This is a genomic window from Erythrobacter sp. EC-HK427, from assembly GCF_902498745.1.
Taxonomy (GTDB): domain Bacteria; phylum Pseudomonadota; class Alphaproteobacteria; order Sphingomonadales; family Sphingomonadaceae; genus Alteraurantiacibacter.
The window spans coordinates 2,244,846-2,302,212 of sequence record NZ_LR701479.1 but is presented as its reverse complement, the minus strand read 5'-3'; the positions used below and the strand labels follow the sequence as shown (position 1 = coordinate 2,302,212).

The window sequence follows — 57,367 nt, the reverse complement described above, 5'->3', positions numbered from 1 at the left end:
TCGACCGCTCCAGCATCAACAAGATCGTCCCCGTCGATCTGGGCATTGTGGGCGATTGCGGCGCGGTGCTGGAACAGATGATTGCCTGCTGGGGGGATCGCAAATGCCGCGATCTGGGCGAGTGGAAGGCCCGCATCGCCGGTTGGCGCGCACGCGACAGCCTCGCCTATCCGCCGGGCAAGGATGCGATTATGCCGCAGCTTGCGGTCGAGCGGCTCTTTGCCCTCACCCGCCAGCGCGATCCGATCATCACCACCGAAGTCGGCCAGCACCAGATGTGGGCGGCGCAATATTTCGGCTTTATGGGCCCGAACAAATGGCTGACCAGCGGCGGGCTTGGCACCATGGGCTACGGCCTGCCTGCCGCTATCGGCGCGCAATTGGGCAATCCGGACAGCCTCGTGATCGACATCGCCGGTGAAGCGAGCATCCAGATGAACATTCAGGAGCTTGGCACAGCCAGCCAGTTCCGCCTGCCGGTGAAGGTCTTCATTCTCAACAATGAATATATGGGCATGGTCCGCCAGTGGCAGGAACTGACCTATGAAAGCCGCTATTCGAACAGCTATTCGGACAGCCTGCCCGATTTCGTGAAGCTCGCCGAAAGCTACGGCTGGAAAGGCATCCGCATCACCGATGAGGCGGGGCTGGATGCGGGCATCCAAGCGATGCTCGACCATGACGGGCCGGTGATGGTCGATTGCCAGGTCTCGAAGGATGCGAACTGCTTCCCGATGATCCCGTCGGGTGCGGCGCATACCGATATGCTGCTTTACGGTGATCTGGTCGGCGGCACGATGGAAGACGAAGCGAAGGCCTTGGTGTGATGGAGCATGCAGCAACAACACCCCTCCTCTTCATAGGAGGGGCAGTGAGACTTGGCAGCTTGCTGCCTAGTCGCAGCGGGGTGGTGCTTGCAGCACCAGCGCGGTCGTGCGACCGCGCAACCACCCCCAACCCCTCCTTTGAAAAGGAGGGGAGGAAGGCCTCATGAAAATCCAGCACCGCGCGTCCGAGCGCCACGTCCTTACCGTCGTCGTCGATAACGAGCCGGGCATTCTCGCCAAGATCACCGGCCTGTTCACCGCGCGTGGGTATAATATCGACAGCTTGACCGTGGCCGATATCAGCGAGGATCACGCGATCAGCCGCATCACCATCGTCACCGGCGGCCCGCCGCAGGTGATCGACCAGATCCAGGCGCAGCTCGAACGGCTGGTGCCCGTCCACCGCGTAATCGACCTCACCGAAGAAGGCCCGCATGTCGAGCGCGAGCTGGCGCTGGTCAAAGTGCGCGGCACGGGCGAAACCCGCGTCGAGGCGCTGCGCACTGCCGAGGTTTTCCGCGCCAATGTGGTCGATACCACGCCCGAAAGCTTCATTTTCGAACTCACCGGCTCCTCCACCAAGATCGACAGCTTTGTCGGCCTGATGCGCGGGCTGGGCTTGGTGGAAGTCGGCCGTTCGGGCATAGTTGGCATGATGCGTGGAGCCGAAGGGGCCTGAACACTATGGAATATGTAAATCCAGCTTTTCTGCTGCTGATGGCAGCTGCCTTGTGCGCGATTACCGCACTGGTGCATTCCGTGCTTGGCGAGCAACGGCTGATCCAGCCGATCCTAGCCAGCGGTATGCCGCTGATGGAAAGCCCGCTTGCGCGCGGCATCACGCGGTTTGCCTGGCACTGGACGGCGGTGCTGTGGTTCGGCGTCGCTGCCGTGCTCGCCCTCACCGCCTATGGCGATATCGATGCGCCCTGGCTGATCCTTGCCATCGGCACCGCGCATCTGGTTGCCGGATTGGCAGACGGCATTCTCACCCGTGGCAAGCATATCGGCTGGCCGCTTATCACGATCATCGGAGGGCTCACCCTCTTCGCTTATTACACGCTTCAGACCCAGTAGGATTGTTTCATGAAAGTCTATTACGACGCCGACGCCGATCTCAACCTTATCACCGGCAAGACGATTGTCGTGCTCGGCTATGGTTCGCAGGGCCATGCCCATGCGCAGAACCTGCGCGATAGCGGGGTGAAGGATGTGCGCATTGCCCTGCGCGAAGGCTCGGCCACCGCCAAGAAGGCCGAAGCCGCCGGGTTCGAAGTCGTCAGCAACGCCAAGGCCGCCGAAATCGCCGATATTCTGATGATCCTGGCGCCGGACGAGCATCAGGCGGCGATCTGGGCGAATGATCTGAAAGGCAAGATGAAGCCGGGTGCGGCGCTCGCCTTTGCCCACGGTCTCAACGTGCATTTCGGCCTGATCGACCCGACTGACGATATCGACGTCATCATGATCGCGCCCAAAGGCCCCGGCCACACGGTGCGCGCCGAATACCAGCGCGGCGGCGGGGTGCCCTGCCTGATCGCCATCCATCAGGACACCAGCGGCAACGCCCATGATATCGCGCTCGCTTATGCCAGCGGTGTCGGCGGCGGACGGAGCGGCATCATCGAGACCAATTTCAAGGAAGAATGCGAAACCGACCTGTTCGGCGAGCAGGCCGTGCTGTGCGGCGGCATCAGCCATCTGATTATGGCCGGCTTCGAAACGCTGGTGGAAGCGGGCTACGCCCCCGAAATGGCCTATTTCGAGTGCCTGCACGAAACCAAGCTGATCGTCGATCTGCTATATGAAGGCGGCATCGCCAATATGCGCTATTCGATCAGCAACACTGCCGAATATGGCGACTATCACACCGGCCCACGCATCATCACCGATGAGACGAAGGCAGAAATGAAGCGCGTGCTCGACGATATCCAGCGTGGCAAATTCGTCCAGCGGTTCATGCTCGATAATGCCGTCGGCAATCCGGAAATGAAGGCCGCGCGCAAGCGGCAGGCCGAACATCCGATTGAACAGACAGGTGCGCAATTGCGCGCAATGATGCCGTGGATCACCGCGAACAAGCTGGTTGATAAGACCCGCAACTAGCGGCTAATCCGGCGGTGTGATGAACGACAACCGCTTCACCCTCATCGCCCTGCTTGTGTGCGGGGCGTTGTGGGCGGGGGTGGTGCTGTTCCAGTCGAGCGAAAATCTCGCCAACGAGGTTTACGCGCGCACCGTCAGCGATCCAGCCATCGAAGAAGCGGCGCGCGCGCAATTGGCGGACGTGCAGCGCGATTCCTTTGCCGAGGACAAGGAGTTTTGCGGCCTGCTGGCCGAAAATGCCGATGGCGAAATCGTCTCGCGCACCGTGCTCGTTGGCGATCACGAAAGCTGCGACATCACCTATTTCGACGTGCGCACGCTGTATCCGCTGGCCACCTATCACACCCATGCGGGCTTCAATCCCGACTACGACAGCGAAGTGCCCTCGCTGATCGATGTCGAGGGAGATATGGCGAGCGGGATGGACGGCTTTGTCGCCACGCCCGGCGGGCGCTTCTGGCACATTGACGGCGCAACCGGCGTCGCGCGGCAGGTGTGCGGCGAGAATTGCCTGCCCAGCGATCCCGATTACCGCGAATGCAGCGGCCCGCCGATAGCGGAACAATACACGCTCGAGGCCCTGCGCGAACGCGCCGAAACCGCGTGGGGTGCGTGCTAGGGCGGGCGAAAGCTGCGCCTTGGCCGGAACAAGTTTTCCTCCTTGGACATTAAGCGTGTGATCCCCACCTTCGCGGGACGCAGGTTTCAAGGAGTTCCCCATGCGCAAGACCATTCTCGCTCTTACCGCTTCCGGCGCGGTTGCCGCGTTCGGCGCGACCGCCTCGCTCGCCGTCACCAATGACAATCCGCCGATCTTCCAGTCGCTCGATCCCGCCAGTGTCGAATCCGGCACCTACGCCACCGATCCCGCGCACACGCTGGTCGAATGGCGGGTGAGCCATTTCGGCTTCAACGACTATTTCGGCCTGTTCGGCGATGCCGAGGGGACGCTGGAGCTTGATACCGAGAACATGGCGAACACATCGGTCGATGTGCGTATCCCGATCAACTCGCTCGCCGTGGTGAGCAGTGGCCTGCGCGAACATATGCTGCGCCCCGGTGCCGATGGCGGCGCGCCCGACTTCTTTGGTCCCGATGCGGATGATGCCCGCTTCGTCTCCACCGCAATCCACCAGACCAGCGAAACGACCGCGCATATCATTGGCGATCTGACGCTGAACGGGCAGACCAACCAGGTGACGCTGGACGCCGAGTTTTCGGGCAGCGGCGACAATCCGTTCAACCAGCGCACCACGGTCGGCTTCCACGCCACCACCACGATCATGCGCAGCGAATTCGGCATGAACTACGCCGTGCCCGCCATCGGCGACGAAGTGGTGCTGGACATTACTGTGGCGTTCGAGAAGCAATAACGCACACTTTGCTGCACGAAACACGGGCGCTGCGCACAAAATGTGTGCGGCGCCCGTTTTCGTGTCTGGACGCTTTGCCCCTTCCCCGCTAAGCCTGCCCCCATGCAAACGGCCCGCAGCCTGCTTCTGCTTCGACTTACACGCCCTTAGGCGTGCCGTTTTGCCTGCGCCATGCAGGCACACCGCCTAAGGGCTTCTCCATCGCACCGAACCCAGTCGAACAAGGCTTCATCTCCCATGCCCATGCTCCGCGATCCGAGCACCAAATACCGCCCCTTCCCGCAGGTCGATCTGCCCGACCGGCAGTGGCCCAGCCGTACGATCAGCGCGCCGCCGCGCTGGCTCAGCACCGATCTGCGCGATGGCAACCAGTCGATTATCGATCCGATGGACAGGGCAAAGAAGACCCGCTTCTTCGATCTGCTGGTGGAACTGGGCGTCAAGGAAATCGAAGTCGGCTTTCCGGCGGCTGGCGAGACCGAATTCGGCTTCATCAACTGGCTGGTGAATGCGGACAAGGTGCCTGACGATGTGGTGGTGCAGGTGCTCACCCAGTCGCGCGAGGATCTGATCAAGCGCAGCTTTGAAAGCCTCGAAGGCGCGCATTCGGCCATCGTGCACCTTTACAACGCGGTCAGCCCCGCATGGCGCGAAATCGTGTTCCGGATGAGCCGCGAGGAAGTGAAGGCGATTGCCGTCAAAGGCGCGCAACTGCTGGTGGACGAAGCTGCGAAGCGCCCCGGCACCAAATGGCATTTCCAGTATTCGCCCGAAACCTTCTCCACCGCCGAACTCGATTTCAGTCTGGAAGTGTGTGAGGCCGTGATGCAGGCCGTCGGGCCGACGAAGGACTGGCCGATCATCCTCAACCTGCCCGCCACCGTCGAGGCGGCAACGCCCAATATCTACGCCGACCAAATCGAGTATTTCTGCCGCAATCTGCCCAACAGACAGGCGGCAGTCATCAGCCTGCACACCCACAATGATCGCGGCACTGGCGTCGCGGCGGCGGAGCTGGGCCTGATGGCGGGCGCTGACCGGGTCGAAGGCTGTATGTTCGGCAATGGCGAGCGAACGGGCAATTGCTGCCTCGTGACCGTGGCGCTCAATATGTACACTCAGGGTATCGATCCCGGCCTCGATTTCTCCGATATCGACCGGGTGATCGAGACGGTGGAATATTGCAACGCCCTGCCCGTCCATCCGCGCCACCCCTATGGCGGCGAACTGGTGTTCACCGCCTTCTCCGGCAGCCATCAGGATGCGATCAAGAAGGGCTTCGAAGCGCGCGAGGGGCAGAATGATGAAGGCTGGCGCGTGCCCTATCTGCCGATCGATCCGGCCGATCTGGGCCGTTCTTACGAAGCGGTGATCCGCGTCAATTCGCAAAGCGGCAAAGGCGGTTTTGCCTGGGTCTTGCAGCAGGATCAGGGGCTGAAACTTCCCAAGCGTCTGCAAGCCGATTTCTCGCGCCATGTGCAACATCTGGCCGATGCGCTGGGGCGCGAGCTCAATGCGGCGGATATCTGGGACTGCTTCCGCACCACCTATTACCTGCAAGTCGAAAAGCGACGCTTCAGGCTGGTCGATTACGAGGAGAGCCGGGGCGCGGACGGCACGCGCATCTTTACCGGCACGGTTGAGGTCGATGGCGTCGAGCAGCGTGTGTCGGGCCGCGGCAAGGGTCTGATCTCCTCGGTTCTGGCGACCTTGCGCGACAGTTTCGGGCTCGACTTCGAAGTGGCCGACTATTCCGAGCACGCGTTGGGTTCGGGCGTTGACGCCAATGCGGTGGCCTATATCGAGTGGGTTGCGCCCGATGGCCGGTCGGGCTGGGGCGTGGGAATGGACGAGGACGTGGCGAGCGCGGGCGTGCGCGCTTTGCTCAGCGCCGCGAATGCCGCCTCGCAAGGGCCCGGCACGCCGCCCTACTGAGCCATAGGGGCACTTCCCTAGCCTCCCGCTTGCCCGCCGCTAACGGCATCGCCGCTATCGCAGCGCCCGTCGCAATGGATGGTGTGCCCGATGCTGGAGAATTTCGCGCTGATGGCGCACCTTGCGCTCGCCGCGCTGTTTGCCGGGCTGTATTGGCGCGAGCGGCACCAGCGTGCGGCCGAGGCTTCGGCCCGCTCCGCCCATGAGAGCGCGCAAGCGGCGGCGGTGGAGGCCGAGCTGGCCAGCGCCCGCCAGCTTGCGCGCGACGAAGCGCAGGCCAAATCCGCCTTCCTCGCCAATATGAGCCACGAAATCCGCACCCCAATGAACGGCGTGGTCGGCTTTACCGAATTGCTGCTCGAAAGCGATCTCGACGAAGCGCAGCGCAGCCATGTCCAACTGATCGCCGATTCCGGCCGCGCGATGATGCAATTGCTCAACGACATTCTCGATCACGCGAAGATCGAATCGGGCGAAATGCGCATCGCCCCCGAACCCACCGAGCTGCGCCCGCAGCTGGAACATTGCATCAAGCTGATGGAGCCGATGGCGCGTTCCAAAAGCCTGTCGATCGGGATGTGGGTGGACGAGGCGGTGCCCAACACGATCGAGCTTGATCCGCTGCGCATCCGGCAGGTGCTGCTCAACCTGCTCGGCAATGCGATCAAGTTCACCGAATGCGGCGGCATCGACATGGAAGCGCGAATCGAGAACAGCAGCAATGGCCGCCTGCTGCTGCTGTCCGTCATCGATACCGGTATTGGCATCGCGGAAGACAGGCTGGCGGCGATCTTTACGCCGTTCCGGCAAGGCGAAAGCGCGATTGCGCGGGCCTATGGCGGCACCGGACTGGGGCTGGCGATTTCGAGCCAGCTGGTCGGGATGATGGGCGGCGATATCAGCGTGCAATCGCGGCTGGGCGTGGGAACGCAGTTCACCATCCGCTTGCCGCTGCACGCGGTGGCCGCCCTGCCCCCGCCAGCCCTGCCCGAGCCCGTTTCGCCGCCGTCCGGAGCGAGGCGGGAGCAAAGCGCGAATGCCCTGCGCGGGGCGCGCGTGCTGATCGCGGAGGATCACGGGATCAATCAGGAGCTGATTCTGGCGATGGCGGAAACGCTGGGGCTGGACGCGCATCTGGTCGACAATGGCGAGGACGCCATCGCCGCGATCATCGCCGCCGCCGATGCGGGTGCGCCCTTCGCTGCGGCGCTGATGGACGTGCAGATGCCGCATATGGACGGTCTCGAAGCCACCCGCCGACTGCGCGCCCTCGGCTTTGGTGCTGACCGCTTGCCGGTGATCGCGCTCACCGCCAATTGCTATGCCGAGGATGTGGCTGCCTGCACAGAGGCGGGGATGCAATCGCATCTGGGCAAGCCGGTGACGACATTGGCTTTGGCGCGTGAGCTGGCGCGCTGGCTGGGGCCGGAGCACGCTGCACCGGCGGAAATACCGGAAGCCATGGCAACCAAGCCCAGTGCGGCGCTGGAAGACCGTTACCGCTCGCGCAAATCGCAACTGGTCAGCCAGCTCCGGCAATCGCTGGCCCGCGCGCCGGGGCAAACCGATTGGGAAGAATTGACGCGGCAACTGCACCGTCTGGCAGGCGTTGCCGCCACCTTCGGCGAGCCAGAGCTGGGCGAGGTGTCGCGGCGACTGGAGCATCAATTGGCACTATCATACAGTGCCGAAGACCGGTTGCGGGCGCTCAAGAAGGAATTGCCCCTGTTCGAAGCTGCTGTCTGAAAGCGCGGCACCGCTTGCCTGCCACAACTGCTCAACCAAGGCATCGAGCAGCGAGAAATCGAGCCCGGCGCGGAACGGGTCTTTGCGGTTGAGCACGAAGCGCCGCGCACCATGCTGCAACAATCGCCGTTTGAGCGCCCGCTGCAACAGGTCGAGCCGCATCAGTGCCTCGTACCGCGCCATGTCGGGCTGGCGCATATGCGACCGCCGCCAGTGCCCCTCGATCTGCCCGACCCGTTCTGCCGCCAGCTCGTTGTAATGCCGGTGCGGCCCGCGATGCAGCGGCATACCGGTTCGCCGCGCTGCGGTTACGGTCGCGGGCAAGAGCAAGCCGTTGCTGCGGAAATCGTCAAACCGTAGGTGCGGACGCCCGATGCACGCGAACATCGCGGCAAACGCGGGGAGATGGAGCAATTGCACCGGCAGCACATGATGGCGCTGCATATCGGCTTGCCAGCCGGGCGACCCGTGCCGGTTGATTGAACGGAACGGGATGGGTTTGCGGCCTTGCAGCGCGCTTGCGGCGCCAATGGCTTGTGGCCTGGCTAGGCAGGTGCTCCCCTCCACAAGCGGAGAAGGGCAGAGTTTTCCACAGGTTCAAGCCAGAGCGGCGCGCCATCGGGGCCGGTAAAACTCTCGACGGAATCGATCCGGCCATGTTCCACCAGCCAGTTGACGATACGCAGCGCCACTTTGACCGCCTCCACCGGATCGTCATAGGTCGCGCGCGGGATTTGCAGCTCCTGCCCCGTGAACAGCGCCAGCCCTTCGCTTTCCAGCCCGTCGCGCCCGTTCGTGTTGAGCGCGGTCAGGCCGAGGCCGGGAAACACCCCGCCTTCGATCCAGTGATTGACGCCTTGCGTGAAATAGTCCGCCGCGCAACAGCTCCGCGCCGAATGCCAGGCCACGCTGCGGGCGTTGAGCGCACCGGCGAGTTGCGCCGTCAGCGAGGCGAGCAGGCGCACCACCGGAAATACCATCATCCCGCTGGTCAAATGCGGCCCCGGCACCAGCGTGATCGCCTCGCAATCGGAGGGCATTTTTGCCGGGTTCATGCCGAAAACATATTCGCATTGCGGCCGGTGGTCAGGCGCGCCGGGGGCAAGGCCGGTAAGGTCGAAAGTCAGCCCGTTGGCGACAAGTTCGACCCAGCCTTCCTGCAGGCCGCTTTCCCCGCCGGGATCGAAGCTGACAGCGAAACTGTTGCTGGCCTGTGCAGCCGCGTGCAGAGCCCGTGACGCAGGCCGTTCTCCCGGGGCGAACAGCAGCGAGCTGGCGCAAACAGCGTTCGCCATTTCCATGGTCTGCGCGCTAGCTATTGGTTCCACCCTTCCCTGCACCGGACAGCGCAATGCCGTATTCTGTCCATCGCGTCGATTCGAACGCAAGCAGCACTCCAATACTACTGATTTGATTGCCTTGCGGTAAACCCTGCCCATCGTATTCGCTCGAGAACCGAGACACTTCCCTGCCCGTCCGCCCACGGCTATGCATTGAGGATGGAAGCACATCTTGCGGTTCTTGGGGTCGAACATTCGCTTTCCGGCAAGCGCTGGAGTTGGCGCGGCGGGAATATGCAGCTTGGCGGCGCCGCCATTGCCGACCTCGGCAACGACATCCAGACGCAATTGCTGCTGTCGCGCGGGGTTGCACGCGAGGCTATCGACATCCACCGCCGCCCTGCCCTGCGCGATTTTCTGCCAGACCCTTCGGTTTTCGCCGATATGGACCGCGCGGCAGAGCGCATCGCCGAAGCGGTGATCGCGCGCGAGCCGGTGACCGTGTATGGCGATTACGATGTTGACGGGGCAACCAGTTCGGCCCTGCTGATCCGACTGCTGCGGATGCTGGGGCACGAGGCGCAGCATTATATCCCCGATCGCCTGCTCGAAGGATACGGGCCCAGCGGCGAGGCTTTGCTGAAAATCGGCAAGGCGGGATCGAGCCTGATCGTCACCGTGGATTGCGGCGCGATGGCGCATGAAGCGCTGGGCATGGCGCATGATGCGGGGATCGATGTGATCGTGGTCGATCATCACAAATGCTCCCCCGAATTGCCGCGCAGCTATGCGCTGGTCAATCCGAACCGGCTCGACGAAAGCGATGCGGGGGCCGAGCACGGCCATCTGGCGGCGGTGGGCGTTGCTTTCCTGCTCGCCATTGCGGTGGTGCGCACTTTGCGCCAACGCGACTATTTCCAGCACCGGCGGGAGCCCGATCTGATGGCGCTGCTCGATCTGGTGGCACTGGGCACGGTGGCCGATGTCGCATCGATCCGCGGGCTCAACCGCGCGTTTGTGGCGCAGGGCCTCAAAGTCATGGCGCGGCGCGCCAATACCGGCATGGCCGCGCTGATCGATGCCAGCCGCTTGAAAGCCGCGCCCTCGGCCAGCGATTGCGGCTTTGCGCTGGGCCCGCGCATCAATGCCGGCGGGCGCGTGGGCGAGGCAACGCTGGGCGTGCGGCTGCTCACCACCGAAGACCCTGACGAAGCGCGCGCCATTGCCGAACAGCTCTCCCGCCTCAATGAAGAACGGCGCGCCATCGAGGCAGCGGTGCAGGAAGCGGCCGAGGCGCAACTCGCCGCGCAGCACAACAGCCCTGTCGTCATCTGCGCCGGGCGCGGCTGGCATCCGGGGGTAATTGGGATTGTCGCCGGGCGGATCAAGGAGAAGTCGGGCAGGCCGAGCATCGTCATCGCGCTCGATGATGACGGGCCGGAAGGCAAAGGCTCGGGCCGCTCGATTGCAGGCGTGGATCTGGGGGCAGCGATTATCGGCGCGTGTGATCGCGGACTGCTGGTGAAAGGCGGCGGGCACGCCATGGCCGCCGGGCTGACCATCGCGGCAGACCAGATGGAAGCCTTCCGCGACTGGATGGCAGAGCGGCTGGAAGGGCCGGTCGCCCGCGCTTCGGCCGAACAGGCGATGACGCTCGATCTCGCCGTCGCGCCCGCCGGATTGACGCCCGATCTGGTGACAACGCTGGAAAGCGCGGGGCCCTATGGCGTCGGCTGGCCGGGGCCGCGCATCGCGGTGGGGCCGGTGACGCTGGTGAAGGCCGATGTGGTCGGTTCCGACCACTTGCGGGTGATAGCTGCGGGGCAGGATGGCGGGCGCTTCAAGGCCATCGCTTTCCGCGCTGCCGAAACGCCGATGGGGCAGGCGCTGCTGCACGGTGCGCAGGGGCGGCGCGTGTGGCTGGCGGGCCGCGCCAAGATCGACGATTGGGGCAGCCGTCCCGCCGCCGAATTGCATCTGGAAGACGCGGCTTGGGCCGATTGACCGGTAAAGTGCAACAAAGGCGAAATAATCGCCGCAATTGGGCTTGACCGCGTCGCAACACCCGCCTAATTGCGCCGCTCCATCGCTTGTGGCCCCTTCGTCTAGCGGTTAGGACGCGGCCCTTTCACGGCTGAAACACGGGTTCGATTCCCGTAGGGGTCACCACCGATGGCAGGCAGCAACAGCTGCCCTCCCCCCGACAATGTGACACGATCGCGCAGGCGCTGGCAAATGCCACGCAACTGCGCCAAAGCACCGCGCATGACGGAACGATTCTTTCCGATTGCCGGGATCGTTATCGCTCTCCTGACAGGAGGCGCGCTGGTCTATTCCGGTGTCGGCTGGTTGTTCGCTGTCGTCATCGTTGCGCTGTGGATCGCCTCCTTCTGGATTTCCGCCCCGCCACCACCTGTTTTCCGCCCGCCAGAGCCCGAAGGACTGACGCTGACGACCTCGGGAATGCGCGATCTGGTGGAACATTCAGGCCTGCCGGTGCTGCTGCTCGACCAGAACCGGATTATCGTCGCAAACGCCCAGGCGCGCGAGGAGATCGGCCGCCACGTGCTGGGGCAGGACGCGCGCGTGGCGCTGCGGCATCCGGCAGCGATTGACCTGCTGTCGCGCGAAGGCGGAGGTTCGGTCACCGTGCAAGGGCTGACCGGCCCCAAAAGCAATTGGCAGATGACCTGCCAGCGGATCGATGCGCGCTACAGTCTGGTCGAGCTCATCAACCGCACCTCCGAAGCCGACGTCAGCCGCGCGCATTCCGATTTTGTCGCCAATGCCAGCCACGAACTGCGCACGCCGCTCGCCTCGATCATTGGCTATATGGAAACGCTGGACGAGACAGGGCCGGACTTGCCAGCCGAAAAGACGGCCAAATTCTACCAGACGGTGCTCAAGGAAGCGCGGCGGCTACAATCGCTGATCGACGATCTGATGAGCCTCAGCAAGCTGGAAGCGGAAAAACACGACCAGCCGCGCGACGTGATCAACTTTGTGCCGCTGATCCAGCAGGCGGCGCGCGACGGCGCCGGGCCGGAACGCGCCGACCGCCTCGAATTCAAGCTGGAAGAAAGCGCGCTCAATGTGCGCGGCGCGCAAAGCCAGCTGGAACAGCTGATCCGCAATCTGGTGGACAATGCGCTCAAATATAGCGCCCCCGGCTCCAAGGTGACGGTGTCCCTCGCGCTGGGCGACCGCGATATGGCCATCGTGCAAATCACCGATCGCGGCGAAGGGATTGCGCGCGAGCACTTGCCGCACCTGACCCGCCGCTTCTACCGCACCGATCCGGGCCGAAGTCGCGCCGCCGGGGGTACCGGACTGGGCCTCGCCATCGTCAAACATATTGTCGAACGCCATCGCGGACGGCTCGATATCCAGAGCACGCTGGGCGAAGGCACAACGGTGTCGGTGCGCCTGCCTGTCGCCTCGCAAAGATAGGCCTGCGCGCTGGAACACCGCCCGTTGAACGCGGGCGCTATCCACAGGCAATTCTTTTCTGTCACATATCTGTCATATGACACGCCTAGGGCGCGGTCACATTTTGGACATATGACAGAAATGAGACACACCCCATGAAGGCTGCCTATGCTTTCCCGCTTGCTGCCTTCACGTGTGTGGCAACGCCTGTTGCCGCTCAGGAAGCGGGCGCGTCGCAGCGAAGCGAGGTGGACGAGCTGCGCGCACAGGTGGCAAGCCTGACAGCCCAATTGGTTGCGGTAAACGCCCGCCTCGACGCCATTGAGGGCGAGAGCGCCACACTGGCCAATGATCTAGCCGAGCGTGATCAGGCAACGGCGCAACCCGTTTTTGCCAGCGTTCCGACGCAGCTGAGCATGGGCGCAGCGCCTGAAACCGAGAGCGAGGACGGGTTCTCCTTCAAGCCCTTCGGTCGGCTGATGCTGGATGCGGGCTGGACTGCCCTGCCCGCCGGGCTTGGTCTCGCCGATGGTTTCGACGCCGAAGCACGCCGCGCGCGCCTCGGTGTTGAAGGCAATATTCCCGGTGGGTTTGCCTACAAAATGGAGCTGGACTTCGCAGGCGGCGAAGTCGAAATCACCGATGCGCTGATAGAATATGGTGCAGGCGATCTAACCATCAGCGCAGGCCAGTTCAACAATTTCCAATCTATGGAAGAACTGACCAGCAGCCGCTTCCTGTCATTCCTCGAACGCGCTGCCTTTACCGACGCATTCGGCTTTAGCCGCCGACTTGGGGTTGCCGCTGAATATGGCTCCGGCCCGGTGCTGGTGCAGGCGGGTGTGTTTTCCAACAATTTGGGCGAGCTGCCCGGCAGCGACCGGTGGAGCGTCGACGGGCGCGCTGTATTTTTCCCCGAAGTGGGGGATACGCAGCTGCATTTTGGCGGCTCGATCCATTACGCGGAAATCGGCGCTGGTGAGACCGTGCGGTATCGCCAGCGCCCGCTGGTGCACTTTACGGCCAATCGCCTCGTCAACACGGGCAGTTTCGCAGCAGGCAGCGAATTCGGCCTCGGCGCGGAATTCGCCGCTATCCGTGGCCCGCTGCACCTCCATGCGGAAGCCTATCGGCAGGAAGTCGGAGGCATTCCGATGGTGGACAATGCCGTGTTCCACGGCGCGCTTGTCGAGGCGGGCATTTTCCTGACCCCCGGCGATTCGCGCGGCTATCGCGGCGGGCGCTTTAACCGCACCCGTCCCAACAGCCCCATGGGCGAAGGCGGGATCGGCGCGGTGCAGCTCAATCTCCGCTATGACTATCTTGAGCTAAACGATGCCGATGCAGGAATCATCGGCGGCAGCCAGAACGGCATTTTCGGCAGTCTGGTCTGGACAACCACCGATTACACGCGATTGCAGATCAATTATGGCCGTCTCCAATATGACGATGCTCCGCTGGCGCTACCCGGCGGCGAGCGGGACTATGATGCCGATGTAGTCGGGATGCGCGCCGAGTTCGATTTTTAGGAATTCCCGTATTCACCGCCCCCGATTGCAAATAAGACCGCGATGTGACGCAAATCTGTCGCATGATCGCAATAGAGGGCCGCTAGTTCACAAACAGAAGTGAGATCACAGACCATGAAAAAGTTCTCCCTCGCCGTCGCCGCGCTGGCCGCGACTGCCCTTACTGCCTGCGGTGGCCAGGACAGTGCGAGTGGCGATAGCCGCGACGCAATTCATGCGGTCGGCTCGTCCACTGTATTCCCCTTTGCCACGCGCATTTCGGAAATCTTCAGCCGCGAAAATCCGCAGTTCCCCGCAGCCAATATCGAATCGATCGGCACTGGCGGCGGTATCGCCCAGTTCTGCGGCGGAATCGGCTTTAACACGCCTGATATCGCGCAAGCCTCGCGCCGGATGAAGCCGGACGAATTTGCGACTTGCCAGGCCAATGGTGTCGAAAACATCGTCGAAATCCAGGTGGGTATGGACGGCATCGCGCTCGCCAGCGCGCAGGGCGGCATCACCATGGATCTGACGCCGGAGATCGTTTACCGCGCCATCGCCGCCAACCCCTATGGCGAGGAGCAGACGGCGGAAAACTGGTCGGATATCGACCCGTCGCTGCCCGATCTGCCGATCCTCGTTTACGGTCCGCCCAGCACCTCGGGCACGCGCGATGCGCTGACCGAGCTGATCCTTGAAGTCGGTTGCGAAGCTGGCCCGCTGCCCGAAGGGCTTTCGGAAGAGGAAGAAGATCGCATATGCACCGAAGTGCGTTCGGACGGCAAATATGTCGATCAGGGCGAGCAGGACAATCTGATCGTGCAGAAGATCGAAACCAACCCGAATGCGGTGGGTATCTTCGGCTTTTCCTATCTCGATGCCAATGCCGATCGCGTGCAGGGCCTGTCGATGAACGGCGTCGCGCCGACTTACGAGAACATCTCCAATTTCTCCTACCCCGGCGCGCGCCCGCTCTTCATCTATCTGAAGGCCGACCATATCGGCGTGATCCCCGGTCTTGAGGAATTTCTGGCGACCTGGGTTGCCAATTGGGGTGCAGACGGGCCACTGGCGGAAATCGGTCTGGTGCCGAATCGCGACGACGTTATGGCGGCCATGACGGCAGCCACAACCGAGTTCCCGACGCTCACCGCTGAAGACCTGCAATAGAGGTGTAACCCCGCGCAATGTCACCTGTTCTGCCGCTTCTCCTCGCCATCGGGCTGGGTCTGGCCGGTTGGCTGGTAGCCCGCGCGCGGGCATGGACGTTCAAGCGATCCGCTCCTGACGGGCGGATCGCTTCGCTCCCCACCTATCACGCGTGGTATGCCGCGCTGTGGATCGTGGTTCCGGTCATCCTGTGGTTCCTGATATGGAACGGCATTTCCGGCAATCTGGTGCTCAGCCATGTGTTGGCCAGCCCCGAAGCGCAGGGCCTGCCGGATTTCGGCCTGCGCCGTGATGCTATCCTGATCGAGGCACGCAATATCGCCAATGGCAGCAACTCGCAGGTGCTGAATGATGATGCCTATGCGCTGGCCGAACGCTTCCGAGAAGCACAGTCACGCTACAGCATCATCGGGCTGGTCGTCGGGGCGATTGTTGCCGGAGCCGGTGCGGCTTGGGCCTTCCTGCGCCTGAAGCCCGATTTTGCCGCCCGCACCAAGGTAGAGCGTCTGGTGATGCTCGCGCTGCTGATCGCGTCACTGGTCGCGATCCTGACCACCTTCGGCATCGTAGTGACACTGGTGTTCGAAACGGTGCGGTTCTTCGGTTTGGTGAGCCCGCTGGACTTCCTGTTCGGCTTCCAGTGGAACCCCGATCCGATGAGCACGGGGGCCGTGGAAGGCGACCGCTACGGCGCCATTCCGCTGTTCTGGGGCACGCTGTTTATCGGCGCGATCATTGCCATGATCGTGGCGATCCCGCTGGGCATGATGAGCGCCATCTACCTCACCCAATATGCGCATCCCAAATTGCGCGCTTGGGTAAAGCCCATGCTCGAAATTCTCGCCGGTGTGCCGACCGTCGTCTACGGCTATTTCGCCGCGCTGACGATTGCGCCCGCGATCCGCGACTTCGCCGTTGCGCTCGGCTATTCCAACCCGTCGAGCGAGAGCGCGCTGGCCGCCGGTCTGGTGATGGGGGTGATGATTATCCCCTTCGTCTCCTCCATGGCGGATGACAGCATCGCCGCTGTGCCGCAGGCGATGCGCGATGGCTCGCTCGCTATGGGCGCCACCACCAACGAGACGATCCGCCGCGTGCTGGTGCCCGCCGCCCTGCCCGGCATTGTCGGCGGCGTGATGCTGGCGATCAGCCGCGCCATCGGGGAAACAATGATCGTCGTGATGGCCGCTTCCACCGCCGCCAACCTGTCTGCCAACCCGCTTGAATCGATGACGACCGTGACGGTGCAGATCGTCGCACTGCTCACCGGCGAAGGCAGTTTCGACCATCCGGCAACGCTCGCCGCCTTTGCCCTCGGCTTCGTGCTGTTCCTGGTGACGCTGGCGCTCAATTTCATCGCCCTGCGCGTTGTTAAGAGGTTCCGTGAAGCTTATGAGTGATCGCGTCACCCCCACCCGCACCGCTACATTCGAAGCACGGCTGAAAAAGCGTTACGCGGCAGAACGCCGGTTCAAGGCGCTGGGCCTGTCGGCGATTGTCTTCTCGGTGGTCGTGCTGCTGTTTCTGCTGGTCACGATGACGATCAACGGCATCGGCGGCTTCCAGCGCACCGAAATGCGGGTTGATATCGACTTTGCACAACTGGGCCTGTCGCTGCCGCAACAGGAGCTAACGGCAACCGAGGTAACCCAGCGACTGGGCGGACAGGGCCTGAGCGACATCGTCCAGTTCAGCGCCGAGCAGACCTTGGGCGCGGAAGGTGCACAACACCTCAATGGCGAAGCATGGCGTTTGGTGGCCGAGGAAATCCACGCCGATCCGGCAGTGCTGAGCCGCGAAGCAACCTTCTGGCTACCCACTAGCGAAGATCTCGCCAGCGCCTATGCCGGAGACGGCCAGGGCGATCTGCAACCGCTGGCGCAGCAACTGGCCGAACGGGGCGCATTGGAAGACAATTTCGACGTCGGCTTCCTCACCCGCGCCGATGCGACCGACCCGCAGCTCGTCGGCATCTGGGGCGCGCTCAAGGGTTCGCTCTTGACGATGGTCGTCACTCTCCTGCTCGCCTTCCCCATCGGCGTGATGGCCGCGCTCTATCTGGAAGAATACGCTCCGAAGAACCGCTGGACCGATGTGATCGAGGTTTCGATCAACAATCTGGCAGCGGTGCCCTCGATCATTTTCGGCCTGCTCGGCATGGCGGTGTTCCTGTCGATCTTCCCCAGTTACCGCTCCGCTCCGCTGATCGGCGGGATGACGCTGGCGCTGATGACGATGCCCGTGATCGTCATTTCGGGCCGCAACGCGATCAAGGCGGTGCCGCCCTCCATCCGTGACGGTGCGCTGGCGGTGGGGGCGTCGCCGGTGCAGGTGGTGTTCCACCATGTGCTGCCGCTTGCCCTGCCCGGTATCCTGACCGGCACGATTATCGGCATGGCCCGCGCGCTGGGCGAAACCGCGCCGCTGCTGCTGATCGGGATGCGCGCCTTTGTCGCAACGCCGCCCTCGGGCTTCACCGACAATGCGACTGTGCTGCCGATGCAGATTTTCCTGTGGTCCGATGAAATCGACCGCGGATTTGTCGAACGCACCAGCGCAGCGATTATTGTGCTATTGATATTCCTCCTGCTGATGAATGGCCTCGCCATCTATCTGCGCAACCGCTTCGAGAAGAAATGGTGATGCAAGAAACCGCCGCGACCCCGATTGCCGAAACGGCTCCTGTCGAAAAGATGGCAGAAAGTGCCGAGCCCACGAATGTGAAGATGAGCGCGCGCGGCGTGTCGGTCTTCTATGGGGACAAGAAGGCAATCGATAATGTCGATATCGAAGTCTACCAGGAATTCGTAACCGCCTTCATTGGGCCGTCGGGCTGTGGCAAGTCGACCTTCCTGCGCGCCCTCAACCGCATGAACGACACCATCCCTTCGGCCAAGGTCACCGGCACGATCGAGCTCGACGGCGAGGATATCTACGCCAGCGGGATGGACGTGGTGCAGCTGCGCGCCCGCGTGGGCATGGTGTTCCAAAAGCCCAACCCCTTCCCCAAGTCGATCTACGAAAATATCGCCTACGGCCCGCGCATCCATGGCCTCGCCGAGGGCAAGGGTGAGCTGGATGCGATTGTCGAAAAGAGCTTACGCCGGGCCGGCCTGTGGGAGGAAGTGAAAGACCGCCTGCAGGATTCGGGCACCGCGCTTTCCGGCGGGCAGCAGCAGCGGCTGTGCATTGCCCGCGCCATCGCGGTCGATCCCGAAGTGATCCTGATGGACGAGCCGTGCTCCGCACTCGATCCCATCGCCACTGCCAAGATCGAGGAACTTATCGACGATTTGCGCGGAAACTATGCTATAGTGATCGTCACGCACTCCATGCAGCAAGCCGCCCGTGTGTCCCAACGTACGGCCTTTTTCCACCTCGGCCATCTGGTCGAGTATGGACACACATCGGACATATTTACTAATCCCAAGCAGCAACGCACGCAGGATTACATCACTGGCAGGTACGGCTAATTATGGACCATACGGTCAAGGCATTTGACGAAGACATCACCCAGCTGCGCGGGCTTATCGCGGAGATGGGCGGTCTGGCCGAACTCGCCATCAGCGAGGCGCTGAGCGCGCTTGTCACCGGCGATATCGAGCTGGCACAACGCGTGATCGACCGGGACGTGAGGATCGACGCGCTGGAAACGCAGGTCGATGCGATGGCCGTGCGCGTGCTGGCACTGCGGGCGCCGATGGCCGATGATCTGCGCGAAATCGTCGCCGCGCTGAAGATCAGCGGCGTGGTCGAGCGGATTGGCGATTACGCCAAGAACATCGCCAAGCGCATCGGCAAGATCGAAGGCCGCGCCACATTCGAACCGCTCACCCTGCTGCCCGCCATGGGCGAGCTGGCAGCGGAAATGGTGCACGACGTGCTGACCGCCTTCGCCAGCCGCGATCCGGTGATGGCGCGCGAAGTGATCGAGCGGGACGAGAAAGTCGATGCCTTCTACGATAGTATTTTCCGCAATGTCGTCAGCCACATGGTCGAAAATCCGGCCACCATCAGCAGCGCTGCACAATTGCTGTTCGTCGCCCGCAATATCGAGCGGATTGGCGACCATGCCACCAATGTGGCGGAAATGGTGCATTATTCGGCCACAGGCACCTATCCCGACGATATCGAGCGCTAGGGGATTTCCCGTCAGCAGGCGGGCCTTTGCAACAAATATGACATGAAACTGTCATAACGCAGATCTCGTGCCACCTTCCGCGTGGCCACCGAGGGGAATCATCATGTCTGCACCCAAACTGCTGCTAGTCGAAGACGATCTGGCGCTCGCCGAACTGCTCGAATACCGCTTTGAAAGCGAGGGCTACGCCGTGCGCGTGACTGCCGATGGCGAGGAAGCGCTGGTGATGGCGGCAGAGGATGCGCCCGATCTGGTGATCCTCGACTGGATGGTCGAAGGCGTCAGCGGCATCGAGGTATGCCGCCGCCTGCGCCGCGAAAAGGCCACCGCCCATGTTCCGATCATCATGCTGACCGCCCGCGAATCCGAAGATGACCGTGTGCGCGGGCTGGAAACCGGGGCAGACGATTATGTCACCAAGCCATTCAGCCCCCGCGAACTGCTCGCCCGTGTGGCGGCGGTGCTGCGCCGTGTGCGGCCTGCGCTGGCCGGAGAGACCATCGAAGTGGGCGATATGCGGCTCGATCCGGTCGCGCACCGGTTGGAACGGCGCGGGCGCGAAATGGCGGTCGGGCCGACCGAATACCGGCTAATCAAATTCTTCATGGAGCATCCCCGCCGGGTCTTTTCGCGCGGGCAATTGCTCGATGCGGTGTGGGGCACGGGCAGCGAGATCGAAGAGCGTACGGTCGATGTGCACATCCGCCGCCTGCGCAAGGCAATCGCTCTCGATAATGTGCGCGACCCGATCCGCACTGTGCGCTCTGCCGGCTATGCGCTCGAACCCGTGTGATTCTGGGGCACCCTCCGACGCAGGTGCAACATTTCATGCTGCGAACGCATAATGTTACGATTTGTCACAACAAATTTGTGGCTTTGGAACAACAACTCGTCCCAAGTTTGGCTCATTTGAGGACATATTTTACAGCTACGGGGTTCACACCATCTCGCAACCGCGTTAAAGGGGCGGCATACCAAACACCTCCAATAGAATGAGGGCACGATGAAAAAGATTATTTCCAGCGCCGTTGCAGCAGGTCTTCTGCTGGGTTCCACTGCATCGGCCGCCGCGCCGATCTCCACGATCAACACCACCGCCCAGCTGGTGGATGAAGACGATCACGGCGGCAATATCGGCGGCGGCACGCTGCTGATCCTGCTGGTTGTGGCTGCTGCCATCGGCGGGGCGATCTTCCTGCTCGAAGAGAACCAGGACGAAGACGATCTGCCGACCAGCCCGTAAGGCAACCGGCATCCCGAAATTTGAAAGCCCCCGCTTCGGCGGGGGTTTTTGTTTGTTTGAGAGGGATTTACGGTTAGCGGCAGGTGCCGATGGCACGATTTCTGCCATGATCCAGATGCAGATGGTCGGCATGGGCGGCATTGTAATCGGGTGACAGCACCGCGCCGAACGCAGGGCAGGCGGCATCGCGCGCATCGCGCAGGAAGCGCGCCTTCTCGCCCTCGTCCGGCCAATCCTCCAGCACGCTGATCCGCCGCCCGTCTTCGAGCACGAAGGCTGCGATATCGATGGCATTGCCGGTCGCGTGTTCGCTCCACGGCGCGTCCGGTGCATTGTACATCCGGCGGCAGTTGTACGTGCCCAGATGCTCGATTCGCGCGATTCGCGAATCGAAGGCTTCCATGGCCAGCGGCTGCACCCCGTGTTCGAGCCAGAGGACAAGACCGACCGCCACCGGGCAGGTCATTTCCGGCGCAGCGGGTGCAAGCGGCAGAGCGGCGCTGGTCAGGCGGTCGGGACGCGCGCAGGCGGCCTCTCCGGTCGGCGGCAGCGCAGTGAAGGCGATACCACTCCGCTCCAGCACCGCGTGACACGCAGCGACATCGCCGCGCAAGCCGCCCAGCTTCGTGCCGGTCGCCCAGCCCGGCGGATCGCGCAGATCGAGCGGTGCCCACGGATTGTGCTGCGGATTTTCCGCCAGCCACGCCCGCCCCGCAATCGCCAAGGCGACGCATAGCAGCACCGCGACCACCCTTCCGGTGGTAAACCAGGCGAAGGGCCTCGCCCGTTTGCGCCGCGCCATCAGTGGAAATCCCGCGATTTGGGAATGATCCGCACATCGCGCGGATGGCGTGCCGCGTGCCCCAGATCATCCACCAGATCGCGCGGGCGGATAGCCTTCCTGTCGCGCCGCTCCTCGCTGGTGAGGCTGGTCAAATTGCGCCCCTGCGGCAACGGGCTGGTGACATGATCGGCGCGCGCCAGCGGTGCATTGAGCAGATCGTCGGAGAGGGCGTGCAATTGGTGCGTCGCATCGGTCATATGTTGGGCGATAACGTGGATCACCTCGTCATCATACTCCACCCGCCCGCGCACTTCCATCAGGCGTGATCCCATCACCACGCGCCGCTGCTTCTCTTTGAGATCGGGCCAGACGACCAGATTGATAACCCCGGTCTCGTCCTCCAGCGTGATGAAGCACACGCCCTTCGCGCTGCCGGGCCGCTGGCGGATCAGCACTACGCCCGCGACGTGAACCATGGAACGGAACTTGCGGTTGCGCAGATCGCAGGCGCGCACAAAGCCACGCTCGGCCAAGGCGGGGCGCAGGAAAGCCATCGGATGCGCCTTCAGGCTGAGGCGTGTGGTCTGGTAATCGGCGACGACTTCTTCGGATAACGGCATGGCGGGCAGGATCGCGCGGCGGCGTTCGGCCCCCTCGTCCCGCTCATCGGCATGGGCGAACAGCGGCAGATCGGCGCTGCCGATCAGGCTGCGCGCATCCCACAGGGCCTGCCGCCTGCTCATATCCATCGAACCGAACGCATCGGCGCTGGCGAGCCGCTCGATATGTGCGACGGGTATGCGCGCCCGGTCGCGCAGCTCGGCTACATCGGCAAACACCCCGTCCGCCGCGCGCGCGGCGAGCAATTGCGCGGCAACGTGCTCGGGCAACCCGTCGATCTGCCGCAAGCCGAGGCGGAGAGCGAGGTGTTTGTCCTGGCGGCCAGTGTCGGGATTTGATTCACGCGGAGACGCGGAGACGCGGAGGGATTCTGGACGCTCACAGAGGCACAGAGGCACAGAGGAATTCGTGCCCGCGCCGCAGGCGCAGTCAGTATTTCGCGCAGAGTCCGCAGAGGACGCAGAGGCAATAGCACCATCCCCTTCCCTCTGCGTCCTCTGCGGACTCTGCGCGAAACTGCCTTCATCGCCTTCGGCGGATTGCACGCCCTCCTCTGTGCCTCTGTGCCTCTGTGAGCGCACCAATCCATCATTCGCCACAGGCTCCAGCGTGCAGTCCCATTCCGAGCAATTCACGTCGGGCGGCAGCACCGTCACCCCGTGCTCGCGCGCGTCGCGTACGATTTGCGCAGGCGCATAAAAGCCCATCGGCTGCGAATTGAGCAGCGCGCAGGCAAACGCACCGGGGAAGTGGCATTTGAGCCAGCTCGACACATAGACCAGATGCGCAAAGCTGGCCGCGTGGCTTTCGGGGAAGCCGTATTCGCCAAAGCCCTTGATCTGGTTGAAGCAGCGTTCGGCAAAATCGGGATCATAGCCGCGCGCCACCATCCGCCCGACCATCATATCCTCCAATTCGTGCACCATGCCGCGGCTGCGGAAGGTCGCCATCGCCTTGCGCAACCGGTTGGCTTCCTTGGAGGAGAATTTCGCCGCATCGAGCGCGATTTTCATCGCCTGCTCCTGAAAGATCGGCACGCCCAAGGTCCGCTGCAAAATATTCGACAGCTCGTCCGGCGGGCCATGTTCGGGCGAAGGCGCGGGGATGATAACCGGCTCTGCCCCGCGGCGGCGTTTGAGATAGGGATGCACCATATCGCCCTGGATCGGGCCGGGCCGCACGATGGCGACCTGGATCACCAGATCGTAGAATTCGCGCGGGCGCAGGCGCGGGAGCATATTCATCTGCGCGCGGCTCTCCACCTGGAACACCCCCAGCGAATCCCCCTTGCGCAGCATGGCATAGGTTTCGGGATCTTCGCGCGGCACGCTCGCCAGCGTCAGCGCGCGGTCGTGATGCTGTTCGAGCAGGTCGAGGCATTTGCGGATGCAGGTCAGCATTCCCAGCGCCAGCACATCGACCTTGAGGATGCCCAAGGCCTCGATATCGTCCTTGTCCCATTCGATAAAGCTGCGGTCGGGCATCGCGCCATTGCCGATCGGCACCGTCTCGGTCAGCGCGCCTTCGGTGAGGATGAAGCCGCCCACGTGCTGGCTGAGATGGCGCGGCATTCCCACCATTTGGCGCGTCAAAGCGAGAACCCGGCGCAGATGCGGATCGGTCAAATCCATCCCGGTTTCCGCCGCGTGATCCTCCCCGATCTCGCGCCCCCACCCGCCCCACACGGTGCGGGCGAGCGCGCCGGTCACATCTTCGGACAGGCCCATCGCCTTGCCGACTTCGCGGATCGCCATGCGCGGGCGGTAATGGATCACCGTGGCGCACAATCCGGCGCGGTGGCGGCCATATTTGCGGTAGAGATATTGGATCACCTCCTCGCGCCGCTCGTGCTCGAAATCGACATCGATATCGGGCGGTTCCTTGCGGTCTTCGGAGATAAACCGGTCGAACAGCAGTTGGTGATGCGCCGGGTCGACATTGGTGATGCCGAGGCAGAAGCACACCGCCGAATTGGCCGCACTGCCGCGCCCCTGGCACAGAATCGGCGGCTCCACCCCGGTGCGGGCGTAATCGACAATGTCCTTGATGGTGAGGAAATAGCGCGCCAGATTCATCTTGGAAATCAGCGCAAGCTCCCGTTCCAACGTGTTGAATACGCTGTCCGGTATGCCGCCGGGATAGCGTTCCTGCGCCCCCCACCAGGTGGCGCATTCGAGATATTCCTGCGGCCCCATGCCGGCGGGATAAATCTCCTCGGGATATTCGTAGCGCAGTTCGTCGAGGCTGAAGGTGCACGCATCTGCCACCGCGCGTGCGGCGGCGATGGCGTGCGGCCAGCGGGCGAACAGCGCGACCATCTCTTCAGGGCTCTTCAGGTGCCGTTCGGCATTGGCGTGGAGCAACTGCCCCGCGCGCGCCACCGTCGTCTTGTGGCGGATCGCAGTCATCACATCCTGCAAGGGCCGCCGCTCGGGCGCGTGGTAATGCACATCATTGGTGGCGAGCAGCGCCATCCCGTTCGCCCGCGCCAGCATATCAAGCCGCTCGATCCGCGCGATGTCGTCCCCGCGATAAAGATAGCTGGCAGCGAGGTGGTTCAGCCCCGGCAGCGCATCGCGAAGGTGGCGCAGGAGTTCGGGAAAGGGTTTGGTGATTTCGCGCAGCGAGAAAGGATATTGACCCACGCCGAAACGCGGAGACTCTGAGATGTCTTCTTCGCGGCGCAGCCGCTTTTCATTTTTACGCTCGCAGAGGCGCAGAGGCGCAGAGGACTCGCGCGACTCCTCTGCGCCTCTGCGCCTCTGCGAGCGAATATTCCGGTTCTCGCCTTCGGCGATTCTCCACCCCTCCGCGTCTCCGCGTGAACCCAAGCCCGGAAACGGCACCACATTGCTCGGCAGCGTCACGGTGAAAACCCGCGCCAGATCGGGCGGCGGGAGGAGGATCAGCTGCACCTCCGCGCTATGTTCGGCCAGCATTGCCAGCGATATCTCGCACGCGCCCTTGTCCTGCCATTCGCCGTCCAGCTTGGCCATCCGGCCCGCACTGATAAGGCGGCACAGGTGCCCATAGGCCGCGCGGTTCTTCGGGTAAGCGAGGAAGGCGAGCCCCTCCACCGTCTCGATCCGCGTGCCGATCACCGGACGCAGTTTGAGCGTTTTCGCCTCGCTATGCACGCGCACCACGCCCGCCATCGAATTGGCATCGGCAATCCCCAGCGCGTCATAGCCGAGCTGGCGCGCGGTCATCACCAGATCGACCGCATCGCTCGCCCCGCGCAGGAATGTGAAGCACGACACCAGCCCCAGCTCGACAAACGGTGCGCGGGCGGGCGCAGCGATACTGTCAGGATCGAGCGCGATCCGGCGCTTCTCGGGCGTCGGGTGAGCATCAGGCACAGCCACCCTCCCCCAACCGCGCACCCGCCAATGCGGCAAGCCGCCAAAACGGATCGATCATACGCATATGTTCTACTTATGTTCTTATGAGAGATTCGCCAAGTGCGGTCTTTGGCCCTGTCCCATCAACGCTCCTCTATGCCTGTGTGACCACGGCACGGGACTTTCCTACACGCCATGATTGCGCTTGGCCGGCCTGCATGGTGATGGCACACTCCCTTCGCAGCCGCCTTCCTGCAATTTTCCGCGGGCTTGCGGCCCTTTGCGGACAGGCGAAATTTGTCCGTCAGGACTGTGTAACAGGTGTATCAGGTTGCGCGGTTTGCAACATAGGCGAAGGCAGTCACCTCGGCAGCGAATCACGCGAACAGGCCTTGCAGGAACCACTCCGGTTCGCCGCCGCGACCGTCTCCGGGCAGGCCGAGGCGGTAGAGCCAGTAGCGCGCGCCGCTGGCGGTTTCGACGCGGTAGTAGTCACGCAGGCGGGTCGCACCGCGCTCGCGCCACCATTCGGGCGCAATGCGCTCCGGCCCCTCGACGCGGGCGATGTCGTGCACCTCGCCGCGCCAGCGGAAGCGATGGGGGTAGCCCGCCTCGCAAACGGCCAGCACCGCGATCCGCTCGGCCCGGTCGAGCAGCTTGATGGGCCGCGTGTGGAAGGCGAGTTCCCCCTGCATCGCGGGTTCGGGGGCCAGCGGCGCCTGCCAGCGTTGCGCGCGTTCGGGCAGGTGGCTGGCATGGGGCACGGGCCGCTGCACCGCCTCCGGCCCGAGCCGCGCCGTCAGCCGGTCGATGCAGGCGGAGAGCGAAGTGCCATGCGCCTCTGCCGCTGCCTCCAGATCGGCCTGCCCCAGCGCCAGCGGTTCGGCCCAACTGGCGCGCAGGCGCAGCATCTCGATCCCGAACCCTGCATCCACATCGTCCAGCTTGGCGGCGAAGAGGCGGCACATATGCGCGGCATCGCGGGTGGCAGCGGCGAGTTCGAGCTCGCGCAGCAGCACCTCGCCATCCACCCGCCACAGGCCAAGCTGCAGGCGGCGCGCGCCCTGCCCCCGCGCTTCCAACTCGCGCACCATGTCCTCCGCCAGATCGGCGAGCACGGTGTCGAGCAGGTCGCGGTGGCGGATCGGCTCCATCAGGCGGCGCTGGACGAGCGGCTGGGTCACCGGAATGACCGGCAGCAGCGGTTCGGGCACAAGGCCGCTCAACTGGTCCATGCGGATCAGCGGGTTGGCGGCGGGCGACTTGCGGTTGCGGAAGCGGCGGTGCAGCGCGTCGCGGCCGGTCGGCCCGGTGCCAATACCGGCAAGATCGCCGAGCCGCTTGAGGCCGAGGCGGCGCAGCACCAGCAGCACATCATGATCAAGCCGCAGCGCGGCAACGGGCAGATCGGCGAGCCGCGCGGCGATGTCCTCCTCATGGCTGATAGTGGCACCGGCTTTGGCGTAATGCGCCAGCGCCCAGGCCGCGCCTGCCGTGGGGGCAATAGCGGCGCTGGTGACGAGGCCGCGCGCGGCGGTGCGGGCGGCGACATCGGCGAGCAGGCGGCGCTCCCCGCCGAACAGATGCGCCACTGCGCTGACATCCACCAGCAGGCCGTCGGGCGCGTCGATCGCGCTCCACGGCCCCCAACGCTGCGCCCAGATGGCCAGCCGCTGAAGGAAAGCGAGATCGGCCGCCGGATCGCCGGGATGCACCACGATCTGCGGGCAGAGCGTGCGCGCATCGGCGAGCATCATGCCCCGCGCCGGGCCGGCTGCGCGCCCGGCGGCATTGGCGGCGTCTATGCGCGGCCCGTGCGCGGTCTCGGCAATGAGGACGGTAGGCTCGGCATCCGCCCCCTCGCCCGGCTTACAGCCCTGCGCCTGCCGCCAGCGGTCGAACGCCAGCTCGCGCGCCCAGATGGCCATGATGCGGCGGGGTGCTGGCATGGCGTTTACCCATGCGCCCTCTCCCCTGCTGGGGAGAGGATTGCGGAGGCTGGAGCGGTGGGTGTGACACTTGCGGGGGGAACGCGCCCCTCCGCTTCTGCCTGTCCGGAGAGAGCAAGCTGCACCAGCCGCCCGTCCTGCTCGCGCAGCACCCATTCGCCCGGCGGATGCTTGCGGGCGCGGAACAGCTCGGCCTGCCAGGCGGCTTTGCCCGGCGCGCTCGCATTCCACAAAGGCGGAGCGGAAGGCGCAGCGCGCAGCCGCCAGCGCATCCGGGCAGAGCTGAGATCGGGCGCGGCATCGAGCCGGACGAGGAACAGCGGCACGCCGTGCTTCTCGGCAGCAAGGCTGAGGCGGCGCGAGGCGGTGAAATCCAAGGCCTTCGGATTGCCCGCCACTTCGCCGATGACGCAGGCGAAATCACGGCACCGCACGCCCTCCTCCAGCGCAAAAAGCGCGTCTTCAGGCGTCTTGGCGGCGACATGGATCAGGCGGTGGCGCCAGTCTTCGGGCAGGCCTGCCCGGTATGGCCGCCCGCCGAGCTTGATGGCGCGTGCCTCCTGCACCCAGAGGATCGCCTTCTCCTCTATCGCGGAGGCATCGCCTGCATCATTGGCTGCCGCCCTTGCCCTCAGCCCGTCGAGTGCGAGCGCCAGCGCCCCGCCCGCGCCGCTTGCCTCGGCAGCGGGGGCGAAAATCTCGCTATGCAGCGGAGCAGCGCGCCCCGGCTGCCAGCGCGTGTTGCGGACACCGGGAGACGCCAGCTCCACCGCACGCGGCAATGCGCGCAGTGTGGCAGCCATATCCATGGCGATTCGACTCCTTTGTTCGCTTTATGTTCCATATCCAGCACCTGCGCAACCGCAGATGCAAAAAGGCCGCCGCTCCATAGGTGGAACGGCGGCCTTTTTGGCTTTCGACGCAGGCTTACTCGCCGCCGAGAACGCCGGGGAAGATGCCGACGATCAGGATTGCGGTCAGCGCCAGCGGGCACAGCCAGCAGACGAGGAAACGCCAGAAGACGTGCAAGCCGCCCGACAGGCCGTTCTCGCTATCCACCAGCCGCTTGTTCGCCACCCAGCCGACAAAGATCGAGGTCAGCAGTGCGCCGATGGGCATGGTGATCTTGCTGGTAAAGGTATCAAGCGTGTCGAGCACGCCCATCTCTTCGAACAGCGGCAGGAAGCCGAGCGGGTGGAAATCCGACAGCATTCCGGTGGACAGCGCCGAAAGCGTGCCCAGCACTGCCGCGCCCGCCGTCACAATGCCCACAGCCAGCGGACGGTGCAGCTTGAAACGGTCAATCACCCAGGCCGAAGGCACTTCCATCAGCGCAACCGAGCTGGTCAGCGCGGCGAAGGCCACCATGATGAAGAAGGCCAGGCCAATCAGCGAGCCAAAGGGAATCTCCTGGAACGCGTGCGGCAGCGTCTGGAACATCAGCCCCAGCCCGCCATTCGGCTCCAGCCCGGCGGCAAAGACGATGGGGAAGATGCACAGGCCGGCAATCAGCGCCACCGCGGTATCCGCACCGGCAATGATCGCCGACGTGCCCGCAAGGTTCACATTGCGGCCGACATAGGCGCCATAGGTCACCATGCCTGCCACACCCAGAGACAGCGAGAAGAATGCCTGCCCGACCGCTGCCAGCATGACTTCGCCCGTCAGTTTCTCCGGCTCGAAGGTGAAGAGATAGGCGAAGGTCTCCGCCACCGCTCCACCGAAAAAGCCGTAAATCGTAATCGCGATCAGCAGCACGAAGAAAGTCGGCATCAGATACACCGCCACCTTCTCGATCCCGCCCGAAACGCCGCGCGCCACGAAGGCCAGCGTGATGATGAGGAACGCCATGTTAAGGGCGACCGTCACCGGGCCATTGGCGATCATCGCTGGGAACAGCGCCTCGACCTCCGCAAACGGCACGCCTTGGAAGGCGGGGCCGGTCAACCCGGTCGACACCAGATCGGCTGCAAAAATGCCGATGTAATACAGCACCCAGCCTCCCAGCACGCAGTAGAAGCTGAGCACGAGGAAGGCCGAAAACACGCCAAGGCTTGCCACGTGTTCCCACGCAGTCGACTTGCCCGATTGTTCAGCTACCTTGCGGAAGCTCTCAGGCGCGGCAGCCTGCCCGTGGCGGCCGATCAGCGTTTCCGAAAGCAGAACCGGCAGGCCGATCAGCACGATGCACAGAATGTAGAACAGCACAAACGCGCCGCCGCCATTCGCCCCGGCTTCCGCCGGAAAGCGCACCAGATTGCCGAGGCCCACCGCCGAGCCGATAGCTGCAAGAATGAATGCTGTGCGCGATGACCATCCATCGCGCCCCGAACCCGATTGGGTAAGTGCCATTATGTCATATCCTCTTGTCCCCGAAGGTATGCGCTCCCTTCTGCATAGAAATGGGGGTCGCGTCGAGGGGGTGATGCGATTAAGAGGGAGTATGTCCACGACCTACACACTCGATACATCCACCAGCCGCGCCAATCCAACGCCCGCCCCGATGCGGCGATTGACCGTTCCCAAGATCCGCGCGCGCAAAGTGGACGGAGTGACGGCAGAGCCGATTGTGATGCTCACTGCCTACACCGCGCGGCAGGCACAATTGCTCGATCCGCATTGCGATCTGCTGCTGGTGGGGGATTCGCTGGGTCAGGTGATTTACGGCCTGCCCTCCACCGTGCCGGTCACGATGGAGATGATGGCCAATCACGCCGCCGCCGTGGTGCGCGGCAGCTATCACGCGGTGGTGGTGGTCGATATGCCTTTCGGCGCTTACGAGGCCTCCCCCGGAACCGCCTTTGCCGCCGCAGCGCGGCTGCTGAAGGAAAGCGGCGCGGCGGCGGTGAAGCTGGAAGGCGGGGAAGCGATGGCGGAAACGGTCGCTTTCCTGACCCAGCGCGGCATTCCGGTGATGGGCCATGTCGGCCTCACCCCGCAGGCGGTGAACGTGCTGGGCGGCTATGCCGCGCGCGGGCGGAGCGATGCCGAGGCCGCGAAGATCGTCGGCGATGCCAAGGCTTTGGAGGAAGCGGGCGCGTTCGCCGTGGTCGTGGAAGGTGTGCTGGAGCCGATCGCCATCGAAGTCACCAAGTCCATTTCCTGCCCCACAATCGGCATCGGTGCCTCCGCCCAATGCGACGGGCAAGTGCTGGTGACCGAAGATATGCTCGGAATGTTCGAGCGGGTGCCGCGTTTCGTGAAGAAATATGGCGACATCGCCGCCACAATCGGCGAAACGGCGGCGCAATATGCCAAGGAAGTGCGCGCGCGCAGTTTCCCCGGGCCCGAACAGCTGTATCAGCCCAAAGACTGACCGCTTTCCACTCCGTTTATCAGTTCAGGAAAACTCCCGCATGGCCACGCTGCTGCGCTATTACACTTTCTCGCTTGTCTTCACCGCGATCTGCTTCGGGCTTGGCCTGTGGTATGCGATTGCCAGCACCGATACGCTGGGCGCGGTGTTGCAGATCATGTGGATCATCCTGATCCTCTCGATCCTCGAAGTCTCTTTGAGCTTCGACAATGCGGTCGTCAACGCCACCGTGCTGCGCGAGATGGATCCGGTGTGGCAGCAACGATTCCTCGTCTGGGGTATTGCGATTGCGGTGTTCGGCACGCGCATCGTTTTCCCGCTGGCGATTGTCGCGGTTGCGGCAGGCATCGGGCCGATCGAGGCGGTGAACCTCTCGCTCAACGATCCTGTCCGCTACGAGGAGATCGTTTCCGGCGCGCATATCGGGATTGCCGGGTTTGGCGGCGCGTTTCTCGCGATGGTCGGGCTCAAGTTCTTCTTCGATGCCGACAAGGAAGTGCACTGGATCGGCGCGCTGGAGCGGCAGCTGACCAAGGTCGCCGCGCTGCCCGCCATCGAAATCGCGCTGCTGCTGCTGGTGATCTGGGTGATCTCCATGCAGCTTTCGGATGCTGACGCGCTGACCTTTATGACCGCGGGCCTGATGGGCCTTGTCACCTACATCGCGGTCGATGCGCTGGGCGAATATCTCAATATGCGCGAAGAAGCGAAGAAGGCGAGCGGCGTTGTCGTGCGCTCGGGCCTTGGCGGGTTCCTCTATCTCGAAGTGCTCGATGCGAGCTTCAGCTTTGACGGAGTGATCGGCGCTTTTGCTTTGTCCAACAACATGATCGTGATTGCGCTGGGCCTGTCCATCGGGGCGATGTTCGTGCGTTCCATGACAATCCATCTGGTGCGCAAGGGCACGCTGGCGGAGTATCGCTATCTTGAACATGGCGCGTTCTGGGCCATCATCGTGCTGGGCGCGATCATGCTGACTTCGGCCATCGTCCATATTCCCGAAGCGATTACCGGCCTGATTGGCGTGGTGCTGATCGGCCTCAGCTTTTGGTGGTCGGTGCGGCACAACCGGGCCGAAGCGGCGGGCGAAGGCTCTACGACAACTGCCGACTGAAACGCGCGGCCAGAGGGGCCGAGACGATCATCTGCACCAGATGATAAATCAGCACCGGCAGCAAAACGAGGCCCGCCACTTGCGGCGTGAACAGCACCGCGGCCAGCGGCGCGCCCATGGCAATGCTCTTCTGCGCCCCGGCAAACTGGAAAGCGATTTGGTCGCCGCGCTCCAGCCCCAGCAATCTGCCGAGAAGCCACGCTCCCGCGAACCCGACCAGTAGCATCACCGCCACCAAAGCCAGCAACCAGCCCCACGCGGCGGGATCGAGCATCGTCCAGATGCCTTGCCGCACCGCGCTGGAGAAGGCGATGTAGACGGCAGTGGCGATGGCAATGCGGTCCATCCAGCTGACCAGCCTGCGCCGCTCAGCCACAAAGCCGCCCAACCGGCTTTGCAGCACTAGGCCGAGGACGAAGGGGAGGATCAGGATCATCCCGATCCGCTCCAGCCCGCCAAGGTCGATCCCCGGCATATCACTACGCGCCAGCAGCGCGATCAGCGGCGCGGTGAGGAACACGCCGAGCATATTGAGCACAGCGGCCGCCACCACCGAATGCGCGACATTGCCGCCCGCAATCGAGGTGTAGGCGGTGGCCGATTGCACCGTCGATGGAAGCACGCCGAGGAAGATGAAGCCGAGCGCGATACTGGCGGGAAGCACACTCTGCGCCGCGCCCGATGCGAGCCATCCGGCAAGCCCCATCAACCCGAACACAAACGCGACCAGCGGCAGGAGAAAGCGCGCATCGCGCATTCCGCGCAGCACGTCTCCGCGCGGCAGGCGCAGGCCATTGAGCAGGAACAGCAGGAAAATCGCCAAATCAAGAACCAGCCGCGCCACCGGCACAGCCTCGCCCGATACCGGCACGATACTGGCGAGGATGATGGCCAACACCAGCAGCCGCACCAGCGGATCGAAGAAGGATGACAAGCGGGCAAGCATTGCGGCGTGCCTTGCCCGCCGCGGACTATTGCTGCAAGTCGTAGGTCTTCAGCAAATCGTAGAGCGTCGGGCGGCTGATCCCCAGCAGCTTTGCGGTGTTGGAGATATTGCCTTCGCTGCGCGCCAGCGCGTGGCGGATTACTTTGCGGTCGGCCTTCTCGCGCGCGGCTTTCAGATTGAGCACATCGGCGCTTTCCTCCGCGCCCTCCCCCAGATCGAGATCGTCGGTGCCCACCAGCTTGTTGTCACACATAATGACCGCGCGCTTCACCCGGTTTTCCAACTCGCGCACATTGCCCGGCCACGCCCACCCGTCGATGGCGGCAAGCGCATCGGGCGCGAAGCCGGTGACGGCGGGGTTCATTTCCTGCGCAAAGCGTTTGATGAACGCCTTGGCGAGCAGCGTCGCATCGCCAGGCCGCTCTGCCAGCGAGGGGATTTTGACCACGATTTCGGCCAGCCGGTAGAACAGGTCTTCGCGGAAGCGGCCATCGGCCACCATCGCTTCCAGATTCTGGTGCGTCGCGCAGACGATGCGGGTGTCGACCGTGATCGCCTTGCGCCCGCCAATCCGCTCGATGGTGCGCTCCTGCAGGAAACGCAGCAGTTTGACCTGCAAGGGCAGCGGGATATCGCCCACTTCGTCGAGAAACAGTGTGCCGCCATCGGCCAGCTCGATCTTGCCCTCGGTCGTCTTCACCGCACCGGTGAACGCACCCTTTTCGTGCCCGAACAATTCGCTTTCGAGCAGGTTCTCCGGGATCGCCGCGCAGTTGATGGCGACGAAATTGCCGCTCTTGCGCGTGCTCGCTTCGTGCAGACCCTTGGCGAGCAATTCCTTGCCCGTCCCGCTCGCGCCCAGCAGCATCACCGAGACATTGGTGTTCGCCACCCGCTCGATAGTGCGGGCGACCTTGACCATTTCGGGGGCCGAGGTGATGAGTCCGCCCAGCACCCGGTTGCCTTCACCCGCCTTGGCGGCGAGCAGGCGGTTTTCTTGCTCGATGGCGTGCAAATTGAATGCGCGGCGCACGATCAGGCCGAGCTGTTCGATATCGACCGGCTTTTGGTAGAAATCATAGGCCCCGCGCTCGATGGCGCCCAAGGCACTTTCGCGCGCGCCATGGCCGGAGGCGACGATCACCTTGGTGTCGGGCTTGATCGCCATGATCGTGTCGAGCACGCGGAAGCCTTCGGTCGTCCCGTCAGGATCTGGCGGCAGGCCGAGATCGAGCGTCACCACCGCAGGCTCTTCCGCCCGCAGCGCGGCAATCGCGGCATCGTAATCGCCCGCAATCACCACGTCGAAATCCTCATACGCCCATTTCAGCTGCGCCTGCAGGCCTGCATCGTCCTCGACGATCAACAGCTTGGGTTTGTGTTCGGCCATTATGCAACCTCTTTTCTGGCGTCCGCCTGCTCGCGCATCGAACGCATGATGTCGCTTTGCGCGCTGAGCGGCAGACGCATGACAAAGCGGGTGCCCATCCCTTCGCGCGAATCGACATCCAGCCGCCCGCCCATTGCCCGCACCAGTTCGCGCGCTTCGTAGGCGCCGATCCCGAACCCGCCGGGCTTGGACGAATGAAACGGCTTGAACAGCCGCGTGCGGATAAATTCGGGAGACATCCCCTCGCCCGAATCGCGGATTTCGATCACCGCGTGGTTCGTCTCTTCGCGCAGGTCGAGATAGACGGGCGCGTCATCCGCTGTCGCATCCACCGCGTTCTGCACCAGATGCACCAGCGCCTGTTCCAGCGCGTCGCCATCGGCGGTCACCAGACATTCGCTGTTGGCCAGCACTTCAACGCGGTGACGCGCGGCATATTGCGCGGCGACCCGCTCCAGCAAGGCACCCAGCACAATTTGCTGCCGCTCCTTACCGCCCAGGCTGCCGTAGCGGCCGAGCCGTGCGAGCAGGGCCTGCAACTTGTCGGTCGAATTGCGCAGGGTGAGGATCATGTCCGCGCGGAAGGCGGGCTTGTCAGCGTGCTTTTCCGCGTTCTTGGCGAGCAGAGAAAGCTGGCTCGCCAGATTCTTGATGTCGTGCATCACAAACGCGATGCGTCGGTTGAACTCGTCGAAACGCTGCGCCTCACCCAGCGCATCCTGGCTCGATTGTTCTGCCAGATAGCTCGCGAGCTGGCGGCCGATCACGCGCAGCAGATCGAAGTCCTCCCAGTCAAGCCGCCGCGCAACCGGCGGACGGGCCAGCACGACAACGCCCACCAGCCGCTCGTAATGCAGCAGCGGCACCATGGCCCAGCTCTGGCCGCTCGCCAGCAGCCATTCGGGGCAGGCAGCGGCGGGAATTCCGGTTTCGGTGCCGCGCCGCAGATCGTCGATATCAACGATGAATTGGCTTTCTTCGAAGAAACGCACGCCCTCGGCGGAAAGCGCCTCGCCCGGCACTTCCAGATCGCTCCAATGCCAGCGCGCGGCGAGCATCAGCCCGCCATCCTCACGCGTGGTGAGGAGCAGGCCGGAGGGGCTATCGGTAATGTCCGCCACCGCCCGGATCGCGCGCTCGGGCAGCGGAGCCGCCTGCGGCCCGGCGCGCCCGATCGTATCGGTGAAGCGCAGCCATTCCGACCGGTAATCATAGCGGTGCTGGAAGAGGTTTTTGGACAGGCTCACCCGCAACCAGCTGCGCAGCCGCTTGGACGGCAGCAGCATCAGGGCCGCAACGCTCGCTAGCAACACAAAGCCGGTTTGCAGCACGCGGCCATAATCGCTGCCGATATAGGCCAGCCCCTGCGCGGCGACGACCATCACCACCAGATAAGCGCCGATCACGAGCAGCGAGATCGACTGGAAGGCAAAGCTGCGTGAGGGGCGGAAGCGCAATTCGGCCTCCTTGCGCGTCGCTCCCAAAGCAAGGATCGCCACCACCGCCAGCACGGTGAAAGCGCGCAGATCCTGCAACAGATGCGGCCGCCCCTCGCCCAGCCAGGCGATGGCATAGAAATTGAGGTCGAACAGGAACAGCAGGCCAAGCGCCGCAGCAGGCCAGCGCAGGCTGAGGCGGGATTGCTGGCTGGCTCCGGCAAACAGGTTGTGCACCAGCACCAGCGCGCCCACGGCAAAGAGCAGGTGCAGGGTGAAGGATATCTGCCAGATCAGCGCCTGCGCTTGCGGCGCGGCGATGAACTGGAAATAGGCCAGCACCAGCCCGAATTGCATCAGCTCGATAAAGCCCAGCGCCACGATCACCGGGCGGATCGGGCCGATCTTGGTATCGCGCTCGTCATAGCCGAACAGGCGATAGAGCATCCACAGCCACGCCAGATTGCTGCAAATCAGCGCAATCTCGGTAATGATGCTGCCGCGCCCGAAGCCTGCGGCGCTAAAGCTCCACAGCGCGATCATGCCCACTGCCAGCGCGTTCACTGCCGCCGCACGGCTGGCATTGCGCTGCAACGCGGCCAGCCATAGCGCCAGCGCGCTGGCACCGACGGCTGCGGCAAGATGCGTCAGATAGACAATCAGGGCCCAGCCGCTGCCCACTACCGCGCCCCCTCCGGCCACAGCACCACGCGCAGCGTTTGCAGCATGATCAGCAGGTCAAGGAAGGGGGTGTAGTTCTTGGCGTAATAGAGATCGTATTCCAGCTTGTGCCGCGAATCCTCGATGCTGGCACCGTAGGGGTAGTTGATCTGCGCCCAGCCGGTAATGCCCGGCTTCACCATATGCCGCTCGGCAAAATAGGGCAGCTTGTCTTCCAGATCCTCGACAAAGGCAGGGACTTCGGGGCGTGGGCCGACAAAACTCATATGTCCGGCGAGAACTGTCCACACCTGCGGCAACTCGTCGATCCGCACCTTGCGGATGAAAGCACCGACGCGGGTAATGCGGACGTCGTTTTTCTCGGCCCATTTCGCACCGTCCTTCTCGGCATCGGTGCGCATGGAGCGTAGCTTGATCAGCTCGAAGGTCTGGCCGTACAGCCCCACTCGCTTCTGGCGGAAGAAGGCAGGCCCTTTGCTGTCCAGCTTCACGATGATCGCGAACAGCGCGATGACCGGAAATGTGAGCAGCAGGAGCAGCAGGCTCGCGACAATGTCGAACCCCCGCTTGGCGACGCTCGAAATCGCGCGGCCAGAGGAAAAGCCATCCGAGAAGATCAGCCAGCTGGGATTGAGCGTGTCGAGATCGACGCGGCCCGTCTCGCGTTCGAGGAAGCTGGAGAACTCGTTGACGTGGACGCCTGCGGTCTTCACTCGCACTAGGTCTTTCAGCGGCAGCGCATTGCGCCTTTCCTCCAGCGCCAACACGACTTCGGTCGCGCCCAAGCTGGCGACATGGGCGCTCAGATCGGAAATGGTCGAGCGGTCAACCGCTTCGGGCAGCACGGAGGGGATTCCGCTCATATTGACGAAGCCGGAAATAACGAAGCCGCTCTCGGGCCGCTCGGCGAGTTTTTTGAGCCGCTCTGCCCGGTGTCCTGCGCCCAGCACAAGAATGCGGCGGCGGAAGGCCGAGGTGCCGAGCAGATTGCCCACCACCAGCCGGTTCAGCGCCAGCAGCACCGAGGCAATCACCATCGCGTAAAGCAGGATTGAGCGCCAGAAGGTCTGCCCCGGCAAGATAAAGTCGATCACCGCCAGCGCCAGAATGGCGAGACTAATTCCCACCAGCAGCCGCGCGGCGGCAAAGCGCATCGAGAGCAGCGCCTCAGGGCCATACACGCCGACCGCGATCATCGCGGTTTGGGTGGTGATGGCGAAACCTGCGAGAATCCACACCCGCTCGACCAGCGGCCCCGCGGCGATCCCGATCTGCATCGTGCGGACATTCCACGCCGCATCGGCTGCCACCAACAGCAGCACAAAGTCGATCAGACCCAGCATAAGAACGGCATGGGGAATATAGTGTTTGAAGAGACGAATCATCGCTCCGACCGGCCAATCTGTTGCGGGCCCACCCCGCTTCATCCGCCGGATTAGCGATGACCTATGAAATGTCGGTAAACTTTACACCCGCTTACAAGGCGATGCATCATCGGCGTGGTTCACAGCTGTGGTAAGCGCGCATTAACCGTATTGGCGGAGCAGGCCTTAACCCATGCGCGGTAATGGCACCCTATGGCAAAGCTCACCAAGCCTCCGATTCCTGCCAAAATGTACAAGCATTTTGCCGTCGCTACGGTCAGTCTGACCGGGGCGATCGCGATGTTTGCCGATGACGGCAACCGCCAAGCGGTAGTGGAGCACGTAGAGGAACGGCAGGAGCAGGAACGCCTGCAACGCGCCAGCGCCGCTATCACCGATTCGCAAGGTTTGGTGCGCAATGATCTGGCTGACCCTGTCGGCGGCTTCGGTTCTGAGGCCAGCGGCGACTACGGCTCGCCCACGGTCAATCCTGGCGGTGCCGGCGGTGGCAACGCAGCCGATCCGCGCCGCCGGCCCGAAGCGGGGGGCGGACGCCGCTCGGTGCCCGGATATGACCAATCGTGGATCGATGCGCTAAGCGAGGAGGATTACCGCATCTTCCTCGAATCGATCAGCGACGAGGCACTCAGCGAATCGCGCACTGCGGCCCAGCGCGCGCAGCAGCAATCATCGATCGAAGCCGAGTCCGCGCGCCGCGCTGGCCGTAGCGGCCGCAGCGCCGACGCGCCGCCGCAATCGTAAGGCTACATATTGTAGGTCGTCACCAGCAGGTAACTGAGGGTGACAACCATAATCATCACCAAGGGCACACCGGTTCGCAAGTAATCGCCGAACCGGTAATTCCCCTCTGCCATAATCAGCATATTGGTCTGGTAGGCGACCGGCGTTGCGTAACACAAATTGCACCCGAACAGCACGGCGAGGATCATCGGCTCAGGCGGCAGGCCCAGCTCAGTCGCGATGGCAAAGGCAATCGGCGTGCCAACGGTTGCCGCGGTCGCGTTCGACGCGAAATTGGTCAGCAAAGTCACGAACAGCATCACCGCCATCAGGACGAAAGCAGGCTGGAGATGAACGAGGCCCGAGGCAAGCAATTCGCCCAGCCAGCCCGCAGCCCCGCTTTCCAGCACGATGCGCCCGATGGCGATGCTGGCCGCCACCAGCACAATGACCTTGCCCGACAGCGCCCGCCCGACCCGGTCAAACTTCACGCAGCCGGTCACAAACATCAGGATCGCCCCGGCGAGCGCGGAAATCGCGATGGGGACTTTGACGAGATAAATCCCCTGCGCCCCGATCCACGGCAGGCCGACCGATGCCAGTGCAACCGCGCCGAACATAATCGCAGCCGAAAGGACGGCTTTGGACCGGCGCGGCATTTCGCGTACACCTTCCAGTTGCAGCAGGCTGTCTCCGGCCACAAACGCCTCCAGCCCGTCGGACAGGCCCATCACCAACAGCACGTCGCCCTCGGCAATCCGGATGTCGCGGCCAAGATCGGCGACATCATCGGCGAAAGGCCGCTTCGGCTTGTGCACTCCCAGCACCGCGACCCCGTAATGGTCGGCAATCCCCGAGCTTGCGAGCGTGCGCCCGACAATCCGGCTGTCGGCGGTCACCACCATTTCGACCACCTGGATATCCTCACGCTTGTGCCGCGACTGTTCGGTGATCTGGTCGACCACCCAGGCGGGCGCGACTTGCCCGCGCAAGACGCGGATGGCGCTTTCCAGCCCTTCATGCGTGCCCGAGATGAGCATCCGCTGGCCGGCCTGGAACTTGCCCGCCGGTCGCTCCTCGAAACGGAAGGCGTCGGGCAGCATATCGGTTATCTCGTCGAAATGACGGTTGGCCAGCTGGCTTTCCGGCGTCACCCGCAAATGGCTGTAAAAGCGCCGGATGCCTTCCTTTAGCTCCGGCGAATTGTCGGGCAGCAGTCGCGGCATGACCAGCCAGAGATAGGGCAGCGCCACCAGCGCCGCCATCAGCACGATAGGCGTAAAGTGGAACACCGACATGGGCGGCATCCCCAGATCGTTCGCGATCCCCACCACCAATAGATTGGTGGAAGTGCCGATGGTGGTCGCCATGCCGCCAATGAGCACCGCCGAATTCAAAGGCATCAGCGTCTTCGATGCGGGCATCGCCCCGCGCTGCGCCAGCGCCACGAAAATCGGCATCAGCAGCACCAGCACCGGCGTATCGTTGACCACCATCGAAAGGCCCATCGCCAGCATTAGCGAAACGAGCATTCCCAGTTGCAGGTTGAACTTCCAGATCCTTTCCAGAACCTGTGCCGCCGGTTCCAGCGCCCCGGTCACCACCAGCCCCCGGCCCAGGATCATCAGAGCGCAAATGGTAATCAGCGCGGGATGGCCAAAGCCGCCAAAAGCCAGCGCCAGCCCGTCGGTCGGCTGGCTGTGCGGCAGGGGATAGAAATACAGCCCCACCGCAATGATCGCGATGGCGAGCAGCGACACGATCTCGATAGAGATGCGGTTGCGCACAAACATTGCGAACACGATTACGGTGAGCGCCATCGCGGCAATCGCGTGGGGGGATGGGGCGTCTATCACGTCACCCGCACCGTTCCCAAAGCGCGGCGCAGAAAGCAAGCCAATTGCGCCAAGCCAATAGCACATGCCCGCCGGGCGCATGCGCCCAAATCCCGCTGGTACCTCTGGCCGGACTCGAACCGGCACTTCGTAAGAAACTCGATTTTGAGTCGAGCGCGTCTACCAATTCCGCCACAGAGGCACCTGAGCGCGGGAAAAAGCGGTTAGCTGGCCTTCAGCGCTTCCGCAATGATCTTGTGCAGGCGTGAATGCAGCGGGTCGTTTCCGGCGATCACTTGCGTATCACAGATCGCCTGCGAGCGGCCGCGATAGTCGGTCACAAAGCCGCCCGCTTCGCGCACCAACAGGCAACCCGCGGCGGTGTCCCACGGGCTGAGATCGCTTTCCCAGAACCCGTCATACCGGCCCGCTGCCACCCAGGCGAGATCGAGCGAGGCCGCGCCGAAGCGGCGGATGCCTGCGACACTGGGGCCGATGGCGTTGTAAATCCGGTTCCATTCGGCAAAATTGCCATGCCCCTGGAACGGAGTACCTGTGGCAATCAGCGCCTCATCGAGATGCCGCCTGCCCGACACGCGCAAGCGCCCGTCGTGCAGCCATGCGCCGCCCGATTTTTCGGCCCAGAAGGTCTGGTCGGTGATCGGCTGGTAGACCACCGCCGCGGTCACATCACCCCATTCGTCCGAACCCAGCTTGCGTTCCTGCACCGCGATGCTGACCGCGAAATGCGGGATGCCGTGGAGGAAATTGCTCGTCCCGTCGAGCGGATCGATGATGAAACGCGGCTTGTCTGCATCGCCTTCCAACTCGCCCGCTTCTTCCAGCAAGAAGCCCCAGCCGGGGCGCGCGACTTTGAGCTCGTCCCACAGGATGCGCTCCGCCGCTTGGTCGGCCTTGGACACGAAATCGCTCGGCCCCTTGCGGCTGACCTGCAAGTGCTCGACCTCGCCGAAGTCACGGCGAAGCCTGCCCCCCGCTTTGCGGGCAGCCTTTTCCATCACGCGGATGATTGCGGGAACTGCGGCCATGGCTAGTTAGCTCGCCTTGCCGACATAGCTTTGTTCGTAGACATCCACCACGATCCGCGTGCCGCTTTCGATATGTGGCGGCACCAGAATGCGCACGCCATTATCGAGCACGGCGGGCTTGTAGCTGGAGGAAGCGGTCTGCCCCTTCACCACCGCATCAGCCTCGACAATCACCGCTTCGATCTGGGTGGGAAGCTGCACGCTGATCGGCTTTTCTTCCCACAGCTCCAGGCTCACCTGCATTCCGTCCTGCAAGAACGGGCGGGCATCACCCAACAGGTCGCTCGGCAGCGTGATCTGTTCGTAGGTGTCGGTATCCATGAAAACGAGCATCGCGCCGTCTTCATAAAGGAACTGGTAGTCCTTGGTATCGAGCCGCACCTTCTCCACCGTATCGGCACTGCGGAAGCGGACATTGGTTTTGCGCCCGTCCTGCAGATTCTTCATTTCGACCTGCATATAGGCCCCGCCCTTGCCCGGCTGGGTGTGCTGGATCTTGGCGACTTTCCAGATGCCTTTTTCATATTCGATGATATTGCCGGGACGGATGTCCACGCCGCTGATCTTCATGGCTCGTGCTTCTTTACTATCCAGAATTTCAAAGATTGGCCGCGCCCTAGCCGCTGGTGCCCTTCGCGGCAAGCGGGATGCGGCGTTATCGCGCCAGTGCGATAGCGCGCAATCGGTTCATGGCGTGCTCAGCCGCGTCTGCTATAGCGGGCAGTATGAAACGGATCGCATTCTCACTCCTTGCTGCCTCGGCTGCTGTTTTCGCCGTTCCTGTCATGGCGCAGGAACAGATTGGCACGATCGAGCGCGGCACCTATAGCTGCGAGCTTCCCGGCGACGCGGCGGGCGCGGTTGGCGTGGCGCAGCCGCAAGAGAGCTTCACCATCACCAGCGCCTCGCGCTATTCCTCGCCGCAGGGCGAAGGCACCTATCTGCGGCGCGGCGATATCGTCACTATGACAAGCGGCCCGCGCAACGGCACACGCTATGCGATCGAGGGGCGGGGCTTCCTCCGCAAGATTGAGAATGGTGTACCGGGCCGCCTGCGCTGCGTGCGCCGGCCGGGGCAATAGAAGTTCACTCTCCAAACAACCAGAAATGGTGCAGGAAATAGACTTCCCGCATCAAGAAGGGCGCTTTGGTGCGCCATGAGCGGTAGCGAGTTGCAGGTGTCGCGCTGGGCTGAGCATCGATACCGAGCGCATCGGCCATCGCCATGGCCCTGCGCAGGTGGAGCGGATCGGAAACGATAATCGCGCTGCTGATTCCGGCATCGCGCATCACCGACTGCGCTTCGACGAGATTCTGCATGGTGGTGAGCGATTGGGTTTCGATTAGGATCGCATCTTCCGGAACGCCCGCTGCAATCGCCGCGATGCGCGCCGCCTCGCTTTCGGCGAGCGTATCGTCTTCAGATCGTGCTCCGGTGAATATCAGATACTGCACGCGGCCTTCACGGTGAAGGTCAACGGCATGGTCGATCCTTGCTTGGAATACGGGCGTGGGCGTGTCCCTCGCCACTGCCGCGCCAAGCACGATGGCGGCGGCGGCTTGGGCTTGAGGCGCTTCCTTCGGTCCGCTTGCAATCCAGACCGCAATCGCGCCAAGCCAGCCGAGCGCAAGCAGCGGTATGGCTAGACGTCGCCGCGTCACTTTAGCTTTGCGGCAAAGGCGTTGATCGCCGCCACTTCATCCCCGCCCCACACCGCGTGGCTGACCGCGAGGAAATCGGCCCCTGCCTCGATCAAGGGCGGGCAATTTTCGGGTGTGATGCCGCCGATGGCAATGCTGGGGATTTCGAACAGCCCGCTCCAGAAGCGGAGGAGTTCTTCGTCCGGGCGGTGTTCGCTCGGCTTGGTCTCGCTGGGGAAGAACGCGCCGAAGGCGACATAGTCCGCGCCTGCTTCCCCCGCTTCCATCGCCAGATGGCGGCTGGCGTGGCAGGTGACGCCGATTTGCATTTCGCGCCCCAGTTCCTCGCGCGCCTCGCGCACATCCCCATCGCCTTGGCCCAAATGCACCCCGTCCGCCTTCAACCGCTTGGCGAGCGAAACCGAATCGTTGACGATGAACGCAACATCGCGGGCCCGGCAGATTTCCAGCAAGGGCGCTGCGAGCCGCGCTGCCTCGTGCGGATCAACGCCCTTCACGCGGAACTGGAACGCGGTTGCCAGCCCCTCCCCCGCCGCCAATGCACGGTCGAGCCGGTGGGCGAAATCGCCGCCCACATCGAGCGGCGAGATCAGGTAAAGCTGGCAGTCTGACATCGGACGCTCAGCAGACCGACGCGGCGCAGATCTGGTCGATCGCCTTGCCCAGCGCCGCGTCAAACTCCGCATCGCTCTGTCCGGCGCGCAAATCTTGCAGCAGGCCGCGGCTGAAGCTGGCAATCATCCGGGGGTTCTTGGCAAGCTCGGCGCAGGCCTCATCGGTCGAATAGCCGCCCGACAGCGCCACCACCTGCAACACCTTGGGATGGTCGAGCAATTCGGTGTAGAGCCCCGCCGTCTTGGGGATCGACAGCTTCAGCATGATCTGCTGGCCTTCGGGCAGCGCATCCAGCTGCTTCAGGATTTCCACCTTGAGGATGTCCTCGCCCTCCGCACGGTCATCCGCAGTAATGTCGTATTCCGGCTCCAGCATCGGCATCAGCCCGGCGGCGATGATCTGCTGGCCGACGGCGAATTGCTGCGCGACGATCTGCGCAATCCCGGCAGAATTGGCGGACTTGATGACCGAGCGCATCTTGGTGCCGAACATCCCTGCTGCCACCGATTTTTCGAGCAGCGTGGGCAGCTTGTCGAGCGGCTTCATCAACTGCACGCCGTCCGCCTCGTCCTCCAGCCCCTGATCGACTTTGATGAAGGGCACCACGCCGCGCGCTTTGAGCGCATCGGCAGTCGGCTTGCCATCGACCATGCCGTCCATCGTCCGTTCGAACAGGATCGCGCCGATCACCTTGCCATTGGCAAAGCTGGGGGCCGTGATGACCCGGCTGCGCATTTCGTGGATCTTGCCGAACATCTCCTCCTCGCCCGACCATTCGTCATCCGCGACGCCGTATCCGCGCAGCGCCTTGGGCGTAGAGCCACCCGACTGGTCGAGCGCGGCGATAAAGCCCTGCCCTGCGGCAATCTTCGCGGTCATTTCGGCGGTGTTCATCTGGCAAGCTCCCTCTCGCGAATACGAATTCGAAACCGGCTCCTATGCTGCGATTCGCACGAGTGCAAGTTTGCGAAGTTTGCCCGTGTGCAGTATCGTAAGACGGGCTCGCTGCGAGCACCGATTGCGCTGTGTAGGAAAGCGGATTTGTGGCTCTTGCCCGCCTTGCTGAAGCGTTCAGCGCGTTGAAAGCAAGGGAAGCGCCCTATGGCATCGATGAGACGACACGCTGCACTTCTTGCTCAGGCCCTCTCCCTTTCCGCCTGCGCCACGGTGCCGGATGCACCGACCCTCACCGGCGGCGAACCGATGCCTGCAGGCAGCGTCGTGGCGCTCCGCCAGCCGGTTGCGGTGGGCGATGTGGTTGTCACGCCGATGCGCGTTGTCGAGGATTCGCGCTGCCCGATCAACGCGCGCTGCGTGTGGCCGGGTCGGTTGGTGGTCGAAACCCGCGTGGATGGCGCAGGCTGGCGCGAGACAGTGCCACTGACATTGGGCGATCCGCAAAGGGTGCGGGGATGGTCGATAAGCCTCGTTTCGGGAGAACCCGGACAAATGGCCGGTAGCGAGCCCGTTCGTGCGGAAGAGTATCGCCTGTCCTACGAAGGCCGCTTAACCTCTAGTGCGGCTTCTTCAACCCGGCGGTGAGGTTGATCGCCACGGAAATCCGCGTGCCCTCGCCATAAAACGGGCGCACCGCGTGTTGCAGCCAGCTGGGAAACAGCACGATCATCCCGGTTTGCGGGCGGACCGAAATCTCGTGCAATTGCGCCCCGCCATCCTCCGCCTTCAGCCGCAGATCGGGCGCAGCCATCTGCACCATCGGACTGCGCGGGTCGAGCAGTTGCAGCTCCCCACCCTGCGCGGGATCGCTCTCGCCTTCATAGCCGTCATCGACATAGGCGACCGCCGACCAATAGCTGCCCGGATGCGCGTGATACTGGTTGGCATTGCCCTTCGTGCTGACATTGGCCCACATTTGCGGCAGCCAGCCGAAGCGGCTCTCTTCCGGCGACTTGATATCGACGCAGGCATCGTCCGCCATGGTCATCGCTTTGAACACCAGCGCCCGCGCCGCTTCGCCGCCCCATTCGAGCATATCGGTGCCCGAATGCCAGCCGCCAATATTGCTGATCGCCAACCCCTTCTTGTCGCGATCCATCGCGGCAAAAATGGCCTCGCGCAGCATGGCAAGGCCCTGCTCGCTATTCAGCCGGTCGATGATGAAGGGCGTTGGGAAAAGCTGGTTGGTTTGGGGCATGGCTTCAGGCGCTAAGCGCCGCCACGCCCGGCAATTCCTTGCCTTCCATCCATTCGAGGAACGCGCCGCCAGCGGTGGAAATATAGGTCACATCCTCGGCCACCCCGGCATGGGCGAGTGCGGCCACAGTGTCGCCGCCACCTGCAACCGAGACCAGCGCGCCCGCCTGCGTCAGTGCCGCAGCGGTCTTGGCAAGCGCCACCGTCGCCTCGTCAAAGGGCGGCGTTTCGAACGCACCCAGCGGGCCGTTCCACACCAATGTGGCGCAGGTTTTGAGCACATCGCCCAGCGCCTCGACCGCGAGCGGGCCGATATCGAGGATCATCTCGTCCGCCGCGACTTCGTGCACATTGCACACGCGCATTGACGGCGGATTGGCGGCGAATTCCTTGGCCACCACCACATCATAGGGCAAGTGGATCGTGCAGCCCGCTGCGTCGGCTGCATCCATAATGGCGCGGGCAGTATCGGTCAGATCGTGCTCGCACAGGCTCATGCCGACATGCACGCCATTGGCGGCGAGGAAGGTGTTCGCCATGCCGCCGCCGATAACCAGATGCTGCACCTTGCGGCTGAGGTTTTCGAGCACGGCCAGCTTTGTGCTGACTTTTGCTCCGCCCACCACGGCCGCGACCGGCGGCTGCGGCGTCCCGAGCGCGGCGTCGAGCGCTTTCAGCTCCTTCTCCATCGCGCGCCCTGCATAGGCGGGCAGCAGATGCGCGAGCGCCTCGGTGCTGGCATGGGCGCGGTGCGCGGCGCTGAAAGCGTCGTTGACATAGAAATCGCCATTGGCAGCGATGCTCTTGGCGAAATCGGCGTCATTGGCCTCTTCACCCGGCCAGAAGCGGACGTTTTCCATCAGCCCGATATCGCCGGGGCGAAGGATATCGATGGCCTGCGCCGCCACCGGGCCGGCGACTTCGGGAATGAACATCACTTCGCGATCCAGCACCCGTTCCAGATCACCCTGCACCATGCTGATGCTCATGGTGGAATGCCGTTCCCCCTTGGGCCGCCCATAATGCGCGAGCAGCAGCACTTTCGCGCCGCGATCCGCCAATTCGAGGATGGTCGGGGCGACCGCGGTGACACGGGTGAGATCGGTCGCCTGCCCGTCTTTCATCGGCAGGTTGAGATCGACCCGCACCAGCGCACGCTGGCCAGAGAGATCCTGCGGCAAATCGTCGAGGGTTTTGAAGGCACTCATATACAAATCTCCGTTCGCCCTGAGCCTGTCGTAGGGCTGTCCTGTCTTTTTGACCTTCGTGCCGGTCGCAAGAAATTGCAGTGCTTCGACACGCTCAGCACGAACGGATGAGTGGGTGCAGCGAGTTTAGAGAAACTTCGCCATCACGCCCGCCGTGTCGATCATGCGGTTGGAGAAGCCCCATTCATTGTCGTACCAGCTCACCACGCGGCACAGCTTGCCTTCGAGCACGGCGGTCTCCAGCGAGTCCACGGTCGAAGACGCCGGGTGGTGGTTGAAGTCGCTCGAAACCAGCGGCTTGTCGGTGTAATCGAGCACGCCCTTCATTGCGCCATCGGCAGCCGCCTTCAGCGCGGCGTTCAGCTCTTCCGCTGTGGTGTCACGACCCGGCGTGAAAACCAGATCGATCAGCGACACATTGGGCGTCGGCACGCGCACGCTCGATCCATCCAGCTTGCCAGCGAGTTCGGGCAGCACTAGGCCGACCGCGCGGGCCGCGCCAGTGGTGGTCGGGATCATGTTCTGCGCCCCGCCGCGCGCACGGCGCATGTCGCTGTGCATCTGGTCGAGCATACGCTGATCATTGGTGTAGGAGTGGATCGTGGTCATGAAACCGCGCTCGATCCCCACCGTCTCGTGCAGCACCTTGGCCACCGGCGAGAGGCAGTTGGTGGTGCAGCTGGCGTTGGAGACGATCACGTCGTCCGCCGTCAGCACATCGTGGTTCACGCCGTAAACGATGGTGGCGGAAACGCCCTTGGCGGGTGCCGAGATCAGCACGCGCTTCGCACCGGCAGCGAGATGCGGACGGCAGGCCTCGTCGCTCTGGAAGAAGCCGGTGCATTCGAGCACCATGTCGACGCCCATCTCGCCATGCGGCAGTTCGCCGGGATTGCGTTCGCTGGTCACGGCAATGCGCTTGCCGTTCACCACCAGCGTGTTGCCATCGACCTCCACCGTGCCGGGGAAGCGGCCATGGGTGGAATCGAAGCCGAACAGCAGGGCGTTGGCGTTGGTGTCGGCCAGATCGTTGATCGCCACCAGCTCCAGATCGTGATCGTCCCGCTCCAGAATGGCGCGCGCCACGAGGCGTCCGATGCGCCCGAAACCGTTGATCGAAACTTTGGTCGCCATAGTCAGAACTCCTGCTTATCCGTTGATCTTGTGTATGATTTGCGGGACGATTGCCTCCGCCGTCAGGCCGAATTTGGCGTAAAGCTGCTCTGCCGGTGCCGATGCGCCGAAACGGTCGATGCCGAAATTCATGCCGTCCAATCCCGTATACCGTTCCCACCCATAGGTCGTCCCGGCTTCAATCGAAACCTTGCATACGTCTGCGGGGAGCATATCGGCCTTGTAGGCGGCATCCTGCTCGTCAAACAGCTCGGTGCAGACCATCGAGACGACATCGGCGCCGATGCCTTCTTTCTCCAGCCGGTCCGCGCATTCAAGCGCGAGCGAGACTTCCGAACCCGTCGCCATCAGCACCACGCCGCGCTTGTTGCCCGCGCGCTTGAGGCGGTAGGCACCAAGGCCGCATTGGTCGGTCTCTTCGGGCGCGTTGCGCACTTGCGGCAGGTTCTGGCGGCTGAGCGCAATCACCGAGGGGCGTTCGGTCTGACGCAGCGCGACTTCCCAGCACTCGGCGGTCTCCACCGCGTCGGCGGGGCGCATCACGAGAATGTTCGGCATCGCCCGCAGGCTCTGCAAATGCTCGATCGGCTGGTGCGTCGGCCCGTCTTCGCCTAGCCCGATGCTGTCATGCGTCATCACATAGACGACGGGGCATTGCTGCAAGGCCGAGAGACGGATCGCGCCGCGCGCATAATCGGTGAAGATCAGGAAGGTGCCGCCATAGGCGGTCACGCCGCCGTGCAGCGCCATCCCGTTCATCGCCGCCGCCATACCGAATTCGCGGATGCCGTAATAGACATAACGGCCCGCATAGTCCTCTGCCGTAAAGGCGGTGATGCCGCCCGCCTTAGTGTTGTTCGAACCGGTCAGGTCGGCGCTGCCGCCGATGGTTTCGGGGAGCTTGGCGTTGATCTGCTCCAGCGCCATTTCGCTCGCCTTGCGGGTGGCGACCTTTTGCGGGTTCTGCATCAGACCCTGCGTGTAGTTGGCGAGCGAGAAGCGCGCGGGCAATTCGCCCGCCATGCGGCGCTCGAATTCGGCCTTCTGCGCGCTCGCATTGAGGCGGCCCTGCCATTCGCAATGCGCTTCCCCGCCGCGCGTGCCGGTGGCGCGCCAGTCTGCGAGGATATCGTCGGGAATGACAAAGGGATCGTGCGCCCAGCCCAGTTCCTTGCGGGCAGCGGCAATCTCGGCCTCGCCCAGCGGGGAGCCGTGGACGCCGCTCGTCCCGCCCTTGTTGGGCGCGCCTTTGCCGATCACCGTGGAGCAGCGTACCAGACTTGGTTTGCCGGTTTCGGCCACGGCGGCGTCAATCGCCTTGCGGATGCTGGCGGGATCGTGCCCGTCGCAGCTCGTCACGTGCCAGCCAGTCGCTTCGTAGCGGGCGGGAATATCTTCCGACGACGACAAATCGACGGCGCCGTCGATGGTGATCTTGTTATCGTCCCACAGCACGATCAGGCGGCCCAGCTTCAGATGCCCCGCCAGCCCGATGGCTTCGTGATTGATACCTTCCATCAGGCATCCGTCGCCCGCGATCACCCAGGTGCGATGATCGACCAGCTCGTCTCCGAACACGGCATTCAGATGCCGCTCCGCCATCGCCATGCCTACGCTCATTGCCAAGCCCTGCCCCAGCGGGCCGGTGGTCGCCTCGACAGCGGGGATGAGGAAGTTTTCGGGGTGCCCCGCGCAGGGGCTGCCAAGCTGGCGGAAATTGCGGATGTCCTCCAGCGTCGGGCTTTCATAGCCCGAGAGCCAGAGCAGCGAGTAGATCAGCATCGAGCCATGGCCCGCGCTCAGCACAAACCGGTCACGGTCGGCCCAATCGGGCGCTTTGGGATCGAATTTGAGGTAGTCCTGCCACAGCACCGTCGCCACATCGGCCATGCCCATCGGCATTCCGGGATGCCCCGAATTGGCCGCCTGCACCGCGTCCATCGATAGCGCGCGGATGGCATTGGCCATGTTGCTGAAACGGGTATCGGCGTCGCTCATTCTTTGCTCCTGCGCCCGCCCCTTACGCGGGGGCGATTCGGTTTCCGGCTGTGTGGTGGGGGCAGCGTGTCAGGTCAAGCAAGTCGCTGCCATGTGCGACGTTTGGCGAGGCTGCGCGGGTGAAGGATATTCACAGCTTTGACGGCCAAGGCTTTGCTCTTGTTACGGATGTGGTTCATCTTTGCTGCGCTATGAGCGACATCTCACCTGCCGACAGGATGCAGCGCGCCCTTGCCCGGATCGAGGCAGCTTTGCGCCGTATCGAGGCGGCCCGAGTTGCGCCCGGCCTGCCGTTCGGAAATGGCGGCAGCAGCAATCCTGAATTGCAAGCCCGGTATGACGCGCTGCAGGCCGAGGCCGCTGCTGCGCTGGCACAGATCGAGGCGGTGCTGGGCACGCTCGAAAAGGATGCCGCGCCATGAGCAATGTCACGCTGGATATTGCCGGGCGCAAATACACCATCGCCTGCGCTGCGGGCGAGGAAGCGCATATCGAAATGCTCGGCGCGTCGATCAACGATAAGCTGGCCAAGCTCGATACGCTGGGCGGACAGTCGCCCGAACGTATCCTGCTCTATGCCGCACTGCTGCTCGCCGACGAATTGCACGAGGCAACCAGCGGCCAGCCCGCTGTCCCCGGCGAAGCGTTGGCGGTGCAGCTGGAGGCACTGGCAGGCCGGATGGAAGAGCTGGCCAACACGGTGGACGGTAATCCGGCTTGAGAAGTGCTGCGCTGCTCCCTACATAGGCGAGTGGCGGTTCTGCCCGGAACGATCCGGAGTGAAAATCCCTGAGGCTATAAGCAAAATCCATGGGAGCTGTCCCTGTTCGGCGCACCAGTTCGGCTGTGGTGCCGGTGCATATGGCGCCCACCTGACGTTGAGGCGTCAGAGGATTTCCAGGAAAACGACCCATGGTGGATCCGCCACATAATTTTTTCGCCCTACCGCTTCGCTACTTGAGGGCGGGTTTTTGCCCTATCGCTCCGCTACTTGAGGGCGGGATCTAAGAATCCGCTCATGCTGAGCCCTTCGACGAGCTCATGCTGAGCTTGTCGAAGCATTGCTTTTTCTTCTAGCGGAATCCCCGAAACTACGAACAATCCTTCGACAGGCTCAGGATGAGCGGAGTGGGTGTGACTGAAGACGTGCAAGACAAGGCGCAGTTGCGCACCAATCTCCGCAAAGCCCGCCGCGAGCACGTTGCGTCGCTGCCTGATGCGGTGAGCGCGCTGGTCTTCCGCCGTCCCCCTGCCCCTGTCATAGAGCTGATCCCCGAAACCGCGACCATCGGCCTCTATCGCGCCGCAGACGCAGAAGCGCCCGCTGCAGGCTATGCGCGTTTCTTTATGGAGGCCGGACACTCCATCGCCCTCCCCCGCATCGGTGATGACGGGGCCATGGCCTTCCACGCGCACACCGACCCGTATGGCGAAAGCGATCTGGAGGAAGGCCCGCACGCCATCATGCAGCCCACCGCCGATGCGCCGCAGGACACCCCGCAGGTGCTTTTCGTCCCGCTTGTCGGCTTCACCGATAGCGGGCAAAGGCTGGGCCAAGGCGGTGGCTATTACGACCGCTGGCTCGCCGCGCATCGGGGAACCATTGCGCTGGGTCTGGCTTGGGATGTGCAAAAGGTGGATGCCCTGCCAATAGAGGATCACGATATGCCGCTTGCCGCCATCATCACCCCCACCCGCATTTACGGGCCGTTCTGATGCGCACCGAACCGACCTGGCGCATCCCCGTCGGCATTCTCGGCCTGTTTGCCGTGCTGATGGTCTACGCCATTGTCATCGCCCGCTATGCACCTGACATTATCGGCGGCTGGCCGGGGATTGTGCAGGCGCTGGTTTACACCACGCTGGGCGTCGTGTGGCTGCTGCCCTTGCGCAATTTCCTGATCTGGATGGAAACGGGCCATTGGGGCGTGCCGAAGGACAAGAGCTAGGCCAGTTCCTCCAGAACCACCCGCCAATCGTCGGGCAATGGCACCGGCCTGCGGGTCTCCCGATCCACATAGACATGGATGAAATGCCCCTCGGCAGCGGGTTCATCGTTCCCTTGCGCGAATATGCCCACTTCATAGCGCACGCTGGACGTGCCGAGCTTCGCCACACGCACGCCCGCCTCCACCGTCTGCGGAAAGGCGAGCGGCGCGAAATAACGGCATTGGGTTTCGACCACGAGGCCGATCACCGCTCCCTCTTCGATATCGAGCACGCCGCGATCGACCAGTTCGGCGTTCACCGCCGTATCGAACCAGGCATAATACACCACGTTGTTGACATGGCCGTAGGCATCATTGTCCGCCCAGCGCGTGGGAATGGCGCGGAACGCCTTGTAGGCTGAACGCGGTTTGGACGGAGTGCGGGAGTTCTCTTTGGCGCTCACAGTGCCGCCTCATACATCCGCCGCGCATCGGCGCGGGTGATGGCGACCGGATTGTTCACCAAGAGCCGCTCCTGCTTCATCGCTTCGTCCGCCAGCAGGTCGAGATGGTCGCCGCCAATGCCCACCTCCGACAGCGTCTTCGGCAAGCCCGCCGCTGTGGCCAGCGCCTGCATTTCGCCAGCGAAAGCATCGGCCAGCACTCTCGCGCCCAGATGGCGCTTCTCCGCCAGTTCGGGCAGCATCACCAGCGCCAGCTCCGCATAAAGCTCCCGCGCGGCGGGCATATTGTGCGCAAGCACTTGCCTCAGCATCAGCGCGTTGGAGAGGCCGTGCGGAACGTGGAAATGCCCGCCCAGCGGATAGGCGAGCGCGTGCACGCCCGCGCAGGGCGCATTGGCAAAGGCGACCCCCGCCAGATAGCTCCCCCGCAACATCGCATCGCGCGCCGCAAGGTTCTCTGGGTCATCGCAAGCGGTCAGCAGATTGCCCCGCAACAGGCGCAAGGCCTCTTTCGCCAGCGCATCCGAGATAGGGTTTTTGAGCCGCTTCGTGGTGTAGGCTTCAATCGCGTGCACCATCGCATCGATCCCCGTCGCGGCGGTCACGTGGCGCGGCAGGCCGGTGGTGAGCGAGGCATCGAGCACAGCGTGCGCGGCATAGAGCGCATTGCTGACAATGCCCTTCTTCTGCGTTTCTCCCACCGTCAGGATCGCGATATTCGTCGCTTCGCTGCCCGTGCCTGCGGTAGTCGGCACCAGCACCAGCGGAGCGCCCTGCCCCTTGGCTTGGCCGACGCCGTAAATATCCGCAATCCGCTCTCCGCTGCCGAGCAGATAGGCCGCCGCCTTGGCGACATCCATGGGGCTGCCGCCGCCAAAGCCGACCACCGACCGCGCGCCCGCCTCCCGCGCCAGTGCCAGCGCGCCGAGCACACTGGCTTCATGCGGGTCTTCCTGCACATCGTCGAACACGACAATGTCACGGCCTGCCAGCCCCGCCAAAGCAGCGTCGCACAAGCCAAGGCGGCGCAAATTCGCATCGGTGACGAACAGCACCGGACCGTCAGGCAGCAGCGGCGCAAGATCGGCGCTCGCGCCGATGCCGGACGTGACCTGCGGGCCATAATGGAAGGTGAAACTGCCGCTCATGCGCGCAGCAATGCCGGTTCATTCCGGCGGAAGCAAGGAGGAGAAAAATCCCAAGTGGCGCGAGTGACGGGACTTGAACCCGCGACCCTCGGCGTGACAGGCCGATACTCTAACCAACTGAGCTACACCCGCGCACTTAAGCGGCTCTAGCGCCTCTTGGGAGCCGCGCGTTTAGTGGAGCCCCGATAGGGTGTCAACACATTGCGCGCGGCTTTTTGCACTCTTTTCCTACCCCGCTAAAATCGTTGCCGGAGCCTCGATCAGTTTCTTCAGCGCCTGCACGAAAGCCGCCGCGTCATAGCCGTCAACCACGCGGTGATCGCAGCTGATCGAGATGTTCATCAGCTTGCGCTTCTCGATCCGCTCGACCCCGTCTGCGCCGGTGACAAACATGGGCCGCTCGACAATCCGATTCGGGCCGATGATCGCCACTTCGGGGCGGTTGATAACCGGCGTTGTCGCCACGCCGCCGAGCGGGCCAAGCGACGTGATGGTGAGCGTCGAGCCGGACAATTCTTCCGACTTGGCCGTGCCGTCGCGCGCCGCATTGGCGAGCCGGGTGATCTCATTGGCGAGCTGGAACAGGTTCTTGCCCTGCGCGTCGCGGATGACCGGCACGATCAAGCCGTTACCGGTCATCGTCGCCATGCCCAGATGCACGCTGCCATGGCGGGTGACGACCCTCGCCTCGTCATCGAAGCGGGCGTTGATCATCGGGAAATCGGGCAGCGCCTTGCAAATCGCGGTGATGAGCAGCGGGAGCATCGTCAGCTTGGGGCGTTCCTGTCCTTTGGCTTCGCGATTTTCGTTGAGCTGAGCGCGGGTGCGTTCCAGTTCGGTAACGTCGCATTCTTCGACATAGGTGAAATGCGGAATGTTGCGCTTGGCCGCCTGCATATTCTCGGCAATGCGTTTGCGCAGGCCGATGACCTTGATTTGCTCGTCCGCGCGGGTTTTGCCCGCACCCGAGAAACCGCCCGAATAGCTTATGAAAGCATCGAGATCGGCATGGCGGATGCGGCCATCCTCGGCGGGTTTGACCTGCGCGAGATCGATGCCGAGATCCCTGGCGCGCGCGCGAACGGCGGGGGTGGCGAGGACTTTCTCTCCCCCTCCCGCACGGGAGGGGGCCGGGGGGTGGGTTTCCGAGGTCTCTGATGCAGAACCCCCATCCCCAACCCCTTCCCTAAGGGGAAGGGGCTCTTCGGGCTCAGGCGTTGGTTCGGGAGCAGGCGCAGGTGCCGCTTCAACCGCGACCGCTTCCTCAACCACATCCTCCGGCACATCGCCTTCAACTTCGATGACGAAGATCGGGCTGCCGATGGCAACCATATCGCCCGCCTCGCCCGCGATTGCGACTAAACGTCCGGTGACCGGACTTTCCAGCGGCACGGTTGCCTTGTCGGTCATCATGTCGACGACTTCCTCGTCTTCATGAACCATATCGCCGACCTTCTTCTGCCAGGTCACGATTTCCGCTTCGGTGATGCCTTCGCCGATATCGGGCATGGGGTGCGTGTATTTGGCCATGGTGCTTACTCTGCCAGAATCTTGTCGATAGCCTCGCCGATGCGGACGGGGCCGGGGAAATAGGCCCATTCGAGGCTGTGCGGATAGGGTGTGTCGAAGCCGGTCACGCGTTCGACCGGCGCTTCGAGGTGGTAGAAACAGCGTTCGGTCACAAGCGCGCTGAGTTCCGCGCCGAAACCGCTGGTTCGCGTCGCTTCGTGCACGATCAGGCAACGCCCGGTGCGTTCGACCGATGCTTCGATCGCTTCGATATCGAGCGGGACGAGCGTGCGCAAATCGAGAATGTCGGCCTCCACGCCCTTCTCGCGGCACACCGCTTCGGAGACGTGCACCATGGTGCCATAGGCGAGGATCGTCAGCTGGTCGCCTTCGGTCACTTTGCGCGCCTTGCCGAGCGGCACCTTGTAATAGCCATCGGGCACTTGCGCATCATCGCGGCCTTTCCAGCTTTTCGCAGGCTTGTCGTAAAAGCCGTCGAACGGGCCGTTATAGATGCGCTTGGGTTCGAAGAAGATGACCGGATCATTGTCTTCGATGCAGCTGATCAGCAGACCCTTGGCATCGTAGGGCGTTGCCGGAATGACGGTTTTCAGGCCCGAGACATGGGTGAAAATCGCTTCCGGGCTCTGCGAGTGCGTCTGCCCGCCGAAAATGCCGCCGCCAAACGGGCTGCGCACCGTCATAGGGGCGATAAATTCGCCTGCCGAGCGGTAGCGGAGGCGCGCCGCTTCGGAAATGAGCTGGTCAAGCCCTGGATAGATGTAATCGGCGAACTGGATTTCGGGCACCGGGCGCAGGCCATAGGCCCCCATCCCCACCGCCACACCGATAATCCCGCATTCGGAAATCGGCGTATCGAAAACGCGGGTCTTCCCGTGCTTTTCCTGCAAACCGGCGGTGCAGCGGAAGACGCCGCCGAAATAGCCGATATCCTCGCCCAACAGGATCACATCGGGATCGCGGGCGAGCATCACGTCGAGCGCGGAATTGATCGCCTCGATCATATTCATGTGGCGCGCCTCGCCCGCTTCGGCAGCGGGCGACAGCGTGGTGTCGGTCTGGCTCATTCTGCAGGGCCCTCCGGCCATTTGATCGCGCGTTCGCGGATGGCCTGTTCGCTCTGTTCTTTGAGATGCCACGGCAGTTCCTCGAACACATCTTCGAACATCGTGGCGAAGGGATGGTGCAGGCCGTGGCCGAGAATGCCGTTCTTCTCCGCCTCCTTCTGCGCGTCTTTCACCAGCTGGTCGAGCTCGGCGTCCTGCGCCTCCTGCTGCTCTTCCGACCATTCGCCCAGCGCAATCAGGTGGTTCTTGAGCCGCATGACAGGATCGCCAAGCGGCCATTCGTCACGCTCCTCGGCGGAGCGGTAGGCGGAGGGGTCATCCGAGGTCGAGTGGCCCTCGGCGCGGTAGGTGAAGTGCTCGATCAGCGTCGGCCCGCCATTGCTGCGCGCGCGGTCGGCGGCCCAGCGTTCGGCGGCATAGACCGCGAGCGGATCATTGCCGTCCACCCGCAGCCCTGCAATGCCATAGCCGATGGCGCGCGCAGCAAAGGTTGCGCGCTCGGCGCCGGCAAAACCGGAGAAGGACGAAATGGCCCACTGGTTGTTGATGACGTTGAAAATGACCGGCGCGTTGTAAACCGTGGCGAAGGTCATGGCAGAGTGGAAGTCACCTTCCGCCGTGCTCCCCTCGCCCACCCAGGTCGCGGCAATGCGCGAATCGCCCTTGCTCGCGCTGGCCATAGCAAAGCCCACCGCCTGCGGCAGCTGGGTCGCCAGATTGCCGCTGATGGTGAAGAAACTAAGCCGCTTCGAGCAATACATGATCGGCAGCTGGCGGCCTTTCAGCTTGTCGCCCTTGTTCGAATAGATCTGGTTGATCATCTCGACCGGCGAGTAACCGCGCGCGATCAGGCAGCCCTGCTGGCGGTAGCTGGGGAAGATCATATCGTCCCCCGCGAGCGCGTGCGTGGCGCAGACGCTGGTCGCCTCTTCGCCAGTGCACTTCATGTAGAAGCTGGTCTTGCCCTGCCGCTGGGCGCGGTACATCCGCCCGTCAAAAGCGCGCACTAGCGCCATTTCGCGCAGCATCCGGCGGAGGGTATCGGCATCAAGGCGCGGATCCCACGGGCCGTGTGCCTTGTTATCGTCCCCCAATACGCGGATCAGATCGGTGCACAGCGGATAGGTCTCG

53 protein-coding genes and 3 tRNA genes (2 of these 56 only partly in view) are annotated in these 57,367 nt (G+C 63.5%); 28 read left to right on the top strand and 28 right to left on the bottom strand.

The features are described 5' to 3' along the window. The 8 genes from ilvB to GC121_RS11285 form a co-directional block, all read left to right on the top strand. Positions 1-827: the final stretch of a biosynthetic-type acetolactate synthase large subunit gene (gene ilvB, locus GC121_RS11320; RefSeq protein WP_151974424.1), read on the top strand. It extends 916 nt beyond the left edge of the window; only the last 827 of its 1,743 coding nucleotides appear in the window; its start codon lies beyond the left edge, outside the window; the stop codon is at positions 825-827. 163 nt (positions 828-990) lie between these two features. After that, on the top strand, positions 991-1,506 hold the full coding sequence (gene ilvN, locus GC121_RS11315) for an acetolactate synthase small subunit (RefSeq protein WP_151974422.1): 516 nt from the start codon (positions 991-993) through the stop codon (positions 1,504-1,506). A 5-nt stretch (positions 1,507-1,511) separates the two neighbouring features. Next, positions 1,512-1,904: a hypothetical protein gene (locus GC121_RS11310; RefSeq protein WP_151974420.1), complete on the top strand. Its 393-nt coding sequence runs from the start codon at positions 1,512-1,514 to the stop codon at positions 1,902-1,904. Between the two features lie 9 nt (positions 1,905-1,913). Then, positions 1,914-2,933: a ketol-acid reductoisomerase gene (gene ilvC, locus GC121_RS11305; RefSeq protein ID WP_151974418.1), complete on the top strand. Its 1,020-nt coding sequence runs from the start codon at positions 1,914-1,916 to the stop codon at positions 2,931-2,933. 19 nt (positions 2,934-2,952) lie between these two features. After that, positions 2,953-3,552, top strand: a complete 600-nt coding sequence (locus tag GC121_RS11300) for a DUF4329 domain-containing protein (protein WP_151974416.1) — start codon at positions 2,953-2,955, stop codon at positions 3,550-3,552. Between the two features lie 100 nt (positions 3,553-3,652). Continuing rightward, entirely contained in the window at positions 3,653-4,306 is a 654-nt protein-coding gene (locus tag GC121_RS11295) for a YceI family protein (protein ID WP_151974414.1), read from the top strand. Between the two features lie 237 nt (positions 4,307-4,543). Then, positions 4,544-6,241: a 2-isopropylmalate synthase gene (gene leuA / locus GC121_RS11290; RefSeq protein ID WP_151974412.1), complete on the top strand. Its 1,698-nt coding sequence runs from the start codon at positions 4,544-4,546 to the stop codon at positions 6,239-6,241. A 90-nt stretch (positions 6,242-6,331) separates the two neighbouring features. Beyond that, positions 6,332-7,987 carry an ATP-binding protein gene (locus GC121_RS11285; protein ID WP_199857842.1) on the top strand — a complete coding sequence of 552 codons (1,656 nt, stop codon included), beginning with the start codon at positions 6,332-6,334 and terminating at the stop codon, positions 7,985-7,987. Here GC121_RS11285 and GC121_RS11280 read toward each other — a convergent pair. Beyond that, positions 7,919-8,467 carry an AHH domain-containing protein gene (locus GC121_RS11280; RefSeq protein WP_255478904.1) on the bottom strand — a complete coding sequence of 183 codons (549 nt, stop codon included), beginning with the start codon at positions 8,465-8,467 and terminating at the stop codon, positions 7,919-7,921. The genes GC121_RS11285 and GC121_RS11280 overlap by 69 nt on opposite strands. Before the next feature lie 65 nt (positions 8,468-8,532). Further along, a complete protein-coding gene (locus GC121_RS11275; RefSeq protein ID WP_151974406.1) occupies positions 8,533-9,315 on the bottom strand; it encodes a hypothetical protein in 783 nt (260 codons plus the stop codon). Between the two features lie 171 nt (positions 9,316-9,486). On the opposite strand from GC121_RS11275, the gene recJ reads away from it, so the two are divergent. The 11 genes from recJ to GC121_RS11220 all read left to right on the top strand — a co-directional run bounded on the left by recJ (position 9,487) and on the right by GC121_RS11220 (position 20,761). Further along, a complete protein-coding gene (recJ, locus tag GC121_RS11270; protein ID WP_151974404.1) occupies positions 9,487-11,271 on the top strand; it encodes a single-stranded-DNA-specific exonuclease RecJ in 1,785 nt (594 codons plus the stop codon). Positions 11,272-11,361: 90 nt separating this feature from the next. Further along, positions 11,362-11,436: transfer RNA gene (locus tag GC121_RS11265), tRNA-Glu, on the top strand. A 96-nt stretch (positions 11,437-11,532) separates the two neighbouring features. Further along, positions 11,533-12,717 (top strand): cell wall metabolism sensor histidine kinase WalK, encoded by a 1,185-nt coding sequence (locus GC121_RS11260; protein WP_151974402.1) that lies wholly within the window; start codon positions 11,533-11,535, stop codon positions 12,715-12,717. Positions 12,718-12,851: 134 nt separating this feature from the next. Next, positions 12,852-14,225 carry an OprO/OprP family phosphate-selective porin gene (locus GC121_RS11255; RefSeq protein WP_151974400.1) on the top strand — a complete coding sequence of 458 codons (1,374 nt, stop codon included), beginning with the start codon at positions 12,852-12,854 and terminating at the stop codon, positions 14,223-14,225. Between the two features lie 114 nt (positions 14,226-14,339). Next, entirely contained in the window at positions 14,340-15,377 is a 1,038-nt protein-coding gene (locus GC121_RS11250; RefSeq protein WP_151974398.1) for a substrate-binding domain-containing protein, read from the top strand. 17 nt (positions 15,378-15,394) lie between these two features. Beyond that, positions 15,395-16,777 (top strand): phosphate ABC transporter permease subunit PstC, encoded by a 1,383-nt coding sequence (gene pstC / locus GC121_RS11245; RefSeq protein ID WP_151974396.1) that lies wholly within the window; start codon positions 15,395-15,397, stop codon positions 16,775-16,777. After that, entirely contained in the window at positions 16,770-18,020 is a 1,251-nt protein-coding gene (gene pstA / locus GC121_RS11240; protein WP_151974394.1) for a phosphate ABC transporter permease PstA, read from the top strand. The genes pstC and pstA overlap by 8 nt, the downstream gene beginning before the upstream one ends. Positions 18,021-18,070: 50 nt before the next feature. Then, positions 18,071-18,850, top strand: a complete 780-nt coding sequence (gene pstB, locus GC121_RS11235; protein ID WP_151975710.1) for a phosphate ABC transporter ATP-binding protein PstB — start codon at positions 18,071-18,073, stop codon at positions 18,848-18,850. A 2-nt stretch (positions 18,851-18,852) separates the two neighbouring features. Continuing rightward, complete coding sequence (phoU, locus tag GC121_RS11230) at positions 18,853-19,518, top strand: phosphate signaling complex protein PhoU (RefSeq protein WP_151974392.1); 666 nt, start codon at positions 18,853-18,855, stop codon at positions 19,516-19,518. Positions 19,519-19,621: 103 nt separating this feature from the next. Next, the gene (gene phoB / locus GC121_RS11225; RefSeq protein WP_151974390.1) at positions 19,622-20,311 is read left to right on the top strand and encodes a phosphate regulon transcriptional regulator PhoB; all 690 of its coding nucleotides are present in this window, start codon (positions 19,622-19,624) and stop codon (positions 20,309-20,311) included. A gap of 210 nt (positions 20,312-20,521) precedes the next feature. Next, the gene (locus GC121_RS11220) at positions 20,522-20,761 is read left to right on the top strand and encodes a hypothetical protein (RefSeq protein ID WP_151974388.1); all 240 of its coding nucleotides are present in this window, start codon (positions 20,522-20,524) and stop codon (positions 20,759-20,761) included. A 73-nt stretch (positions 20,762-20,834) separates the two neighbouring features. Here the strand turns inward: GC121_RS11220 and GC121_RS11215 are convergent, their stop codons facing one another. The 5 genes from GC121_RS11215 to GC121_RS11195 all read right to left on the bottom strand — a co-directional run bounded on the left by GC121_RS11215 (position 20,835) and on the right by GC121_RS11195 (position 29,808). Next, the gene (locus GC121_RS11215; protein ID WP_151974386.1) at positions 20,835-21,563 is read right to left on the bottom strand and encodes an extensin family protein; all 729 of its coding nucleotides are present in this window, start codon (positions 21,561-21,563) and stop codon (positions 20,835-20,837) included. Further along, entirely contained in the window at positions 21,563-25,525 is a 3,963-nt protein-coding gene (locus GC121_RS11210; protein ID WP_151974384.1) for an error-prone DNA polymerase, read from the bottom strand. The genes GC121_RS11215 and GC121_RS11210 overlap by 1 nt, the downstream gene beginning before the upstream one ends. A gap of 359 nt (positions 25,526-25,884) precedes the next feature. Next, on the bottom strand, positions 25,885-27,456 hold the full coding sequence (locus GC121_RS11205) for a DUF6504 family protein (RefSeq protein WP_234421217.1): 1,572 nt from the start codon (positions 27,454-27,456) through the stop codon (positions 25,885-25,887). Between the two features lie 5 nt (positions 27,457-27,461). Continuing rightward, the gene (locus GC121_RS11200; protein WP_151974382.1) at positions 27,462-28,265 is read right to left on the bottom strand and encodes a recA-like protein; all 804 of its coding nucleotides are present in this window, start codon (positions 28,263-28,265) and stop codon (positions 27,462-27,464) included. A gap of 118 nt (positions 28,266-28,383) precedes the next feature. After that, positions 28,384-29,808, bottom strand: a complete 1,425-nt coding sequence (locus tag GC121_RS11195) for a sodium-dependent transporter (RefSeq protein ID WP_151974380.1) — start codon at positions 29,806-29,808, stop codon at positions 28,384-28,386. 91 nt (positions 29,809-29,899) lie between these two features. Here GC121_RS11195 and panB point away from each other — a divergent pair, with 91 nt between their 5' ends. Further along, positions 29,900-30,772, top strand: a complete 873-nt coding sequence (gene panB, locus GC121_RS11190; protein WP_151974378.1) for a 3-methyl-2-oxobutanoate hydroxymethyltransferase — start codon at positions 29,900-29,902, stop codon at positions 30,770-30,772. Between the two features lie 40 nt (positions 30,773-30,812). Next, positions 30,813-31,886, top strand: coding sequence for a DUF475 domain-containing protein (locus GC121_RS11185; protein ID WP_151974376.1), 1,074 nt, complete (start codon positions 30,813-30,815; stop codon positions 31,884-31,886). On the opposite strand, the gene GC121_RS11180 is transcribed toward GC121_RS11185, so the two are convergent. Genes GC121_RS11180 through GC121_RS11165 form a run of 4 tightly spaced genes read right to left on the bottom strand, consistent with a single transcriptional unit; the run spans position 31,867 to position 37,724 of the window. Then, positions 31,867-32,832 (bottom strand): bile acid:sodium symporter, encoded by a 966-nt coding sequence (locus tag GC121_RS11180; protein ID WP_151974374.1) that lies wholly within the window; start codon positions 32,830-32,832, stop codon positions 31,867-31,869. The two genes, GC121_RS11185 and GC121_RS11180, sit on opposite strands and share 20 nt — an antisense overlap. Positions 32,833-32,857: 25 nt before the next feature. Continuing rightward, complete coding sequence (prsR, locus tag GC121_RS11175) at positions 32,858-34,222, bottom strand: PEP-CTERM-box response regulator transcription factor (RefSeq protein ID WP_151974372.1); 1,365 nt, start codon at positions 34,220-34,222, stop codon at positions 32,858-32,860. Further along, positions 34,222-36,339: an XrtA/PEP-CTERM system histidine kinase PrsK gene (gene prsK, locus GC121_RS11170; protein WP_234421215.1), complete on the bottom strand. Its 2,118-nt coding sequence runs from the start codon at positions 36,337-36,339 to the stop codon at positions 34,222-34,224. The genes prsR and prsK overlap by 1 nt, the downstream gene beginning before the upstream one ends. Next, complete coding sequence (locus GC121_RS11165; protein ID WP_151974368.1) at positions 36,339-37,724, bottom strand: TIGR03013 family XrtA/PEP-CTERM system glycosyltransferase; 1,386 nt, start codon at positions 37,722-37,724, stop codon at positions 36,339-36,341. Before GC121_RS11165 ends, prsK begins: the two co-directional genes overlap by 1 nt. 228 nt (positions 37,725-37,952) lie before the next feature. Between GC121_RS11165 and GC121_RS11160 the strand changes: the two genes are divergently transcribed. Next, positions 37,953-38,465: a hypothetical protein gene (locus GC121_RS11160; protein ID WP_151974366.1), complete on the top strand. Its 513-nt coding sequence runs from the start codon at positions 37,953-37,955 to the stop codon at positions 38,463-38,465. Between the two features lie 2 nt (positions 38,466-38,467). On the opposite strand, the gene GC121_RS11155 is transcribed toward GC121_RS11160, so the two are convergent. From GC121_RS11155 to efp, 4 genes are all read right to left on the bottom strand, one after another. Further along, positions 38,468-40,300, bottom strand: coding sequence for an SLC13 family permease (locus GC121_RS11155; protein ID WP_151974364.1), 1,833 nt, complete (start codon positions 40,298-40,300; stop codon positions 38,468-38,470). Between the two features lie 96 nt (positions 40,301-40,396). Then, positions 40,397-40,481, bottom strand: a tRNA-Leu gene (locus GC121_RS11150). Between the two features lie 22 nt (positions 40,482-40,503). Then, entirely contained in the window at positions 40,504-41,328 is an 825-nt protein-coding gene (locus tag GC121_RS11145; RefSeq protein ID WP_151974362.1) for an inositol monophosphatase family protein, read from the bottom strand. 6 nt (positions 41,329-41,334) lie between these two features. Continuing rightward, positions 41,335-41,898 carry an elongation factor P gene (gene efp / locus GC121_RS11140; RefSeq protein WP_151974360.1) on the bottom strand — a complete coding sequence of 188 codons (564 nt, stop codon included), beginning with the start codon at positions 41,896-41,898 and terminating at the stop codon, positions 41,335-41,337. 155 nt (positions 41,899-42,053) lie between these two features. On the opposite strand from efp, the gene GC121_RS11135 reads away from it, so the two are divergent. After that, positions 42,054-42,410 (top strand): elongation factor P, encoded by a 357-nt coding sequence (locus tag GC121_RS11135; RefSeq protein ID WP_151974358.1) that lies wholly within the window; start codon positions 42,054-42,056, stop codon positions 42,408-42,410. Between the two features lie 4 nt (positions 42,411-42,414). Here the strand turns inward: GC121_RS11135 and GC121_RS11130 are convergent, their stop codons facing one another. Genes GC121_RS11130 through GC121_RS11120 form a run of 3 tightly spaced genes read right to left on the bottom strand, consistent with a single transcriptional unit; the run spans position 42,415 to position 44,499 of the window. Then, the gene (locus GC121_RS11130; protein WP_151974356.1) at positions 42,415-42,990 is read right to left on the bottom strand and encodes a YdcF family protein; all 576 of its coding nucleotides are present in this window, start codon (positions 42,988-42,990) and stop codon (positions 42,415-42,417) included. Further along, positions 42,987-43,604, bottom strand: a complete 618-nt coding sequence (gene thiE, locus GC121_RS11125) for a thiamine phosphate synthase (RefSeq protein ID WP_151974354.1) — start codon at positions 43,602-43,604, stop codon at positions 42,987-42,989. The genes GC121_RS11130 and thiE overlap by 4 nt, the downstream gene beginning before the upstream one ends. Positions 43,605-43,611: 7 nt before the next feature. After that, on the bottom strand, positions 43,612-44,499 hold the full coding sequence (locus tag GC121_RS11120) for a fructose bisphosphate aldolase (RefSeq protein WP_151974352.1): 888 nt from the start codon (positions 44,497-44,499) through the stop codon (positions 43,612-43,614). A gap of 273 nt (positions 44,500-44,772) precedes the next feature. On the opposite strand from GC121_RS11120, the gene GC121_RS11115 reads away from it, so the two are divergent. Then, positions 44,773-45,147: a hypothetical protein gene (locus GC121_RS11115; RefSeq protein ID WP_234421214.1), complete on the top strand. Its 375-nt coding sequence runs from the start codon at positions 44,773-44,775 to the stop codon at positions 45,145-45,147. Here GC121_RS11115 and GC121_RS11110 read toward each other — a convergent pair. The 4 genes from GC121_RS11110 to tkt all read right to left on the bottom strand — a co-directional run bounded on the left by GC121_RS11110 (position 45,119) and on the right by tkt (position 50,099). After that, positions 45,119-45,760 carry a 2OG-Fe(II) oxygenase family protein gene (locus tag GC121_RS11110; RefSeq protein ID WP_151974348.1) on the bottom strand — a complete coding sequence of 214 codons (642 nt, stop codon included), beginning with the start codon at positions 45,758-45,760 and terminating at the stop codon, positions 45,119-45,121. The genes GC121_RS11115 and GC121_RS11110 overlap by 29 nt on opposite strands. Before the next feature lie 4 nt (positions 45,761-45,764). Next, a complete protein-coding gene (gene pgk, locus GC121_RS11105; protein ID WP_151974346.1) occupies positions 45,765-46,967 on the bottom strand; it encodes a phosphoglycerate kinase in 1,203 nt (400 codons plus the stop codon). A 126-nt stretch (positions 46,968-47,093) separates the two neighbouring features. Beyond that, positions 47,094-48,101: a type I glyceraldehyde-3-phosphate dehydrogenase gene (gap, locus tag GC121_RS11100; RefSeq protein ID WP_151974344.1), complete on the bottom strand. Its 1,008-nt coding sequence runs from the start codon at positions 48,099-48,101 to the stop codon at positions 47,094-47,096. A gap of 15 nt (positions 48,102-48,116) precedes the next feature. Beyond that, positions 48,117-50,099, bottom strand: coding sequence for a transketolase (tkt, locus tag GC121_RS11095; protein WP_151974342.1), 1,983 nt, complete (start codon positions 50,097-50,099; stop codon positions 48,117-48,119). A gap of 191 nt (positions 50,100-50,290) precedes the next feature. Between tkt and GC121_RS11090 the strand changes: the two genes are divergently transcribed. The 4 genes from GC121_RS11090 (at position 50,291) to GC121_RS11075 (ending at position 52,048) form a co-directional block, all read left to right on the top strand. Further along, positions 50,291-50,521, top strand: coding sequence for a hypothetical protein (locus GC121_RS11090; protein WP_151974340.1), 231 nt, complete (start codon positions 50,291-50,293; stop codon positions 50,519-50,521). Further along, positions 50,518-50,820, top strand: a complete 303-nt coding sequence (locus tag GC121_RS11085) for a cell division protein ZapA (RefSeq protein WP_151974338.1) — start codon at positions 50,518-50,520, stop codon at positions 50,818-50,820. The genes GC121_RS11090 and GC121_RS11085 overlap by 4 nt, the downstream gene beginning before the upstream one ends. Before the next feature lie 413 nt (positions 50,821-51,233). After that, positions 51,234-51,815, top strand: a complete 582-nt coding sequence (locus tag GC121_RS11080; RefSeq protein ID WP_234421212.1) for a 5-formyltetrahydrofolate cyclo-ligase — start codon at positions 51,234-51,236, stop codon at positions 51,813-51,815. Next, positions 51,815-52,048 (top strand): DUF2842 domain-containing protein, encoded by a 234-nt coding sequence (locus tag GC121_RS11075; protein WP_151974335.1) that lies wholly within the window; start codon positions 51,815-51,817, stop codon positions 52,046-52,048. The genes GC121_RS11080 and GC121_RS11075 overlap by 1 nt, the downstream gene beginning before the upstream one ends. Here the strand turns inward: GC121_RS11075 and GC121_RS11070 are convergent. The 6 genes from GC121_RS11070 to GC121_RS11045 form a co-directional block, all read right to left on the bottom strand. Beyond that, positions 52,045-52,491 (bottom strand): thioesterase family protein, encoded by a 447-nt coding sequence (locus GC121_RS11070; protein WP_151974334.1) that lies wholly within the window; start codon positions 52,489-52,491, stop codon positions 52,045-52,047. The genes GC121_RS11075 and GC121_RS11070 overlap by 4 nt on opposite strands. Further along, entirely contained in the window at positions 52,488-53,639 is a 1,152-nt protein-coding gene (locus GC121_RS11065) for an iron-containing alcohol dehydrogenase (RefSeq protein WP_151974333.1), read from the bottom strand. The genes GC121_RS11070 and GC121_RS11065 overlap by 4 nt, the downstream gene beginning before the upstream one ends. A gap of 55 nt (positions 53,640-53,694) precedes the next feature. Beyond that, positions 53,695-53,771: transfer RNA gene (locus tag GC121_RS11060), tRNA-Asp, on the bottom strand. A 96-nt stretch (positions 53,772-53,867) separates the two neighbouring features. Beyond that, entirely contained in the window at positions 53,868-55,169 is a 1,302-nt protein-coding gene (locus tag GC121_RS11055) for a dihydrolipoamide acetyltransferase family protein (RefSeq protein ID WP_151974332.1), read from the bottom strand. A 5-nt stretch (positions 55,170-55,174) separates the two neighbouring features. Further along, positions 55,175-56,236 carry an alpha-ketoacid dehydrogenase subunit beta gene (locus GC121_RS11050; protein ID WP_151974331.1) on the bottom strand — a complete coding sequence of 354 codons (1,062 nt, stop codon included), beginning with the start codon at positions 56,234-56,236 and terminating at the stop codon, positions 55,175-55,177. Further along, on the bottom strand, positions 56,233-57,367 hold the 3' portion of the coding sequence (locus GC121_RS11045) for a thiamine pyrophosphate-dependent enzyme (protein WP_151974330.1). Its footprint extends 158 nt past the window's final position; only the last 1,135 of its 1,293 coding nucleotides appear in the window; the start codon falls outside the window, past its right edge; it ends in the stop codon at positions 56,233-56,235. The genes GC121_RS11050 and GC121_RS11045 overlap by 4 nt, the downstream gene beginning before the upstream one ends.

Bases quoted from the DNA above. Each gene is read 5' to 3' on its own strand.
- ilvN (WP_151974422.1), top strand. From the start codon at position 991: ATGAAAATCCAGCACCGCGCGTCCGAGCGCCACGTCCTTACCGTCGTC.
- GC121_RS11310 (WP_151974420.1), top strand. From the start codon at position 1,512: ATGGAATATGTAAATCCAGCTTTTCTGCTGCTGATGGCAGCTGCCTTG.
- ilvC (WP_151974418.1), top strand. From the start codon at position 1,914: ATGAAAGTCTATTACGACGCCGACGCCGATCTCAACCTTATCACCGGC.
- GC121_RS11300 (WP_151974416.1), top strand. From the start codon at position 2,953: ATGAACGACAACCGCTTCACCCTCATCGCCCTGCTTGTGTGCGGGGCG.
- GC121_RS11295 (WP_151974414.1), top strand. From the start codon at position 3,653: ATGCGCAAGACCATTCTCGCTCTTACCGCTTCCGGCGCGGTTGCCGCG.
- leuA (WP_151974412.1), top strand. From the start codon at position 4,544: ATGCCCATGCTCCGCGATCCGAGCACCAAATACCGCCCCTTCCCGCAG.
- GC121_RS11285 (WP_199857842.1), top strand. From the start codon at position 6,332: ATGCTGGAGAATTTCGCGCTGATGGCGCACCTTGCGCTCGCCGCGCTG.
- recJ (WP_151974404.1), top strand. From the start codon at position 9,487: ATGGAAGCACATCTTGCGGTTCTTGGGGTCGAACATTCGCTTTCCGGC.
- GC121_RS11260 (WP_151974402.1), top strand. From the start codon at position 11,533: ATGACGGAACGATTCTTTCCGATTGCCGGGATCGTTATCGCTCTCCTG.
- GC121_RS11255 (WP_151974400.1), top strand. From the start codon at position 12,852: ATGAAGGCTGCCTATGCTTTCCCGCTTGCTGCCTTCACGTGTGTGGCA.
- GC121_RS11250 (WP_151974398.1), top strand. From the start codon at position 14,340: ATGAAAAAGTTCTCCCTCGCCGTCGCCGCGCTGGCCGCGACTGCCCTT.
- pstC (WP_151974396.1), top strand. From the start codon at position 15,395: ATGTCACCTGTTCTGCCGCTTCTCCTCGCCATCGGGCTGGGTCTGGCC.
- pstA (WP_151974394.1), top strand. From the start codon at position 16,770: ATGAGTGATCGCGTCACCCCCACCCGCACCGCTACATTCGAAGCACGG.
- pstB (WP_151975710.1), top strand. From the start codon at position 18,071: ATGGCAGAAAGTGCCGAGCCCACGAATGTGAAGATGAGCGCGCGCGGC.
- phoU (WP_151974392.1), top strand. From the start codon at position 18,853: ATGGACCATACGGTCAAGGCATTTGACGAAGACATCACCCAGCTGCGC.
- phoB (WP_151974390.1), top strand. From the start codon at position 19,622: ATGTCTGCACCCAAACTGCTGCTAGTCGAAGACGATCTGGCGCTCGCC.
- GC121_RS11220 (WP_151974388.1), top strand. From the start codon at position 20,522: ATGAAAAAGATTATTTCCAGCGCCGTTGCAGCAGGTCTTCTGCTGGGT.
- GC121_RS11215 (WP_151974386.1), bottom strand. From the start codon at position 21,563: ATGGCGCGGCGCAAACGGGCGAGGCCCTTCGCCTGGTTTACCACCGGA.
- GC121_RS11205 (WP_234421217.1), bottom strand. From the start codon at position 27,456: ATGCCAGCACCCCGCCGCATCATGGCCATCTGGGCGCGCGAGCTGGCG.
- GC121_RS11200 (WP_151974382.1), bottom strand. From the start codon at position 28,265: ATGGATATGGCTGCCACACTGCGCGCATTGCCGCGTGCGGTGGAGCTG.
- GC121_RS11195 (WP_151974380.1), bottom strand. From the start codon at position 29,808: ATGGCACTTACCCAATCGGGTTCGGGGCGCGATGGATGGTCATCGCGC.
- panB (WP_151974378.1), top strand. From the start codon at position 29,900: ATGTCCACGACCTACACACTCGATACATCCACCAGCCGCGCCAATCCA.
- GC121_RS11185 (WP_151974376.1), top strand. From the start codon at position 30,813: ATGGCCACGCTGCTGCGCTATTACACTTTCTCGCTTGTCTTCACCGCG.
- GC121_RS11180 (WP_151974374.1), bottom strand. From the start codon at position 32,832: ATGCTTGCCCGCTTGTCATCCTTCTTCGATCCGCTGGTGCGGCTGCTG.
- prsR (WP_151974372.1), bottom strand. From the start codon at position 34,222: ATGGCCGAACACAAACCCAAGCTGTTGATCGTCGAGGACGATGCAGGC.
- GC121_RS11165 (WP_151974368.1), bottom strand. From the start codon at position 37,724: ATGATTCGTCTCTTCAAACACTATATTCCCCATGCCGTTCTTATGCTG.
- GC121_RS11160 (WP_151974366.1), top strand. From the start codon at position 37,953: ATGTACAAGCATTTTGCCGTCGCTACGGTCAGTCTGACCGGGGCGATC.
- GC121_RS11145 (WP_151974362.1), bottom strand. From the start codon at position 41,328: ATGGCCGCAGTTCCCGCAATCATCCGCGTGATGGAAAAGGCTGCCCGC.
- efp (WP_151974360.1), bottom strand. From the start codon at position 41,898: ATGAAGATCAGCGGCGTGGACATCCGTCCCGGCAATATCATCGAATAT.
- GC121_RS11135 (WP_151974358.1), top strand. From the start codon at position 42,054: ATGAAACGGATCGCATTCTCACTCCTTGCTGCCTCGGCTGCTGTTTTC.
- thiE (WP_151974354.1), bottom strand. From the start codon at position 43,604: ATGTCAGACTGCCAGCTTTACCTGATCTCGCCGCTCGATGTGGGCGGC.
- GC121_RS11120 (WP_151974352.1), bottom strand. From the start codon at position 44,499: ATGAACACCGCCGAAATGACCGCGAAGATTGCCGCAGGGCAGGGCTTT.
- GC121_RS11110 (WP_151974348.1), bottom strand. From the start codon at position 45,760: ATGCCCCAAACCAACCAGCTTTTCCCAACGCCCTTCATCATCGACCGG.
- pgk (WP_151974346.1), bottom strand. From the start codon at position 46,967: ATGAGTGCCTTCAAAACCCTCGACGATTTGCCGCAGGATCTCTCTGGC.
- gap (WP_151974344.1), bottom strand. From the start codon at position 48,101: ATGGCGACCAAAGTTTCGATCAACGGTTTCGGGCGCATCGGACGCCTC.
- tkt (WP_151974342.1), bottom strand. From the start codon at position 50,099: ATGAGCGACGCCGATACCCGTTTCAGCAACATGGCCAATGCCATCCGC.
- GC121_RS11090 (WP_151974340.1), top strand. From the start codon at position 50,291: ATGAGCGACATCTCACCTGCCGACAGGATGCAGCGCGCCCTTGCCCGG.
- GC121_RS11085 (WP_151974338.1), top strand. From the start codon at position 50,518: ATGAGCAATGTCACGCTGGATATTGCCGGGCGCAAATACACCATCGCC.
- GC121_RS11075 (WP_151974335.1), top strand. From the start codon at position 51,815: ATGCGCACCGAACCGACCTGGCGCATCCCCGTCGGCATTCTCGGCCTG.
- GC121_RS11065 (WP_151974333.1), bottom strand. From the start codon at position 53,639: ATGAGCGGCAGTTTCACCTTCCATTATGGCCCGCAGGTCACGTCCGGC.
- GC121_RS11055 (WP_151974332.1), bottom strand. From the start codon at position 55,169: ATGGCCAAATACACGCACCCCATGCCCGATATCGGCGAAGGCATCACC.
- GC121_RS11050 (WP_151974331.1), bottom strand. From the start codon at position 56,236: ATGAGCCAGACCGACACCACGCTGTCGCCCGCTGCCGAAGCGGGCGAG.